Annotated in this window: 50 protein-coding genes (2 of these 50 cut by a window edge); 34 read left to right on the top strand and 16 right to left on the bottom strand. The window is 59.0% G+C overall.

Translation table 11 applies throughout. From position 1 onward, the window contains the following. Positions 1-307: the 3' end of a glycoside hydrolase family 30 beta sandwich domain-containing protein gene (locus AAE514_RS05145; protein ID WP_347330446.1), read on the top strand. 857 nt of this gene lie to the left of the window's left edge; 307 of the gene's 1164 nt are visible here — the last part of the coding sequence; its start codon lies beyond the left edge, outside the window; it ends in the stop codon at positions 305-307. 39 nt (positions 308-346) lie between these two features. Here the strand turns inward: AAE514_RS05145 and pelA are convergent, their stop codons facing one another. Beyond that, entirely contained in the window at positions 347-2230 is a 1884-nt protein-coding gene (gene pelA, locus AAE514_RS05140; RefSeq protein WP_347330445.1) for a pectate lyase, read from the bottom strand. A 255-nt stretch (positions 2231-2485) separates the two neighbouring features. Here pelA and AAE514_RS05135 point away from each other — a divergent pair, with 255 nt between their 5' ends. From AAE514_RS05135 to AAE514_RS05120, 4 genes are all read left to right on the top strand, one after another. Then, the gene (locus tag AAE514_RS05135) at positions 2486-3925 is read left to right on the top strand and encodes an Nramp family divalent metal transporter (protein WP_347330444.1); all 1440 of its coding nucleotides are present in this window, start codon (positions 2486-2488) and stop codon (positions 3923-3925) included. A 51-nt stretch (positions 3926-3976) separates the two neighbouring features. After that, positions 3977-5221 carry a cation:proton antiporter domain-containing protein gene (locus tag AAE514_RS05130; RefSeq protein ID WP_347330443.1) on the top strand — a complete coding sequence of 415 codons (1245 nt, stop codon included), beginning with the start codon at positions 3977-3979 and terminating at the stop codon, positions 5219-5221. Between the two features lie 12 nt (positions 5222-5233). Continuing rightward, complete coding sequence (locus AAE514_RS05125; protein WP_347330442.1) at positions 5234-5815, top strand: GNAT family N-acetyltransferase; 582 nt, start codon at positions 5234-5236, stop codon at positions 5813-5815. 79 nt (positions 5816-5894) lie between these two features. Continuing rightward, positions 5895-6146 carry a DUF1244 domain-containing protein gene (locus AAE514_RS05120; RefSeq protein WP_347330441.1) on the top strand — a complete coding sequence of 84 codons (252 nt, stop codon included), beginning with the start codon at positions 5895-5897 and terminating at the stop codon, positions 6144-6146. Between the two features lie 107 nt (positions 6147-6253). Here AAE514_RS05120 and AAE514_RS05115 read toward each other — a convergent pair whose 3' ends face one another. The 14 genes from AAE514_RS05115 to tssA all read right to left on the bottom strand — a co-directional run bounded on the left by AAE514_RS05115 (position 6254) and on the right by tssA (position 24739). Continuing rightward, entirely contained in the window at positions 6254-8377 is a 2124-nt protein-coding gene (locus AAE514_RS05115; protein WP_347330440.1) for a cellulase family glycosylhydrolase, read from the bottom strand. A gap of 586 nt (positions 8378-8963) precedes the next feature. Further along, positions 8964-9236: an acylphosphatase gene (locus AAE514_RS05110; RefSeq protein ID WP_347330439.1), complete on the bottom strand. Its 273-nt coding sequence runs from the start codon at positions 9234-9236 to the stop codon at positions 8964-8966. Next, positions 9233-9514, bottom strand: a complete 282-nt coding sequence (locus tag AAE514_RS05105) for a hypothetical protein (RefSeq protein WP_347330438.1) — start codon at positions 9512-9514, stop codon at positions 9233-9235. Before AAE514_RS05105 ends, AAE514_RS05110 begins: the two co-directional genes overlap by 4 nt. Beyond that, positions 9515-10126 (bottom strand): tetratricopeptide repeat protein, encoded by a 612-nt coding sequence (locus tag AAE514_RS05100; RefSeq protein WP_347330437.1) that lies wholly within the window; start codon positions 10124-10126, stop codon positions 9515-9517. After that, positions 10123-12960, bottom strand: a complete 2838-nt coding sequence (locus AAE514_RS05095; RefSeq protein ID WP_347330436.1) for a tetratricopeptide repeat protein — start codon at positions 12958-12960, stop codon at positions 10123-10125. Before AAE514_RS05095 ends, AAE514_RS05100 begins: the two co-directional genes overlap by 4 nt. Next, positions 12947-13699 (bottom strand): tetratricopeptide repeat protein, encoded by a 753-nt coding sequence (locus AAE514_RS05090; RefSeq protein WP_347330435.1) that lies wholly within the window; start codon positions 13697-13699, stop codon positions 12947-12949. Before AAE514_RS05090 ends, AAE514_RS05095 begins: the two co-directional genes overlap by 14 nt. A gap of 115 nt (positions 13700-13814) precedes the next feature. Then, positions 13815-16499 (bottom strand): type VI secretion system ATPase TssH, encoded by a 2685-nt coding sequence (gene tssH, locus AAE514_RS05085; RefSeq protein ID WP_347330434.1) that lies wholly within the window; start codon positions 16497-16499, stop codon positions 13815-13817. Positions 16500-16513: 14 nt separating this feature from the next. Next, positions 16514-17641: a type VI secretion system baseplate subunit TssG gene (gene tssG / locus AAE514_RS05080; RefSeq protein ID WP_347330433.1), complete on the bottom strand. Its 1128-nt coding sequence runs from the start codon at positions 17639-17641 to the stop codon at positions 16514-16516. Next, a complete protein-coding gene (tssF, locus tag AAE514_RS05075; protein WP_347330432.1) occupies positions 17632-19458 on the bottom strand; it encodes a type VI secretion system baseplate subunit TssF in 1827 nt (608 codons plus the stop codon). Before tssF ends, tssG begins: the two co-directional genes overlap by 10 nt. Next, a complete protein-coding gene (gene tssE, locus AAE514_RS05070) occupies positions 19451-19948 on the bottom strand; it encodes a type VI secretion system baseplate subunit TssE (protein WP_347330431.1) in 498 nt (165 codons plus the stop codon). Before tssE ends, tssF begins: the two co-directional genes overlap by 8 nt. A 25-nt stretch (positions 19949-19973) precedes the next feature. Beyond that, entirely contained in the window at positions 19974-21491 is a 1518-nt protein-coding gene (gene tssC / locus AAE514_RS05065) for a type VI secretion system contractile sheath large subunit (RefSeq protein WP_347330430.1), read from the bottom strand. A 67-nt stretch (positions 21492-21558) separates the two neighbouring features. Beyond that, the gene (gene tssC / locus AAE514_RS05060) at positions 21559-23052 is read right to left on the bottom strand and encodes a type VI secretion system contractile sheath large subunit (protein WP_347330429.1); all 1494 of its coding nucleotides are present in this window, start codon (positions 23050-23052) and stop codon (positions 21559-21561) included. Then, complete coding sequence (gene tssB, locus AAE514_RS05055) at positions 23042-23572, bottom strand: type VI secretion system contractile sheath small subunit (RefSeq protein ID WP_347330428.1); 531 nt, start codon at positions 23570-23572, stop codon at positions 23042-23044. Before tssB ends, tssC (AAE514_RS05060) begins: the two co-directional genes overlap by 11 nt. Before the next feature lie 57 nt (positions 23573-23629). Continuing rightward, positions 23630-24739, bottom strand: coding sequence for a type VI secretion system protein TssA (tssA, locus tag AAE514_RS05050; RefSeq protein WP_347330427.1), 1110 nt, complete (start codon positions 24737-24739; stop codon positions 23630-23632). Positions 24740-25154: 415 nt separating this feature from the next. On the opposite strand from tssA, the gene tagH reads away from it, so the two are divergent. From tagH to AAE514_RS04950, 20 genes are all read left to right on the top strand, one after another. Beyond that, a complete protein-coding gene (tagH, locus tag AAE514_RS05045; RefSeq protein WP_347330426.1) occupies positions 25155-26780 on the top strand; it encodes a type VI secretion system-associated FHA domain protein TagH in 1626 nt (541 codons plus the stop codon). A gap of 34 nt (positions 26781-26814) precedes the next feature. Next, positions 26815-27306, top strand: coding sequence for a type VI secretion system lipoprotein TssJ (gene tssJ / locus AAE514_RS05040; RefSeq protein ID WP_347330425.1), 492 nt, complete (start codon positions 26815-26817; stop codon positions 27304-27306). Between the two features lie 20 nt (positions 27307-27326). Further along, entirely contained in the window at positions 27327-28661 is a 1335-nt protein-coding gene (gene tssK / locus AAE514_RS05035) for a type VI secretion system baseplate subunit TssK (protein ID WP_347330424.1), read from the top strand. Positions 28662-28685: 24 nt separating this feature from the next. After that, positions 28686-29564 carry a type IVB secretion system protein IcmH/DotU gene (gene icmH, locus AAE514_RS05030; protein ID WP_347330423.1) on the top strand — a complete coding sequence of 293 codons (879 nt, stop codon included), beginning with the start codon at positions 28686-28688 and terminating at the stop codon, positions 29562-29564. A 26-nt stretch (positions 29565-29590) separates the two neighbouring features. Beyond that, positions 29591-33127, top strand: a complete 3537-nt coding sequence (gene tssM, locus AAE514_RS05025; protein WP_347330422.1) for a type VI secretion system membrane subunit TssM — start codon at positions 29591-29593, stop codon at positions 33125-33127. After that, positions 33127-33864 (top strand): type VI secretion system-associated protein TagF, encoded by a 738-nt coding sequence (gene tagF, locus AAE514_RS05020; RefSeq protein WP_347330421.1) that lies wholly within the window; start codon positions 33127-33129, stop codon positions 33862-33864. Before tssM ends, tagF begins: the two co-directional genes overlap by 1 nt. Further along, complete coding sequence (locus AAE514_RS05015) at positions 33854-34675, top strand: PP2C family protein-serine/threonine phosphatase (protein WP_347330420.1); 822 nt, start codon at positions 33854-33856, stop codon at positions 34673-34675. Before tagF ends, AAE514_RS05015 begins: the two co-directional genes overlap by 11 nt. Before the next feature lie 9 nt (positions 34676-34684). Further along, complete coding sequence (locus AAE514_RS05010; RefSeq protein ID WP_347330419.1) at positions 34685-37234, top strand: bifunctional serine/threonine-protein kinase/formylglycine-generating enzyme family protein; 2550 nt, start codon at positions 34685-34687, stop codon at positions 37232-37234. A gap of 10 nt (positions 37235-37244) precedes the next feature. Then, positions 37245-37433 carry a hypothetical protein gene (locus AAE514_RS05005; RefSeq protein WP_347330418.1) on the top strand — a complete coding sequence of 63 codons (189 nt, stop codon included), beginning with the start codon at positions 37245-37247 and terminating at the stop codon, positions 37431-37433. Positions 37434-37447: 14 nt separating this feature from the next. Next, entirely contained in the window at positions 37448-38065 is a 618-nt protein-coding gene (locus tag AAE514_RS05000) for a MotA/TolQ/ExbB proton channel family protein (RefSeq protein ID WP_347330417.1), read from the top strand. Positions 38066-38069: 4 nt separating this feature from the next. Continuing rightward, positions 38070-38579: an ExbD/TolR family protein gene (locus tag AAE514_RS04995; RefSeq protein WP_347330416.1), complete on the top strand. Its 510-nt coding sequence runs from the start codon at positions 38070-38072 to the stop codon at positions 38577-38579. Further along, positions 38576-39094 carry an ExbD/TolR family protein gene (locus AAE514_RS04990; RefSeq protein WP_347330415.1) on the top strand — a complete coding sequence of 173 codons (519 nt, stop codon included), beginning with the start codon at positions 38576-38578 and terminating at the stop codon, positions 39092-39094. Before AAE514_RS04995 ends, AAE514_RS04990 begins: the two co-directional genes overlap by 4 nt. Positions 39095-39096: 2 nt before the next feature. Then, the gene (locus AAE514_RS04985; RefSeq protein WP_347330414.1) at positions 39097-40062 is read left to right on the top strand and encodes an AgmX/PglI C-terminal domain-containing protein; all 966 of its coding nucleotides are present in this window, start codon (positions 39097-39099) and stop codon (positions 40060-40062) included. Positions 40063-40487: 425 nt separating this feature from the next. Beyond that, positions 40488-40970, top strand: a complete 483-nt coding sequence (locus tag AAE514_RS04980; protein ID WP_347330413.1) for an Hcp family type VI secretion system effector — start codon at positions 40488-40490, stop codon at positions 40968-40970. Between the two features lie 119 nt (positions 40971-41089). After that, positions 41090-43072, top strand: coding sequence for a type VI secretion system Vgr family protein (locus AAE514_RS04975; protein WP_347330412.1), 1983 nt, complete (start codon positions 41090-41092; stop codon positions 43070-43072). 25 nt (positions 43073-43097) lie between these two features. Beyond that, complete coding sequence (locus AAE514_RS04970; protein WP_347330411.1) at positions 43098-43613, top strand: DUF6484 domain-containing protein; 516 nt, start codon at positions 43098-43100, stop codon at positions 43611-43613. Positions 43614-43625: 12 nt separating this feature from the next. Further along, positions 43626-44627: a DUF2169 family type VI secretion system accessory protein gene (locus tag AAE514_RS04965; RefSeq protein ID WP_347330410.1), complete on the top strand. Its 1002-nt coding sequence runs from the start codon at positions 43626-43628 to the stop codon at positions 44625-44627. A 35-nt stretch (positions 44628-44662) separates the two neighbouring features. Then, positions 44663-45043, top strand: a complete 381-nt coding sequence (locus AAE514_RS04960; RefSeq protein ID WP_347330409.1) for a DUF4150 domain-containing protein — start codon at positions 44663-44665, stop codon at positions 45041-45043. A gap of 6 nt (positions 45044-45049) precedes the next feature. Then, positions 45050-46342, top strand: a complete 1293-nt coding sequence (locus AAE514_RS04955; protein ID WP_347330408.1) for a TIGR02270 family protein — start codon at positions 45050-45052, stop codon at positions 46340-46342. Continuing rightward, a complete protein-coding gene (locus AAE514_RS04950) occupies positions 46339-47433 on the top strand; it encodes a hypothetical protein (RefSeq protein ID WP_347330407.1) in 1095 nt (364 codons plus the stop codon). Before AAE514_RS04955 ends, AAE514_RS04950 begins: the two co-directional genes overlap by 4 nt. 3 nt (positions 47434-47436) lie before the next feature. Here the strand turns inward: AAE514_RS04950 and AAE514_RS04945 are convergent, their stop codons facing one another. Next, positions 47437-48708: a DUF3300 domain-containing protein gene (locus AAE514_RS04945; protein ID WP_347330406.1), complete on the bottom strand. Its 1272-nt coding sequence runs from the start codon at positions 48706-48708 to the stop codon at positions 47437-47439. Between the two features lie 278 nt (positions 48709-48986). Between AAE514_RS04945 and glyA the strand changes: the two genes are divergently transcribed. From glyA to acs, 9 genes are all read left to right on the top strand, one after another. Next, positions 48987-50252 carry a serine hydroxymethyltransferase gene (glyA, locus tag AAE514_RS04940; RefSeq protein WP_347330405.1) on the top strand — a complete coding sequence of 422 codons (1266 nt, stop codon included), beginning with the start codon at positions 48987-48989 and terminating at the stop codon, positions 50250-50252. 291 nt (positions 50253-50543) lie between these two features. Next, positions 50544-51017: a 30S ribosomal protein S6 gene (gene rpsF / locus AAE514_RS04935; RefSeq protein ID WP_347330404.1), complete on the top strand. Its 474-nt coding sequence runs from the start codon at positions 50544-50546 to the stop codon at positions 51015-51017. A 3-nt stretch (positions 51018-51020) separates the two neighbouring features. After that, positions 51021-51248: a 30S ribosomal protein S18 gene (gene rpsR, locus AAE514_RS04930; RefSeq protein ID WP_027328467.1), complete on the top strand. Its 228-nt coding sequence runs from the start codon at positions 51021-51023 to the stop codon at positions 51246-51248. A 34-nt stretch (positions 51249-51282) separates the two neighbouring features. Next, positions 51283-52131: a YybS family protein gene (locus tag AAE514_RS04925; RefSeq protein ID WP_347330403.1), complete on the top strand. Its 849-nt coding sequence runs from the start codon at positions 51283-51285 to the stop codon at positions 52129-52131. Between the two features lie 49 nt (positions 52132-52180). Further along, positions 52181-52627 carry a 50S ribosomal protein L9 gene (rplI, locus tag AAE514_RS04920; protein ID WP_347330402.1) on the top strand — a complete coding sequence of 149 codons (447 nt, stop codon included), beginning with the start codon at positions 52181-52183 and terminating at the stop codon, positions 52625-52627. A 182-nt stretch (positions 52628-52809) separates the two neighbouring features. After that, positions 52810-54150 carry a replicative DNA helicase gene (gene dnaB / locus AAE514_RS04915; protein WP_430623879.1) on the top strand — a complete coding sequence of 447 codons (1341 nt, stop codon included), beginning with the start codon at positions 52810-52812 and terminating at the stop codon, positions 54148-54150. Positions 54151-54337: 187 nt separating this feature from the next. Beyond that, a complete protein-coding gene (panC, locus tag AAE514_RS04910; protein ID WP_347330400.1) occupies positions 54338-55192 on the top strand; it encodes a pantoate--beta-alanine ligase in 855 nt (284 codons plus the stop codon). Between the two features lie 26 nt (positions 55193-55218). After that, complete coding sequence (gene panD / locus AAE514_RS04905) at positions 55219-55599, top strand: aspartate 1-decarboxylase (protein WP_347330399.1); 381 nt, start codon at positions 55219-55221, stop codon at positions 55597-55599. A gap of 255 nt (positions 55600-55854) precedes the next feature. Continuing rightward, positions 55855-57671: the 5' portion of an acetate--CoA ligase gene (gene acs, locus AAE514_RS04900; protein ID WP_347330398.1), read on the top strand. It continues 118 nt past the right edge of the window; 1817 of the gene's 1935 nt are visible here — the first part of the coding sequence; the start codon lies at positions 55855-55857; the stop codon falls past the right edge of the window.

Below are 57671 nucleotides of genomic sequence, written 5' to 3'. Positions count from 1 at the left end.
CCACTATTCCAAGTTCGTCCGCCCGGGGTATCAACGCATTGGTGTGAACCTGGAAGGGCTGGACGCCGTCGAGGTGACCGCTTACGAGAGCGGCACAGGCGAGTGGGTCGTCGTTATTCTGAACCGCTCCGATAATGACTACGCCAACATAGACGTTGAAATGCCGATGAGCGTGGGTAGCGCGGAGGCTTACATCACTTCCCGGTTCGAAGACCGGGCTACGCTGAGCGTTACCGTTGAGGGAGGCGAGGTCTCCGTTCCGGCGTTAAGTGCCCGAAGCGTCGCGACGCTGGTGATGACCAATTGAAGGAACTCGGGGGCGGCAACGCCCCCGTTTGTCAGAAGGTTAATAGCCTACTTGTTCGGCGTAGGGAATGATTTTCTCGCCGTAGTTTCCGCCCCAGCTGTAGCCGTTTCGGCGCTCTGCCGATATATCCATGATGTCATAGACTTTTCGGCTGTCCCGGTCGCTGAAGAAGCCGCGATTGGTGTACAGGTCATAGAAGCGGTACCACATACGGTCGCCTTCGCTGTAGACGATTTTCTCCTCGACGGATTTGTCGTAGGTGTAATTGTCCACATAGGTATCCGGGCTGCGGAACCAATTGATCGCCGCCCGAACGGCCGCTTCAATTTCCGGCGTTTGTGGCTGTGTCATCAGAAAGCCGACCACTTCCACGGACTCACTGCCACTTAACGATTTCAACTCATAGGCGCGGGCCATTTTTGGTTGATAGTCGTTCTTCCCGTGTTGAGCACACCAAACCGTCAGGTGGCCGTTTTGCACCCACTGGGCATTCAGAATGTAGTCTACCCCACGGTCGATGGCTTGTCGCATTTTCGACCGGTCGTTGTCATTGAAGATGTCGGTGTCGAAGGGGGCGCTCTGTTGGTTGGCGTGATGCAGTACGGTCAGCACACTGGACATGGCGTTGTCGTTGAAGGTGACGTGGTCCGAGTAGCCGCCGCGCAGCGGGTAAAACTGCGGCCAGCCGCCCGTGCTGTACTGGGCCTCAAGCAGGTAGTCCATGGCCTCGCGCACCGCATTGCGATAGCGGGTGTCACCAGTATTTCTATACACCTCGGCCAGATAGACCATTTCCGTGACGGTGGCGCCGTTGTCAATGGTGCCCAGGCCGTCACCACCGTCTCCCATGGAGTCGTATTCTTGATTCTTGGGCCAGCCACCGTTGTCATATTGGTGGGACAGGATGATGTCCGCTCTGCTCTGGCTCCACTCGGTGCGAGCGCTTTGAAAACGGTCGTGTACCGGGTTGCCCTCTTGTGGTAGGAGCGGCGCGCTGTCGGTGCTGCTGCTGGATGAGCTACTTTGGTTGGAACAATCGGCTGCGGCGGGGTTGTTTCCTACAATAATCAACGAGTCGATGTTCGGCAAGCCCTCGCCGTTGGCGGCGACGATACTGATGTGGTTGTCCCCAGCGCTTAAATGAACGGTGCGGGTATCGACGGTCCAACTGGTCCAGCCACCCGTCGAGGGGAAGCTGACGCTACCAGCGGTAGAGCCGTTAACCACCGCAATGGCGGGTCTGTCGTTGGCAGAGGCGTAGCGGAGCTCCAACAGGTAGCTTCCATCGCTGGGAGCGTTGACGCGATAACGAACGGCATTGCCGTTGGCGTTGTCGGTATTGGCAAAGCCTTCACCGGTAAAGCCGGCATTGTCACTGTCGACTGAACCATCAACGCCACAAAAACCGGTCTGGTTTTCCTGAAGTGTGATTTCCCCACCGCTGATGGAACTGGTTGAGAACTGACTGCTTGATGATGCCGGGCTTGATGAAGAGCGACTGGAAGCTGACGAGGCGCTGCTGCTTGAGTCCGAGGGTGGGCTGTTGCCACAGATGTCGCCAGATACTTCCGGTATTTCAGCGGCGCCATTGGTGTTGACTTGGAGCCCGAACGAGATGGATTGACCGGGGGCCAGAGTGTCGTTCCAACTCAGGTTTGAGGCTGAGTAAGGGTTGCTTCCGCTGACGTTGGCATTCCAGTGGCTGGTGATTTCGTTGCTGTCATAAGCCCAGGAAACGTTCCAGCCCTCGATGGTGTCCGAGCCGGTGTTGGTGATCTGAACAGAGGCGGTGGCGCCGCTGCCCCAGTCATTGTTGATGAGGTATTCGCAAGCGGCGCTTTGGGCGGCGGACTGGGTAGCGAGAAGTGAACCAACGGCAATGAGCGAGGCAATGCTGAATGACTTTGTGGTTGAAGCGTACATGAGGTCTCCTTTTTGTCGTTATAAAAGCGAGCGTTTTTATTTCGCCGACTGGAATTCGAGCCTTTTTTGGCTGCAATATCGACGTGTTGACAGATGTTAGGCGCAAGCCCCATAAAGTTCAAATATGAGATAAAGGTTAAATACAAAAATGAGAACTGCCGACGCAAAACGATTAAATACGCGCCAAAAAAGGGGCGTTCGACTGCTCTTGGACCCGAGCGTTAGAGCCATAAGAGACTGATAGGAGGAACGGATATGCAGTTATTCCGGCCAAAGGTTCCGGCGGCCCCCGAAGGCCGGCGTAAGTGGCGCTGGTACGGCCCCGGCTTATTGTGGATGTTGTCTGCCGTGGGCACGGGCTCGATTCTCTTCACCCCGCGAGTCGCCTCAGCTTATGAATACCAGCTGCTCTGGCTGCTTTTGCTGGTGGTCTTTTTTATGTGGGTCATGATCCGGGAGATGGCGCGCTTCTCCATCGTGACCGGGCAAACGATGCTAGAAGGAATGTATACGTTGAAGGGGCCGCGCGGTTGGGCCGTGTGGCTCGTGCTTGTACCGCAACTGCTGGCGGCAGGCGTGGGCATTGCCGGTCTCTCCGCCGTGGTGGGCAGCGCGCTGCAATCCTTTCTGCCGGGGGGAGCGGCTCTGTATGGGGTGTTGCTGGTGGTGTTGAGCACCGTCTTTGTAGCCGGCGGTCAATATATGTTGATTGAGCGGTTCAGCCGGGTGATGGCACTGCTATTAATGTTGATGGTCATCGTCTCCGCGGTGGTGGTAGGCCCGGATCTGCGTAACGTGGCCACGGGCCTTGCCCCTGGCTGGCCCAGTGAGCCGGACCTCTATGTGATTCTACCCTGGGTTGGAACCATACTGGCCGGCTCCATGGGCATTGTCTGGTTTGGCTATTGGACGGCCACTCGGGGGTATGGGGGCGGTCTGACCTCCCGCGAACGGGATGATGAAATGCCCGAGGAAGCTCGATCGGAACAACGTCGAGCGGAGTCGGAAGGTCAGGAGGCGTCCACCCGCGAAAGACGCGCGCGTGCCTGGATTGGAGTCATGACCGGCGCCGCCTCACTGGGGGTGCTTGGGGGCTTGGTGGTGATTTTTTCCTTCATGGTGTTGGGCTCTGAGTTGCTGGCTCCCAAAGACCTGATGCCCAAAGGCGCGGATGTGGCGGTGGACCTGAGCCGGTTATTCTCCGAGGTGTGGGGAAGCGCCGGGGAGTATTTGCTACTGGCGGCGATTATCATCGCCCTTGGGGGAAGCGTGCTGGCTAATCAGGATGGCTGGGGCCGAAGCTTTGCGGATATGACATTAATCCTGACACGGCGCAACCGAGAGGCGGGGAAAGCCGGCTGGATTACCGGTACGTTGACGTGGCTTGGCCGGGTCACGGGGCTGCCCATGCTTGAACGGCGCTATCTCAAACGGTTGTTCGTGGTGACGGTGACCGGGGTTGTGCCCATTACCATTATTCTTCTATTCGATGACCCCGTTGCGGTCATGTCCGCCTCCGGGATTATTGCCGCCGTGCATACGCCTTTCCTGGCGTTGGTTGCCATTTACATCAACCGGACGCGGTTGCCAGCCTCGCTTCGGCCGGGCTGGTTCACATCCTTTAGCATGGCCGTGTCCGGGCTGTTTTACTTGGGGTTTGCGGCATTGTACTTTTGGAGCCTGACGGGGTCGTAAAGCCTCGGGCTTTGATGGCCAAGGCTGAGCCTAATGAAACATGGAGCGGCTATGACGCATGAGCTTAATGTCATATTGTTGGTGATCGCGGGCAGCGCGTTGTTACTGGGCCTGGTGTCAAAGTTTCTCAAGCGTGTGGGCCTGCCGGATGCGGTGACCTTGCTCCTGCTCGGAGTGGCGTTGGGCCCCGTGGGCCTGGGCTGGTTGAATCCAGAATCCTGGGGAAAGCCCATGATGATTCTGGAGCAAGTGGCCCGGCTGGCCCTGGCCATCGGCCTTATGGACATTGCACTGCGGCTTCCCAAAAACTATGTGTTCTCCCATTGGCGGGGCCTGGCTCTGGTGCTCGGGGTGGGCATGCCATTTATGTGGCTGAGTAGCAGCGCCTTGGTGGGTGGGCTGTTGGGGCTATCCGCCGGTACCGCGTTGCTTATCGGTGCGGTGGTCACACCGACGGACCCGGTGGTGGCTTCCGCCATGGTGAGCGGCCCCGTGGCCGAAAAAACCCTGCCAACCCATTTGCGTCGAATTATTTTGGCCGAGTCGGGTGCCAACGACGGCTTGGCTTACATGTTTGTGCTGGGCGCCGCCTTTCTTATCACCTTGCCCTCGGGCGAGTCGCTCACCGCTCATGTGTTGGGCATGATTGTGGGGGATGTCATGTTCGCCTTGCTATTGGGGGGCGTCATCGGTTACCTGGCGGGTTTTGCCTTGCGCAAAGCGGAGTGCAAAGATCTGATGGACCTTCACTCAGTGTTGATGTTTTCCACGGCTCTGGCGTTAAGCACTCTGGCATTGGTAAAGCTATTGGGCAGTGACGGTATTCTCGCGGTTTTTGTGGCGGGGCTCGCGTTTGATCAGCAAGTGGGGGTGTACGAGCGTCGCGAGGAAGAGCACGTCATCGGCGGTTTTGATCGCTTTTTTACCGGGCCTATTTTTATCCTCGTCGGGCTTATGCTCCCCTGGAGTGAATGGGCCGCGCTGGGATGGTCCGGTGTCGGGTTGGCGGTGGGCGTTTTATTGCTGCGTCGCCTGCCGTTGCTATTATTACTGCGCGGGACCTCGCGAGAGCTGCCCAGCCGGCTGGACGGCGCCTTTTCCGGTTGGTTTGGCCCCATCGGAGTGGCGGCGGTTTACTACGCGGCGCTGGCGCACCACAAAACCCACCTTCCCGACGTGTGGCCGGTGGTGAGCTTGCTGGTGGTGGCCTCCGTTTTCGTTCATGGATTAACGGCAGTGCCTTTTTCGCACCTTTACTTATACTTGTACCACCGACTTGAATCTTCTAAACAGTGACGCACCTGTGCCATGGACACGAAACTGGACGCTTTTTCCGACGTTAGTCTGATCCTGCTTCAAAAGAGCCACGCCAAAGCGCTCTTTCAACTCGTCGATAACAATCGTGATTTCCTTCGCCAATGGCTCCCCTGGGTGGACGCGACCGTGGCCCTCTCGGATACGGAGGCATTTTTGGAAGGGATTGTTGAGCAGTACCGCTCCGGGAGGGGTCCTCAATTTGCCGTCTACTGGCGTTCTCGCTTGTGTGGCGTGTGTGGATTCCACGCATTTGATAAGCGGCGTGCCCAAACGGGCAGCGTCGGCTACTGGCTGGCAGAAGAATATGCGGGCCTGGGCATCATGACCCAGGCGGTAAAGGAACTGCTAGAGATCGGTTTCAAAGAGTGCCGCCTCAACCGTATCGAGATCGCCTGTGCCACGGGGAATCACCGCAGTCGTGCCATCCCCCAGCGGCTGGGGTTCTACTACGAGGGGGTGCTGCCGGAGAGGGAGCTTTTGAACGGTCGGCGTGTGGACCATGCGCTGTACACGCTGTTGTTGGAAGAATACTTGAATACCGTTCCCCATCGTTCCTCGCCAAATCCTACTTGAATGGACCGCTGTGTGGTGGCAATCCGCGGGCTTTGTTAGGCTAAGTGCGTTTTCTTAACTGACCACATGAGGTTCTCCAATGGATCAACAGACCCGAACTGAAGTCGAGGCGGCCGCGTTTCGTCGGCTGGTAGCGCATTTGGATAAACGAAAGGATGTGCAGAATATCGACCTGATGGACTTGGCCGGCTTTTGTCGCAACTGCCTGAGCCGGTGGTATATGGAAGCGGCGAATGAGAAGGGGGTGGAGCTGGACAAGAACACCGCGCGGGAGATTATTTACGGCATGCCTTACTCGGAATGGAAAGAGCGGTATCAGACTTCCCGGTAATAATCGGAGGGTAAGTGTAAAAAAGGGGGGAAGGAGCCTCCTTGCTCCAGTGTTACTTGGCTTACCAATCAGCCCCGCGAACGGGGCCGACGGTTAGGCACGGACTCTTATGAGCCGTCCCACAAGCGGATCAGCATGTTCCACTTCTCCTGCTCGAAGCCTTCCCAGGTGCCCCACTCCTCTGTGTTGGAGACCGGATCGTAAGCGTGCTCGTACAGACCACCGGTGTCCTCGGATTCGGGGTTGGTGGACCAGTAGCAGCCTTCGATGTTTTTCTCGATCATGTAATCGACCAGTGTGTTCTGCCACTCCATGTCGATACCAGCCTCTACGTGGCTCCAAGCTTCGCGATGACGGGGCGGAGCATCGGCAGGCCAGTTAGAGTGGCCACCAAACTCACCGATAACCATGGCATAGCCTTGGTCGGCCAGATAACCGAAGTGCTCATCCCAGCCAGCTTCCAGGCGCTGTGGATCAATCACAATGTTACAGCCAGCTTCGGCCGCTTCGATGTCTTCCAGGCCTTCACACTCGGGCTGAGCCGGATCCATGAACTGCTTCTGGACGAATACGGACGGGCCGTAGGTGTGCGGCGACAGAATCAGACGCTCTTTGGGGATATCCAGAGGTGCGTCGGCGAACGGATAGAAGTTCTCGCCCCAGTTGGGGTTGGAGTCTTCTGAACCATGGGGTACTTCTTCGCCTGCAGAGGTTCCGCCAGCAATACCTTCAACCATGACCAAGACATCGGAGTTGACTTCGTCGATCGCCTGATAGGCTTTCTCAGAGAGGTCTTTCCACTCGGCCCAGGTGTAGTCCCAGGGTTCGTTGAAGATGTCGATGGCCATGATGTTGTCAACGCCCAACTGCTCTGACAGACCGGCGATTTCGCGCAGGTCTTCCAGCCACAGCTCTTCGTTGTACAGGTCAACCTGAACGTCTGGATCATCTACCGGGCCGCAAGAATAGCCCTCGCGCTTGAACTCATAGTTTTCACGCTCGGCATCCGCGTAGGGAGGCGTGGCATCCAGACGACCGGCGCGCCAGCCCACGTAGTTGGAGCAGGAGTGGATGTCGATGATCACGTTGATGTTGTTCTCGTCGGCCTGGACGATGAAGTCTTCCAGCGCTTGACGGGCATTTTCCTGCTGGACTGAAGGATGGTTCTTCAGTACACCGCCTTCACGCACATCACCGGTACCTTGAGGATCGTTCGGGTCCAGAGTCTGCGGAGCGATGGGCAGACGGATGGTGTTGATACCTTGGGCGGTAATCTCATCCATGGTCTGCTGAATGGTGCGACCGGAGTCAACCCACCACATGTTGCCTACATAAAGCTCCATGGGTGCGCCGTCTGGGTTGTTTTCGGCGTCAACCGGCTCGTGCTGACCTTCCAGACCGAACCAAGCGGAGCACTGTACCGGATACCGCTCACCGTTCTGGGTGATGTTGCCGGACTCATCGACACGGAAGATACCGTCGGTGGTGTCGGGGCTGCTGGAGCTGGAAGCAGAGGAGCCAACGGACGAAGCGACAGAAGAGGCAACAGAGGACGCGACGGAAGACGCAACCGAGGATACCGCGGAAGAAGCCACAGAAGAAGCAACGCTGGATTGCTGCGAGCTGGACTGGCTGCCGCCAACGATGCCGTAAGGCGCGGGCTGCGAGCTACAAGTGGTGCGGGCGACACAGCTCTGACCGTTCTCGTAACCCCAGCCGCTGTTGGCATCTTCACACAGCGGAGTCAAAGTGCCGTACCAGTCACACTGCTGGTTTCCCTGGGGAGCGCTGCTGCTGGCCACTGAGCTGCTGGAGCTGCTTGCGGGTTCGCTTGAAGTGCCACCGCCGGAGCAGACATCGCCGGTAACGGTTGGGGTTTCAACGCTACCGTTAGTGTTGAGTTGCATACCGAACTCAACGCTCTGGCCCGGCTGAATGGTGCCGTTCCAGCCCATGTCACTTGCGGTGTAGGGGTTGCTACCAGAGAGTTCGGCGTTCCAGCTGCTGGTCACTTGGTTGTTGTTGTAAGACCAGCTTACATCCCAACCGTTGATAGCGCTGTTGCCGTTGTTGGTAATACGGATGGCAGCGGTGGCGCCACTGCCCCACTCGTTGCTTACGACATATTCACAGCTCGCCGACTGCGCGGCGGCACCCTGACCGACCGCTGCCAGGCCCAAGCCCAGCATGGCGGCGTATATGCCATTGCCTTTCAACTTTTTGTTTATCATTTGTGATTATCTCCTGGTGTTGCTGAATTGAAGACACTCAATGCGCTCACTATTGTTATATAACGCGACAAAGTGTCGACGCTTGTGTCACTTTCGGCGTTAATCCGAAAGGCGGCGATAATGGTAGCTCATATTGTTAAAGTTAAAAGGACTGTATCGCGAGAGTTTGATCTGCTACTTTTTTTAATGATTTATCGCTTTTAAAACATGGCGTTGTTATTAAGAAAAATACAAAAAGTCGTCAAAAAACACTTATGAAAAACGAGAAATGTGACACTTTTTAGGGAAAGGGAGGAAAAGCACATTAGGTGTGGCGCCTATTAATTCATTCTAAGACTGATTTGAAATGATCATTTGTCGCTTAATTTCAGTTTGCAATGATAAGTGACGAAACTATTTCGTGTTAATCCACATTTTAAGGTCGGGGTTTTGAATGTTAAGCCAGAATGGTGAAAACTGAAGGCGCTTCGAAGCGCCGGCGGCGCGAAAGGTAGAGAAGAATTAGAGAACTAAGAGAAGGGCGAGAAGAGCGCTAGTGGTTCCAGATGCGATAGAGCGTCCTGCAGGGGCGAACGTTATAGGGCATCTACTGGCGCACTTCGAAAGCGCTGCCGCTTTCGGGGGCAGCGGGTTTAACGTCCACCTGCGTCACCGATGCCCCCTCTGGCCCTTCCCATAGCCAGCCCTCGAACGCATCCAGGGCGTCCATATCGCCTTCGGCGAACGCTTCTACGCGCCCGTCCGGCAGATTTCGAACCCAGCCGGTGAGGCTGAGCGCTTGGGCTTTTTGCTGGGTGCTGGCTCGGTAGCAAACGCCTTGCACCACTCCCTCAATGATAAACCGTCTGGCGTGTTTCATTGCGCGCTCCTACTGGGTTGTTGCGCTAGCTCCGGGGCTAGCTCGCCGGGAAGCACCGGCTGGTAAAAGTTGCCAAATAGGGACGGGATAAGAATTTTCCGCTCGCCAGTGGCTTCCGCCAGCTCGGTGTCCTTCCAGGGAACAATGTAAAGCAACTTTGGCAGTTCTTTATTGGCCTTGATGGTGGTGGCGTCCATCTCGATTTCGATGCGCGGGACCTGCTGGGCCTGGGCGCTCGCACCCAGTAGCAACAACAAGGCTAATGATGTCGTTCTCACTTAACCTCCTTGGCGCTCAAGCGCGCTTTGTAACTGTCGCACCCACTGAGCGGTGCGTTCATCGTCTTCGACCAGGGCCAGATACGCTTCATAGTGTTCTATAGCAGAGCGTAAATCCTGATAGTAGGTGTCGTAAAGCAGGGCAACGTTGTAATGAGCGTCAGCGGAATTGGCATTGTGTTTCAACGCCTCTTCGAAGTGCCGTTCCGCGGCTTCAACCTCGGCGCGCTTGAGGGCCAGGGTGCCGGCCAGATTGTGGGCGGAGGCCAGCGCCGGATTCAGCGTCAGGGCATTTTCAAGGGCTTTTTCCGCCTGCGGGCCATGATCGGTGTGGTAATAGGCGGTGGCCAGGTGGGCCCACAGTTCGGCACGACCGGGGCGCTGCTCCACCAGTCGTTGCAGCTGCTCGGCGGCTTTGGGGTAATCGCCATTGTGCCCGTGGCGCAGCGCTTGTTGGTACAAATGCCGTTGGGGGTCGGTTAGCGATGTGGTATCGCTTTCCGCGCCGGCAGGCAAGTTGCCGGTGGTTGGGGTTTGGCTACAGGCTCCGAGCAACAGTGCCGCGATAGCCATAGCCGCAACCCGCCCTCGGAATAAGGGGGTAACCTTCATGGTTGTGTCTCCCGCTCTTGCGCCGCCAGCGATGCGGTATCCCGGCGGCTTTGGTCTTCACTCACACTAAACCGGGCCTTGGGTTCGCGGGCATAGCGCACCGGGAACAAGACGGCTAACCGTTCGCGGCTCTGCACCATCCATTCGTTGAAACCCTCCGCCCGGGCGCGCTTGAGGTTGCGCTCATAGAATTCAATGGCCTTGTCCTCAAAGGGGAAGGCGCGGTCTTCCAGCAAAATGTCATACTGAATCAACGCCTCACCGCTCAACTCCGTCGGTCGATCCGACTCCAGTAACGCTCGGGCCAGCGTTTCGTAAATGCGGCCAATCCGGTGGGTGGCCTCGGAGGTGATATCACCCAAACCATAGGAGGCGGCCTGGGCATATCGCTCAATGGCGCTCTGCATATGCTCGGTCTTTTGGGCAAGGCTGTTTTCCAGTGGCAAGGAAAGGGCGGTCTCGTCGTACTGCTCGTGATGGCTGCGCCCCAAGCTCAGCGCCGCACTTGCCGCGAGCCGGCGGGTTCGAGCCGATTTATCGCTCTCGGGTTGCTGGCGGTCCCGGCTCAGCAGCTTACGCTCCCAGAACTGTCGCTTCTCCGGCTCTGCGGTTTGCTCATACAGACCAATTAGCTGGTGCATCGCCTCTGCGTTTTGCGGGTAGGGCGTGGGGTAGCTGTGGGCGTAACGGCGGAAGGCGTTGATGGCGCCCTCCAGGTCTTCCTCCTCCAAGTACAACTGGGCGGCTTTCCACTGGGCGGCACGCTGGGCCGTGGCATCTTTTTCCGAACCGGCGAGCTTTTCGTATTGGCGGGCGGCCGCTTCCGTTTGGCCACTGGCGATATAAGCGCTGCTTAGCTGACGTTCGGCATCGGCGCGCAAGGGGTGCTCGGGATAAACGGACTGGAAGCGTTGGATCAACCCGATGGTCAACTCCCATTCCTGCTGCTCGGCGGCCAGAGTCAGCGCATTGTATAACCCTTTGGGCGCGTTGTCGGTATTGGGGTCCTGCTCGTGGATGCGCCGGTAGTGGCGGATGGCTTCTTGCCAGGCCTGTTCTTCTTCGGCCTTTTCCGCCTGCCGGTAGACGCTGAGCGCGCGTTGCTGCCGAGTTTGCCGGCGGGTAGTCTCGGGTAACGAGTCCAGGGCGAGAAACTGCCCGGCGGTTTGTTCGGCCTCGGCGTAGTCGGCCTTGTTCAACTGACTTTGCAGCACCAGCGAGTAGGCTTCGGCCCGCGTGTCGGTATCGGTCATGGCATATTGAGCGAGCGAGATGGCCGTCTCGTGCTGTTCGGCTTGATAGGCATATTGCGCAGCGCTGAGGGCGATCGTGGGAGTACGCTCGTCGTTCGGGTAAAGCCGTGCAAAGGCCTCGGCGTAGCGGCTGTAGTCGTCGGTCCACCGTTCCGGGGAACGGTCGGCCAGGGTGTTCAGCAGCGCCAGCGCTGCGTAGGCCGCTTCCGGGTCCAGAATCACGGAGCCGTCGAAGGCCGCCCGGCGGTATTGCTGGAAGGCGGCTTCTACATGGTCGGCCTCTGCCAATAAATCACCGTAGGCCAGAGCGATGCCATCCTGCTGCGCGTAGCCGTCGAAATGCTCCAGGTAGCGTTCATACCATTGCTGTGCCTGCTCGAAGTGGTGGGTTTCGCCGCTGTCCTGATAGAGGGCGTGGTGATGGCGAGCGGCGCTTTTCCAGTGTTGGCGCAACTGCGTGCGGCTCTGCTCGGCGGCGGCCGAGTGAGATGCGGCGCTCGGCTGTTGGCGATAGCTCTGGTACAGCTGTTCGGTGGCCGCGATGGCCTGTTGCGAGAATCCCCCCTCGCGCCAGAGTGCCACCATTTTGGAGCGTGCCCGGAGGGCTACCCACGGGTCGGGGTCGGTTTCCAGCAGATGCTGCCATTGGGCGACCGCATCGGAGGTCCGCCCCTGGCCGCGCAAGAGGGCACTGGCGGCCCGGTAGGGCGCGTACCAATCTTCGACACCGTGTTTGCGGAAAAGCTCGCTCACCATCGTGGGGGAGGGAGCGTCGATCATGGCCAGGGCCAGTGAGCGGTAGTACTCTTCGTAGATGACCCGGTCCTCGTCGCTCAGCGGTGTCTCGCTCAGCTGCGCGGCACTGGGGAAGGCCTGGGAGTGAATGACCGCGATAAAATCTTCCAGCGCCGGTTCGCTCAGCGATTGTTTGTACCGTGCCCAGCCGCGCTTGAACAAGGCGCGCTCGTGAAAGCTTGTGTCGCGGCTGCCGTGCAGCGCGGCGGTATAGGCGATTTCGGCGGCCAGGTAGTCGCCCCGACTAAAGGCGGACTCCGCCAGGCGAAACTGGGCCTCGGCATACAGGGGGGAATCCGGGTGTTGGTTTACCAGCTGTTGCAGAGCGTCCAAGGACTCCTGGTGGTGGCCCAACTCGTCGTGGCTCTTGGCCAGCTGATACCACTTGCGGTCATTGCCCTCGGCGTCGGGGAACTCGTTCAGGGAGCTTTCGAGCAGCTCAATGGTGCGTTCGAGGGTGTCGCGGTACCGGCGGTCCTCCTGGTAGTTGTCCTGGTCGCTCCAGCGCAGGCTTTCCTTGAGCTCCAAGTCGGCCAACCGGGCCATGGCCTGGTTGCGTGCCCGGTCGCTGTCCGGTGCCGACTGCAGAAACTGGTAATAGGCGGCCTTGGCGTCGGTGCTGTCGACGCTGCCGGCCAGAGCCTTGTTGGAAGCCGTGGCCGAGACTCGCGAGGCTTTATCCAGCTCCGCCAGCGTGGCCCGCTTGGGCGCCTGGTGGCTGCAGCCGGCCGTGGTCGCGATCAGGGTCAGGGTCGCGATGGAAAGTGAGAATTTATTGCCGATCATAAATTGTGGCAAGCCCGTACTGACTTTGGTTCAGGTAGGTATGAATCTGTTCACGCCGCTCCCTGAGCGTCGGGTTTGAGCGGTTGCCCTCCAGTTGTCGGTCAATGGTTTGAAGCTGCGCTTGATAATGCAGCAGCGCTTCCTGGTAGCTGGCCTGGGCCAGCGTCAGGCGGTTCATTTGGTCGTAGGTAAAGGCCACCAAAAAGGGGCCCCCCGGCAACGCCGGGTGGTCCAGTTGCTTGAGCTGATGAAACGCGTTTAACGCCCCGTCGTAGTCCCGCAGGTGCAAAGCGCTCAAGCCGATGCCGCGCCAGGCGAAGGCCACATAGCGGCTATCCTGGTCCATGGTGCCGAACGTTTCCCGGGCATCCCGATAAAACCCTTGCTGCAATTGGGACAACCCCAGCATCATTCGCAGCCGGTTCTTGGCTTCGGGGTCGAGGTTGCCCTCAAGCAGTCGGGTCAGCTCGCGATGGGCGTCGGTCCACCAGTCCTGCTTGAGGTAGGCAATGGCGAGGTTGGTGCGCGCCTCCACATAATGGGGGTCATCCGGCTGGAAGGACTTATACACGTCTATCGCCCGGCGGTGCCGCCCCTGGCGCTGCCAGTTCAGCCCCTGAACCAGGCGCAGATACAGGCGCTGCTCTTCGCTCAGGGCATAGTGTTGCGCAAGCGATGGCAATCGTTCCTCAACGCTGGACCAGTCACCCGCCTCGACGGCCGACCGGATTTTGGCCACGCGCTCCTCCAGCCCCCCTCCGGGGGCCGCCAGTATAGGAGCGCTGCAACCGAGCAGCAGCGCGAATCCAAGCCTACGATACTGGTTTTTACTCCATCGTTTCATCGCGAATGCGTCAGCCTTCCAATTGACACTGGAACTGACCCTCGTCGTCGATACTAACGTGTACCTTGGTCAGCGGTTCGTCGGACACCATCCGCGCGAGGCACTCGGAGGCCAACTGCGGGAGCAGTGTCCGGGTCAGAATGTTTTCAATATTACGCGCGCCGGTATCCACTTCCTGGCTGCGGGCGACAATGTGAAGGAGCACATCATCATCGTAGCTGAACGCGGCGTTGTAGTGCTCGCGCATACGCCGACGGATTTTTTCCATGTTAATGGAACAGATGCGCATCAGGTCTTCATCGCCGAGCGGGTAATAGGGCACGATGGTGGTTCGGCCCAAAAACGCGGGTTTAAAGTGGTTCAGCAACTGCGGGCGGAAGTTATCCAGCAACACCTCCGGTTCAATGGGTTCCTCCTGGGACTGACACAGCGCTCGAATGTGCTCTTCGCCCGCGTTGGAGGTCATGATAATGACTGTGTTGCGGAAATCGATATCCCGGCCTTCCCCATCTTTGATGGTGCCTTTATCGAACAGGTTGTAGAACACATCCTGAACGCCCGTGTGAGCCTTCTCCATTTCATCCAGTAGGATCACGCTATAAGGCTTGCGCCGAACCGCTTCGGTCAATACGCCGCCCTCGCCGTAACCCACATAACCGGGAGGAGAGCCCAGCAGCATGGAGACTTTGTGCTCTTCCTTGAACTCGGACATATTGATTACGGTGAGGTTGTGCTCGCCGCCGTACAGAGTGTCGGCCAGAGCCAGGGCGGTTTCGGTTTTACCCACCCCGCTGGGGCCGACCATAAAGAACACACCGATGGGCTTGCGCGGGTCGGTCAGTCCGGCGCGGGCGGTGCGAATGCTCTGGGCAATGGCCTCCAGAGCGTGGTCCTGGCCGATGACCCGTTCGCTCAGGGTATCGCTCAATTTCAGAACCGACTGAATTTCATCCGCCAGCATTTTACCCAGGGGAATGCCGGTCCAGTTGGCCACCACTTCGGCGATGGCCTGGCCGTCCACATGCACTTTGATCATGGGCGTATCGCCCTGGCATTCGGCCAACTGACTCAGCAGGCCCCGCAACTCTTCACGGGCGTGCTCTGAAGAGGGGGCCTGGTCCTGGGAGTCGTCGGAACTTTCCTCGGCGATGCCTTCGAGTGCTTCGTCGTGGGCCGCTTCAATGTCTTTTTGCAGGCGGTTGATCGACTGCACCAGCTCCTGTTCTGTTTGCCACTGTTGTTGCTGAGTTTCCAGCAGGCTTTCCAGTGCGGTTTGGCGTTCCTGCAACTGGTCAATGCGCTCCTGACAGTTGCCCAGCGCGGCATTCTCCCGAGTGAGGTTGCTCAGGGTCGCGGCAATCTGCTCCAGCTCCCGGCGGGTGTCTTCAATCGGGGCGGGCGTGGCGCTTTGACTCAACGCAACGCGGGCGCAGGCCGTGTCCAACAAACTGACGGACTTGTCCGGCAGTTGGCGCCCGGGCATATAGCGACTGGACAGACGGACGGACTCGACAATGGCCTCATCCATAATACGCACGCCATGGTGCGCCTGAAGCATGCCACCGATGGCGCGCATCATATCGATGGCCTTGGCCTCGTCCGGCTCTTCGACTTTGACCACCTGAAAGCGACGGGTCAGCGCCGGGTCACGCTCGAAGTACTTCTTGTATTCGGCCCAAGTGGTGGCGGCAATGGTGCGCAGCTCGCCCCGCGCCAGTGCCGGCTTGAGCAGGTTGGCCGCATCGCCCTGGCCTTCCTTGCCGCCGGCGCCGATCATGGTGTGGGCCTCATCGATAAACAGAATGATGGGCTGCGGGGAGGCCTTAACCTCCGCGATGACGGATTTGAGACGATTTTCAAACTCGCCCTTCACGCTGGCCCCGGCCTGCAGCAAGCCCAGGTCCAGGTTGCGTACGGCCACATTTCTCAGAGGTTCGGGCACATCGCCGTTGGCAATGCGCAGGGCGAAGCCCTCCACCACGGCGGTTTTACCCACGCCGGCTTCACCGGTCAAAATCGGGTTGTTCTGGCGGCGGCGAATCAAAATGTCCACGATTTGTCGCACTTCCTGGTCCCGACCCCATACCGGATCGATCTTCCCGTCTTTGGCGGCCTGGGTCAGGTTGACCGTGTATTTGTCCAGGCAGGGGGTGCTACTGGCCTGGGCTTGCGTTTGCGGATCGGCGTCCGAATCGGTGGCGGCGCTTTGCTGTTCGGATTCGGCGGTGGTGCCCACCACGGCCTTGACCAGCTCCCGAACGGACTCCGGCGGCACGGTCTCCAGCTCGCGGCAACTGGCCACGGCGGACCGACGCAGTGTGTCGTCCATCAGCAGTGCCGCCAGTAAATGGGCGCTGGTGACTTGCGGGTGGCCGTACTCCACCGAGGCCAATACCCAGGCGTGCTTGGCCAGCTCCACCACGTTTTGGGCCAAAGCCGGGGGGCGGGTGCTGCCGTTTTTGAGACGGTCCAGTTCGCGGTTAAAGTGGGTGATCAGCGTATCGGGCGAGAGCTCGAACTTCTCCAGTATGGCCTGGGCGTCGGTGTCGTTCACCTCGAGCAGTTTGACCCACCAGTGTTCCACTTCCACATTGTAGTGGCCTCGGGACAGGCACAGCCCCGCGGCGCCTTCCAGCGCGTTGCGAGTGGTGTTGTTCAGCTTTTTGACCAGTGATTTCAAGTCCAGGGTGATCATTTAAGGCTCCTTGGTTAGGCCGCGTCGCGGTCGGTTCCATTGGCGGTTGAGTTCAGAGAAGAATCATTTCCGGTGGACCCGGAAACGGGAATTTTGAGCGTCTCCTCCGAAGAGGGCGCTCGATAAATGCTTTGTGGCAGCCGACTGTCCCAGCCCAGCCGCGAGGGGGCGCCTCCGCCCAGGGCCATATCGCGGGGCAGAGCGCTGGTTTTTACATCCAGCGTAATATCAAACTGGTTGTCCACGCCCAGGTAAAGTGAGCTCAGCTCGTTGAGTGCCTTCAGTGCCCGGCTGCCCGGGGCAAACCGTTGATACTGTGTTTGGTCCAGTGGCCCAATGGTCAGGTCGACTTTGTTTTGCGCCAGCCAGGATTTTTGTCCCAGCAGCGTGCTTCGGCCGAGGCAATTGTTTTGTCCCTTGGGTTCGGTGAGCGTCGGCAAGCGACAACGCATGCTGGGCAGCACGTCGCACCAGGTGCCGGAAAATTCGGTCACCTTGGCGGGCACCCGAAAATACCCGCGAACCATCTGTTCCAGGTTGCTGGCGGTTTTCACTTGTTGACTGAGCAACCCGCCGTAATAAATCAACGCCTCGGCCGGCAGCTCGCCCGAGTCTCTTAGCAGGCGGGGTGACAGCCCGAGCAAGGAGAGCAAAACTTCGGTGTGTCGGTCAATGGTTTTGCCGTGCCCGCGGTGTCGGCGTGCCCGCTCATACTCCAGGGGCAGTTTGTATTTGCTGGCGGCGCGCCAGTAAAGGCTGGCGCTGCGGTGGTTGAACAGGTCCAGGAAGCGCGCCAGTGCCGGGTCTTTTGCTTTTTGCCGCTCCAGCAATAGCTCCGTGTAGTGAAAGGGCAGGGGGCCGACGGCGCCGTCCAGGCCAAAGGCATTGCACTGCAGCGTCCACTGTTCATTGTGGTACTGCAGGTCGGTGGCCTCGGCGGCCGGAAAGCTCAAACTGTGCTGACTTCTCAGCCGCACCGCCTCCTGGCCGGGTGGGCGAAAATCCACGGCTGGGGCCACGGTGGCCAGGCGGTGTTCCCGGGTGTCCTCACGGCCTTCCGCGTGGTGGGTTTCCAGCAAACGCAAGATTTGCAGAAACGAAAAGTCTTCCGGCGCGGCTTTGAGCTGATCAATTACAGACATTGTCGGCCTCCCGCTCGAATGGGACACCGCTTATAGAAACCGTCGTGACCCTTGCGTCGAATCAGCACCTGACTAAAGGAGTTGATGGAGCAGTAGAGTGCAAAAAAGTGCTCTACCACCTGGGTAAACAAGCACAGGCTAATGCCCGAGAGCATGCGATCATCGACCGTCAAGGTCACTTCCATTCCTCGGCAGAGGGTGGGACGACCGGCAATATGCAGAGGCGCATTCACCGGGCGAATCTGAAGGTCGACAATCGCCTCCACCAATGACCGGTGCGCCGAGGTTTGTTTGAAGTCGTACAGGCGCAACATTTCCTGTAGCGCTTGCTTGGCATCGGGCCCACTCAATGAACGTTGGTTGAGCTGCAGGTGGGACAGCAGCCGCCACCGGGCGCTGTTGCCCAACGGCGGACGAATGGTCTCGGTGGGCTGGGTCAAGCAGCGGATGGATTTGCTGGGTGGGCTGCCATCGGCACACTGAAGCTGCGGTTCCTTGCTGTTGAACGGCAGACGCGCCGGCTGGTCCCGGTTGCTGCATGTGGTCTGAACCATGAGCGTTTTTTCCCGGGCGACGCTGGGGGCAAAGTCCAGGTCCACCAGACTCAGATACACGTCGGTGCCATCGTCGCGTTGGCTCGCTTTAAGTTTGGCATGGCGGCGCTGAGCAAACCAGAACGTCTGGTCCTGATGATAGTCCCGGTCGTGATTCAGACCGTAAAAAGGGCGGTACTCGGCGCTTTTCCCGTAGGCATCGGCGGCGATTACTTGATCGACCGAATAGATTTCAAAGCCGGCGGGGCGGCGAACATCCGGTAGAATCTGGTATTCGTACTGGCGGTGGTCCAGCTCAATTGGGTCGGCTTGGTGCTCGAACAGGTTGACCGCCGGCGTCGCTCCCATTACGAAGTTCCGGGCCCGCACGTGGTGTTCCAGTTCGACATCAGCTTCGCGTAAGTACAGGTAGAGTTCCAGCGCGGGCAGCTCGGGAGAAAGCCGGCTCAAATCGATACCCTCGATATCGATAAACAGAAACTTTTCCGGAAAGGCGAAGTACTCCGTCAACAACCGGAAGCCGATAAAGGCGTTGTCGGGGTACGGGAGAAGCCCCTCGTCCGGCTCGAACCCCACGGGGTGAATGGCGTCGGCCCCTAGAAACACCGGGTGAGAGCCGCCATCGCTGAGTACGACGTTTTCACACTGGTTGACCAAAAGTTCGTACAGCGGATGGATATGCTGGGATTGCCCTTTCAGATAGAAACGCAGCTTCCCGGGCAAGCCTTCGGCGAGGTTGCCATTCTCAAAGAATGGCTCAAGGCGAAGCTTGAGCACGCTGGCGGCGCCGCGCAGCCGGTCCGAGCCCGGCGTGGCGAAGGGTCGCCCCATCAGTTGGGCTTCGGTCAACCGGGCCGGTACCATTTCAGTGTCATAGCAGGTGGTAAACCGGCACTTTTCGCCCTTGAACGGGCGCGTGTCCAACGCCGTGCCTTTGGGCACCTGAAACGGTGCGTCCAATTGCTCCGGGTCCGGTTCGAACTGCACGATGGTCATGGACGGAATCGGGCGTTGGTAATGCGGGAACATCGTCGTCAGCAGCGCGTCGCTGAATTCCGGAAAGTCATCATCCAGCCGGTGTTGGATGCGGGCGTTAAGGTACGCAAAGCTTTCCACCAAGCGGGAGACGTGGGGGTCTTCAATGGTCTCGGAAGAAATGCCCAGTCGGCTGGCGATCTTCGGGTTTTCCTTTGAAAACTCCGCGCCCATCTGCCGGATAAAAGCCAGTTCCCGCTCGTAGTAGGGCAGCAGTTCATCAGCCATGGAGCGACTCCTTCACGTTAACGCTGCGTGAGACCGGCTCGAGAATCGAGTCGAAAACGACACTTTGGGGCGCCGGGTCGGCCCAGAGCACGGCATCAATGCGAAAGCGCAAGGTGCGATCCGTGCCTTCGCGGTTCTCCAGATGCGTAATTTTGACGCTTTTGAAGCGCGGCTCATAGTCGCGCAGGATGCGTTCGAGTTCACGCACAAACGCCTGCTTCTTTTCCGGGTTGGAAATATTGACGGTGGCCAGATCGGGGAGGCCGTAATTGAGCAGTGAGTGCTCCAGCTCGGTCAGCTCCTCGGGCGGGGAAACCATGCAGTAGCGGCTGTTGAGCAGGCTTTCCAGGTCCCGGCGCACGCTCTGGCGCAGGTCGGTCAGGTACTGGTGGCGGCCCAGTGGCGGCTCCCGCGTCGCTTCCGGTTCATGGTCGATCAGTCGGTCGAGAATGGACGGCCGTAGCTGTTTGGTTTTCTCTACATAGCTCATTGTGTATTAACTCCCTTTCCCTGAATCAACGGGCCTGTACCAATTCGGTTACCAGCTCCAGCTCCGATACCATCTGGTCCACCTGATAGTGCGGCACTAGATGAATGATGCAGGCGTATTGCCCGGGCCGTTCGGGGTGTTCGTTGACCCGAACCGCCGCTTCTCTTAGCGGGTAGCGGGCCTGCTCTTCCCATTCCAGGTCTTCCCGGCCGGTGGTATAGCGAAACAGCCACTGGCGCAGGAAGCGCTCGCATTCGTCGGCGCTGATAAAGGCACCAATTTTATCCCGAATCATGACCTTGATGTAGTGCGCCACGCGGGACCCGCAAAGCACATGCTGCAACATGGCCGATAGCTTCGCGTTGACGGTCTGGTCGGCGGAGCGCTTGGGCTTCTGGATGGAAGCGTTGCTGTAAAACGCCGAGAACGGCGTTTGGTAACACTGGCACAGAGAAATAAACCCCAGCTCGGCCAGCTCCCGTTCACGCCGGTCGGTTATGACCACGTCCGTCAGTGGCTTGGGCACTTGATTGTGGGCGTCCGCATCAAAGTAATCCACCGGCAGGGTGGTGACCAGCCCACCGCCGATGTGGTTGCGCGGCACCCCGCGGATGTGGCCGAACCAGCCCACGTTGGCAAACTCCCGAATGAGCACGCCCCCGAAGGCGTAGGCGGCGTTTCCCCACAGGTAACCACCGCCGTGTCGCCCGCCTTTTTCTTCCCGGAAGGGCACCCCTTTAAAACTACCGGTTTGGGTGCGGTAGGGGCGGCGCATCAATGTTCTGGGGAGTGTCAGCCCGACAAAGCGCGAGTCGGATTTCTCCCGCAGGGCGCGCCACCGGATGTACTCCTCCTGGGAGAACACCGCTTCGAGGTTGATCGGCTTGCCCATCGCGGAAAAATCATCCACGCCAAAAAGCTCTGGGGCGGCACCGGCTACAAACGGCGCAAAGGCCGCCGAGGCCACCTGGGAGAGCCCCTCGAGCGTGGTAATATCATCGTAGGGGTGATTGGGGCTCGGCCGGTGGCTGATTTGATAGTCACCGATCAGTACGCCAAACGGCTCGCCCCCCGGGTGCCCGTACTCGTTGTTGTAGATTTTCTGAAAGAGCTGGCTCTGATCAAAGTCCAGGGCCTTGTCGATATCCCGGCTAACTTCTGACCAGTGCATGTCCAGCACCTTTATCTTGATGTTGCGCGCCCCTTCGGCTTGCAACACCAAATACCAAAGCCCGCGCCAGGAGGCCTCAAGGGCCTGAAAGTGCGAGTGGTGCAAAATCGCGTTGATCTGATCGCTAATCATCCGATCGATTCGGGCCACGGTCCGATTGACCAGGATCTTAATGTCCTGAGTGCTGTCCACGGGACCGGCCGGCGCCATTTCCGCCAGGAAGTACGCCAGCGCACGCCGGGCATCCGTTTCCGCCAAAAAGTCATCGAGCCCGGTCAGATGCGCGCGCTGTTCGCACACGGTCTCCAGGCTGACGGTCGCGCCAGATGAATTAGAGGCGCGCGCGGAGGCTTCGGCAAGGTTCGTTGACATTGCGTCGATCAGAGTCCTGTCAGTTGAAAGCAGTGGCGGCCAGGCGGCCGCCACTTAGTCGGCGCACTTAGCCCGCTTTGGGGATGTTGGCTACCAGGCGCAGGGAGGCGGTAAGCTCTTCCATTTGCAACCAGGGCCGCATCCAAGCGACGGCATTGAAGACGCCGGGTTGCCCGGGGACTTCTTTCACTTCCACATGGGCTTCCGCCAGCGGGAAGCGTGCTTTCATCTCGGCGCTTGCGCCGGGGCTGCCGTTCACGTAGTTACCGATCCAACGGTTCAGCCACTCTTCGGCTTCGCCGGCTTCCATAAAGGAGCCAACCTTGTCACGGGCCATCACTTTCAGGAAGTGGGCAATGCGCGAGGTTGCCATGATGTACGGCAGGCGAGCGGAAATGGCGGCGTTGGCCGTGGCTTCCGGGGAGTCGAACTTGGGCGGCTTTTGCGTGGTCTGCGCACCGAAGAACACGGCATAGTCGGTGTTCTTGTAATGACACAGGGGCAGGAAGCCCAGTTTGCTCAGCTCCGCTTCGCGGCGGTCGGTAATGCCAATCTCTGTCGGGCACTTCTGGTCGACGTCACCATCGTCACTGACGAAGGTGTGGCTGGGCAGGTTGTCGACCCGGCCGCCGCCTTCGGCACCGCGGATGCTGGTGCACCAACCGTACTCGGCAAAGGCGGTGGTCAGGGTTGTGCCCAGCGCATAGGCCGCGTTCATCCAGCAGTAGTCGTCGTGTTCGGTGGCCAGGTGCTGGCCGTTCTCGCCCACCGCGACTTCTTCAAAGTTGAACGCTTCCACCGGCTTGGTGGCGCTGCCGTAGGGCAGCCGGGCCAGAACGCGCGGCATGGTCAGAGTGACAAAACGGGCGTCGTCGCTTTCGCGGAAGCTGCGCCATTGGATGTACTCGGCGGAATCGAAGATTTTCTCCAGGTCCCGCGGCTTGGACAGCTCGGTATAGTCTTCAAAGCCGAACATTTCCGGAGCGGCGGCCGACAGGAAGGGGCAGAAGCCCGCCGCCGCGACGTTGGACATCTGGCTCAACAGAGAGATGTCATCCGGATGGGAGGAGAATTCATAGTCGCCAATCAGGGCGCTGTAGGGCTGTCCACCAGCGGTGCCGAATTCGCTCTCGTAGATTTTCTTGAAAATCTGACTCTGGTCAAATTCAACCGCTTTTTCCAGGTCCTTGGTCAGTTCCTTTTTGCTCAGGTTGAGCATGCGGATTTTCAACTGGGATCCGGTTTCGGAGTTCATCACCAAGTGGTTCAGACCACGCCAGGAGCCTTCGAGCTTCTGGAACTTCTCATGGTGCATGATCTCCGACAGCTGCGTGGACATCAGTTCGTCCACGGCGGCAATGGCCTTGTTGATGGTAACAGTGAGGTTCTTGTCCCACTTAACCGTGCCGGACATGGCTTCTTGAGCCAGGGTCTTCAGAAGATCCTGAGTTTCGTCGGCCGGGGTCTGGCGGGTCGCGGTAATCGCCTGCTCGAGGAAACTAACCTCTTCGACTTCGCTTTCCGCCTGATCTACGGCTTGTTGCTCTTCATTATTCGCCATCTTTCGCTTCCTCCTTTTTCTCCTCGCCGACACCCAGCTCGCCGGACAGCGCCGACAGGGCTTCGGTATCACTCAGGACGTTTTCCAACAAGGTTTCCAAGTCTTCCGACCGGTCGGCCTTGGTGAGCAGGTCGCGCAATTTGTTGCGGGTTTCCATCAACTTGCGCAGGGGCTCAACCTGTTGCACAACACGGTGCGGCTCGAAGTCTTCCATGCGGTTGAAGTCCAGATCGACGTTCATCTCGCTGCCATCGCCTTCGAGTTTGTTGTCAACTTTGAAATTGGCTTTGGGGTTAATTTTGCCCATCAGGTCGTTGAAGTTGTCCCGGTCAATCTGGGAGAACTTGCGATCCTTGAGTGACTTCTTACCTTCGGTGTTGTCGCCGGAGTAATCGCCCATGACGCCCATGACAAAGGGCAGCTCCTTTTCGCTAATGGCACCGTTGGTTTCAACGTCGTATGTAATGTGAACACGCGGCTTGCGCACGCGCTTGAGTTTGTCGTGGATACTCTCGGACATAATCCCTAATCCTCTGTCAGTGGTTTGGGTCGTTTCGGTTCCTGCAATCAGGAGGTGTTAGTCTTCTTCGACTTCCACTCCCGTAAGCTCGCTGTAATGCGCGCGAGACGATGAATCCGGTATTAGCTCCTGAATCAGCTCGTCCAAGCGCATATTGCCCCACTTGACCGCCTTCTGCAGGACGTAAGAAACCGGTGAATGGGGTTCGGTTTTCCGGAAAAACTCGGAAATTTCCCGCAGCTGACGGAAGGCCTCTTCTCGGGTCATGCCGCCTTTGCGCGGGGCTTTGGGGGCCTCGGAACCGGGGGTTGCTTCGTCTTGCTCCCCCCCCTCCTCGGCTTCTTCTATTTCATTGGCGGCGGCGAACTTGTCCCGCCCCAGGTGATTGATGGCGCCGCGGCACTCTTCGAGCACATCGAGGATGTTGCGCGCCGGCGGGGCCGTGTCGATGCCGCAGTGCTCATCCAGCAGCTGGTGGCAGGCGCGGAAGTGCTCCAGGGCCTGGTCCAGGTCGTCCAGCTGGTCGGTAAAAAAGGTATCGGAGGACTCCAGGACCGCCTTTTCGATATCGGTAATGCCGTAGCCCAGGTTGTCTTCCTTGGCCTGGCGGGCGTCTTCGTCGGCCAATTTTTGGATGTCGAGCGCCTGCTGGTACTGCCAGAAACTGAATGGCGCGGGAGGCTGGCCTTCGGTGATGGGCACCTTCCGGATAGGGGCGATCAACACCCCTTCAGCGCCTTCGCCGTTAAGGCCGGACAGCGGTGCCACGCGGGTTTCAAGGCCATCCTCGTCGGGCATCGGGTAGAGGTCGTCCCAGTATTGCTCGACCAGCCCGTGGAGCAGGGCGAAGGCATCGCGCAGGCCCTGGAAGCCGTACTTGCGCACCAGCGCTTCGGTGTACCAGCTGGCCACTTCCAGGTCCTTGCTTTGTTCTTTCAGAACCTGTGGGGCCAGCGTCAGGACTTCGCGCCAGTGCTCATCGGCCTCATGGGAGTCGCCGTCGTGCACGCTTCGGCGCTCGGCGGCCCGGGCGCTGGCGCGCTCACGCTTGAGTGTCTGGTATAGGGACTGGGGAGACGCATCGGCACGGGCGTCGTCGCCGGCGGGCGTCTCGTCCGAGATGGGAGCCAGTAAGGCGTCTAGTTCAATTGCGTTCGGTGAAGCCATTGCCTTTTATCTTCCCTTTTGTGTGTCGCAAATTCCTGTCGCTTCCGACCTTGGAGTGAAGGTGACTATAAAGGTGGTTCCGTGGTTTTCTGAGATGGAGCGGTGGCCATCCGTCGCATTAATAAACATAAAGCTCCCTCTTGTGGTGCCCCGGCGATTTGGAAAACTATCATACGGCGACGGTAAACTTAAACGTTTCTGATGAAATTGCCAACGAAAATTTGAGTTAATGTCGAAAAATGTGACCGAGTGCAATTTTTTAGTTCCCGAATGGCGGAAAACCTGTTGTACAATTCCGTCCAACAACAGAATTGTGGCACACTGACCCCAATATTCAGAGGCAATGCGAAAAAGCACCCTGCTTGGCGCACATTTCACCACTAAAGAAAACGGATAATTTCGGGATGACATTTGGATGACTCTACACCTCAGGATAACCAAAGCACCGGACGGCACTTCTCCTTCCCAGACGGTTCACGCAATTGACGAGGCGGGCGGCACCTTGGGTCGCGGCCCGGACAATACCCTGATGTTGCCGGACCCGGAGCGTATTCTCTCAAGCCGGCACTGTGAGTTTGTTCACCTCGATGGCCAGTTCCAGATTGTGGACTGGAGTACCAACGGAACCTTCCTAAACAGTTCGCCCGAGCCACTGGGGAAGGGGACAGCGGCCGCTCTCAATCACGGTGACGTGATTGAAGTGGGGGATTACTGCTTCGCGGTGGAGCTGGCGGCGGGGATGGACAGTGGCGCCCAGAATACGCCGTTTGCTTCGGCCGACTCGCCGTTTGCAACGCCAGACGTGCCGCCCGCGGAGGCTCCCGTCGTGCCGGACGACCCGTTCCAGAGCGACCCCTTCGGGGCGATGCCCGAGCAACCCCCCGTCAGTGGGCACGACTCTCTGGACCCCTTGCAGCTGTTGGATGGAGTGAACACCCCGGCGCCGGTCAGCGACATGCCAGCGTCAGACTGGGATGCGCCGTTTTCCGACAACGACGGGTTCTCCGGGGGCCATCAGGCCACGCCGGGGCCGTTTGCCGACCCGCCGGCCTCTGGAAGTGACCTGTTCGGCGGACAGGACCCGGGGGCTGAAGCCCTCTCGTGGCCCGAGTCCAAGCCGGAGAACCTGATTCCGGATGATTGGATGGAGGCGGACGAACGCTCAGGCGAGGCCTGGCCTCAGGATGAGCCGAGCCAGGATGACTGGGGCCAGAGCGGGGCCGCCGCATTTGAAGCGCCGGTGCCTCCGGCCCCTCAAAAACCTCAGGTTACCGAGGCACATCAGGCTCCGTCTCGCCCGGAACCGTTTCAGGCCGAGCCGCCCCGGCCCGAGCCGGTGAGTGAGCCCGAACCGCCTTTTGAACCCGAACAGCCGCCCGAGCCGCCGCCTCGGATTCCGCGCCCGGGAGCGCAGAGCCACAAGCCGAGTCACAAAGCGGCGCCGACCGCCAGGGACAGTGACGCGCTGTTTGCGGCCATGGGGCTGGACGTTGACCGTCTGTCGGAGCAGGAGCGCGCCGAACTGCTGCCGTTGATGGGCAAAATGATGCGCGAAGTCGTGGATGGCATGATGCAGGTTTTGCGCTCGCGGGCGAGCATCAAAAACGAATTTCGAATGAACGTCACTACCATTCAGCCGGTGGAGAACAACCCGCTGAAGTTCTCCGCGGATGTGGATGAGGCGCTCGACAACATTTTCCTCCGCCGGTCTCAGGCTTATAAAGAGCCCTTGTCGGCGGTACGGGAAGGGTTTCAGGAGATCGCCGAGCACCAGCTGGCCATGATCGCCGGCATGCGAAGCGCCTTCGAGCACATGCTGCGGGATTTTGATCACGAGCGACTTGAAGCCCGGTTTGACCAGCAGGGCAAACGCAGCCCCGTGGGGGCGCTCAGGCGCGCCCGTTACTGGGAGCAATACCAGGGGTATTACCGGGATTTGAGCGACAATATTGAGCGCTCATTCCAGCAAATTTTCGGAGACGAGTTTGTACAGGCGTATCAGGAACAGCTGCGGCGCCTGTCATCGCTACGCTCCTCCTAATGCTTCCGACAGATATTGTAGAAGGACTATCGCTATGTGCGTTTTGAATCGCTGTTTCCTGCTGCTGGCCCTTGTGGCCCTGGCGTTGGCAGGCTGCTCCAGCCGCGAGAGCAAAGTAGGCGGCATGCTCAACTTGCAAACGGACCTGAAGCTCACTCTGGAGGCGGCTCAGACTATTAACCCGGATGTACAGGGGTCCCCCTCTCCGGTGTTTCTGCGCGTGTATGAGCTGAACTCGAAGGAGGCGTTTGAGCAAGCCGATTTTATCGAGCTTTACGAGCGCGATCAGTCGGCCCTGGGGGATACCCTGGTTCAGCGTCGGCAGCTGCCCAGGCTCGTGCCGGGGGAAGTGCGCTCCCACAAGCTGGTGCTGGACAGCAGTACCCGCTATGTCGGCGTCATGGCGGAGTTTTTCCAGTTTGAAGATTCGGTCTATAAAGTTGTGGTGCCGGTGACCTCGCGCAATGTATTTCGGGATACCCTGCAAATACGCGTCTCCGGCAATCAACTCTCCGTCGTTAATTAATCGGGAATAGGGAACGTCTTATGTCACTGAGCAGCAAGGTGATCTGGTCCGAGGGAATGTTTTTAAATCCCCAGCATTTCCAGCAGTACGACCGCTACGTGGAGCGCTACATTGATGCCAAGTGCAGCGCGCTGGGCGCCTATGGCTGGGGGCTACAGTCCTGGGAGCTGGATCAGCAGCTGTTGAACCTGGGCAAACTGTCGATATTGCAGGGCCAGGGGGTGTTCCCCGATGGGACACCGTTTAACTTTCCCGAAGTGGACGATGCGCCGCCTGTACTGGAATTGCCGGAAGGTCTGCACAACACGCTCGTGTACTTGGCGGTACCGGTGCGCCGGGCGGGCGCCGTGGACGTTTCCCGGGATGACGATACCCAGGCGCTGGCCCGCTACTACGTCTCCGAAGTCAGTGCCCGCGATGTGACCTCCGAAGGCGGGGATACCCGGCCGGTGGATGTCGGCAAGCTGCGTTTGCGGCTGATGCTGGAAACCGAAGACCTGAGTGGTTACGCCTGCATCGGAGTCCTTCGCATAGCGGAGACTCGCGACGATCACAAAGTGCTGGTGGATGACCAGTATCTGCCTACCTGCCTGGATGTCTCGGCCGCCGCCAAGCTCGGCGGATTTCTGCCGGAGCTGGGTGGGCTCTTGCATCACCGCGGAGAGGCCATCGCGGGGCGTCTGGCAGACGCGCGGCGCGGCGGTACCGCCGAAATCGCCGATTACATGATGCTGCAGATGATCAACCGCTTTGAGCCACTTATTAATCACCTGGCACAAGTTCGTAACCTGCACCCGGTCATTATGTTTCAGCAACTGCTGTTAATGGCCGGCGAGTTGTCCACCTTCGTGGCGAAAGACAAGCGTCCACCGGATTTCGCTCCTTACCGGCACGATCAGCTGCAGGAGACATTTCTGCCCCTGATGAGCACCCTGCGTACCTACCTTTCGATGGTGTACGAACAAACCGCCATTTCGCTGCCGATGGAGGAGAAAAAGTACGGTATTCGCGTGGCCGAGGTTCCAGATCGCAGCCTGTTGAACTCAGCCTCCTTTGTGTTGGCGGTTCGAGCGGATGTGGCCGAGGAAACCCTGCGTTCCCGCCTGCCGGCGCAGATTAAGATCGGTCCGGTGGAGCGCATTCGCCAGTTGGTGAACGCCGCCATGCCGGGCATCGAAATCAAGCCCCTGCCTGTGGCGCCGCGGCAAATTCCCTTCCGTTCCGGCTATGCGTATTTCGAGCTGGAGAAGCGCAGTGCCTTCTGGAAGGAAATGTCCATGTCCGGTGGTTTTGCCCTGCATGTGGGTGGGGACTTCCCCGGACTGGAAATGGAATTTTGGGCCATTCGGCAATAACGCCGGAACGGACGAGGAGCGCTTATGGATTCCCCCGATAAAACGGTATTTCGCCAGCCCAAGCCAGGCGGTGACCGCACGCGCATGAAGTCTTCTCCGGGCGCCCGGCCGGAGCCGCCGCCGGCCCCCCGGCAGGCCGAGCCCGTGACGCCCCCACCGCGTCAGCCAGTCGCCCCTGAGGCCCTGCTGCCCAGTCGAGGATTGAACCCGCTGGTGAGCGCGGCGGATACACTGCTGGCCGTTCATAGCAAAGTGCGGCAGTCCGCCCGCCACCCCGACGTGGCGGGGCTCTATCGTCAGTTGACCCAGGAAATCCGCCAGTTCGAGGGAAAGGCGCGCGAGCAGGGCCTCCCGCCTGAAACGGTGTTGGCCGCGCGCTATATTTTGTGCTCGGTTTTGGATGAGGCGGTGCTCAATACGCCTTGGGGGAGCGATAGCCCCTGGGCGCAACGGACGCTGCTAAGCGCTTTTCACAACGAAACCTCCGGTGGCGAAAAGTTCTTCCAAATTCTTGACCGCATGAACCAAGCGCCCTCCCAAAATCTCGATATGCTGGAGTTGATGTATCTGTGTCTGAGCCTCGGTTTTGAGGGGCGTTACCGCTTGGCCAATCGCGGGCGCGACGTTCTTGAGCAGATTAAAGACGATGTCTACCGCACCATTCGCCGTTACCGGGGCGAACACGAGCGCTCTCTTTCTCCCACGTGGGAAGGGTTGGGGCAGACCCGCTCGACACTGACTCAGGCCATCCCTTTATGGGTTTGGGCGGCCATGGTCGCCCTGGTGTTGGTCCTGACCTATTCCGGGTTTCGCTATTGGTTGTACACCAGCTCTTCTCCGGTGGTGGAGCAATTGCAAAGCGTCAACGAATCCATTGAATCCTCCAGTCCGAACGCTTTATAGGGGCGCAAAAGGGAACCCACGCACTTATGAAACGCATAAAAGCCTTTATTACCCACCCGGTTACCATCTCGCTGCTGGGTGTGCTGCTGCTGTCGTTATTGATCTGGTTTGGCGGCCCCTACATCAAGTTTGGTGAAGACAATGTCGCGCCCCTGGGGGGCAGCACGGCCCGGCTGCTGGCCATTTTGGTGTTGCTGGTGCTCTGGGGGTTGAACAACCTGCGCTTGCAGTGGAAAGACCGCCGCCAAAACAGTGCTCTGGTAGACGACATTAAAGAGACACAGCAGGCCGGTACCCAGGACTATGCCAGTAGCCAGGCCAGTGATGAAGTGCATCAGATTCAGCAGCGCTTTAGCGACGCGCTCAGCACTCTGCGTCAGCGCCGTTTCCGGGGCGCCGCCAACAAAACCCGGGCGCTGTACGAGCTGCCCTGGTACATCATTGTGGGCCCGCCCGGCGCCGGTAAAACCACCGCACTGGTGAACTCCGGGCTGGAGTTCCCGCTGGCGGACAAGTTCGGCAAGGGCGCGCTGCAGGGCATCGGAGGCACGCGCAACTGTGACTGGTGGTTTACCAATGACGCCGTGCTGGTGGACACCGCCGGGCGCTACACGACCCAGGACAGCCACCGGGTGGTGGACAGTTCGGCGTGGGAAGGGTTTTTGGGGCTATTGAAAAAGCACCGCCGCCGTCGCCCCATCAACGGCGTCATTGTCTCTGTCAGTGTTCAGGACCTGCTGACCCAAACCGAAGAAGAGCGCCTGCGTCACGCGCGCACGATTCGCACCCGGATTGACGAGCTGATGGCCAAGCTGGAAGTCAGGTTTCCGGTGTACCTCATGTTTACCAAAGCCGATTTGATTTCCGGCTTCAATGAGTTCTTTGAGGATCTGGGCAAGGAAGAGCGCGAGCAGGTGTGGGGGCTGACCTTGCCCCATGCCAGCCAGCCCGATGAGGCGCCGGACTTTGAGTTTATTGGCCGGGAACTGCAAAACCTGGAAACCCGCCTGTATGACCGGGTGCTGTGGCGCATGCATCAGGAGCGCGATGGTACCCGTCGCAGTGCCATCGAGCAGTTCCCCAAACAAGTGGAACAGGTGAATGCCCTGGCGCAGTCCTTTGTTCGGCAGACTTTTGCGGCCAACCGTTACCGGTACCAACCCTTTTTGCGAGGGGTCTATTTCTCTAGCGGCACGCAGGACGGTACGCCCATTGACCGCCTGATGAGCGCCGTCTCCTCCCAGTTCGGATTCGCACGCGAAGCCATGGAAACGGGGCTGAATCGTGGTAAGAGCTTTTTCCTCGGCCGCTTGTTTCAGGATGTGATTTTCCCCGAGTCGGAGCTGGTGGGTACCAACCCGCGCTACGAGCGCTGGCGCCGGTGGGGGCGTCGGACCGCCTACGGTGCGCTCGCCGCTTCGGTAGTGGGGCTGCTGACGGTGTGGACTGGCAGTGTGGGTCGCCATGCCAGCTTTATGGAGGATGTGCGAGGGCACCTGAACGATTTCGAAGCCGCCTCTCAGCCCGACCATTGGCGCGGGGGCGTGCGGGCCACCCTGGCCCCGCTGACGTCGCTGGCGCAGGCAAGCAGTGTCTATGACCAGGAAGCCCACCCGTGGCTAAGTGGCGTCGGCTTATACGACGGCCGTATTGACGAGCGCGCGGACGAGGCCTATCAACGGTATCTGCGAGGCCCCTTTACCCAGGCGCTGCTGCGGGAGCTGGAAACCGCCCTGCTCGATACCGAGGAAGATCTGGCCCTCTACAATCACTTCCGGGTTTACCAGATGTTTGGTGATGTCGAGCGCATGGAGCCCGAGCGGGTGGCTGGTTGGTTCTCCCGCCGTTGGGAGCAGAGCCCGGTGCTGGCCGGCGCCGAGCGGGCCCAGCTAACCCAGCACTTGAGCGACTTGCTCGCGCTGGAGTTGGACGACCAACCTCTGAACGACAGTCTGAGCCGCCGGACGGCCCAGCGTCTGCTGCAGGTTCCGGTAGCCCAGCGGGTCTACAACCGCATTCAAGACAAACCGGAGTACCAACGGCCGGTGGATCTGCGTACGCAGTACGGCGATCAACTGACGACCGTTTTTGAACACGGGCCGACGCTGCGCGAGGCTAGCCAGATTCCTTGGATGTTTACCCGCGAAGGCTACAAAACCATCGACCTGTCCAGTCGCTCGCCGGTCCTTCGCGAGCTGGTCAATGACCGGTGGATTTTTGCCAGCCTGGATGAGTCGGCTCAGGATATGAGCGACGAGGATCTCGGTGAGCTGAGTGAGCGGGTGACCGCGCTGTACCTCGATGACTACATCCGGGCTTGGAGCCACGCGCTGCAGTCACTGGAGGTAAAACCCTTCAGCAGCTTGAACCAGGGCAGCGATGTTCTGGCGCGGGCCGCTGATCCGTTGTATTCCCCGCTGTACAGTGTGCTTCAGGTCAGCGCCCAGCAAACCCGTCTGACCAATCCCAAAATGAAAGAGACGGTGGGCAATGCCGGCCGCAGTCGGCGCGCCGACATGGCGACCGACCTGATTGCCTCCACCATTGACTCCACCCGCGTGGACAAGCACTTCAGTGAAATTCATCGTTTGATGGGGGGGGACAGTGGCCAAGCCCCGATCCACGTCGTGTTGGACGATCTGAGAAAGCTGAGTGATTTTCTGCAAGACATTCGAATGGCTCCGAACCCGGACCAGCGCGCGTTTGAAATCGCCCGCGAACGCTTTGCCGACGGGGCCGGCAACCCGGCGACGAGTCTCCGCGGTTACGCGCGCAACCTGCCTCAGCCGCTGGAGCAGTGGCTGACCAGTCTGTCACAGGAAACCTGGCGGGTGATCCTAATTTCCGCGCGCTCGCACCTGACCAAGGAGTGGCAGATTCAGGTCTATCAGCCTTATCAGCGCATGGCCGCCGGTCGCTATCCCCTGGTAGCGGGCGCGGATGCCGAAATGTCACTGTACGACTTCAGTGAATTTTTCAAACCGGGCGGTATGCACCAGCGTTTCTTCGACCAATATATTGATCCCTTCGTCAATACTCGGGGGCAATGGTCCAGCCGCGCCGTGGACGGCTACGGCCTGGGACTATCCTCCTCCGCGTTGGCGCGCTTGCGTCAGGGGATGGAGATTACCGAAGTCATGTTCCAAGACGGCGAAACCACACCCAGCCTGACGTTGGAGTTTAAGCCTCGTCTACTCAGCAAGGAGAACGCGCGCTTCTCCGTGGATATGGGCGGTGAAGTGCTCAGCTATAATCACGGGCCGAAGTTTTGGCGCTCGGTGGAGTGGTCGGGCAACCGGGCTGAAAATCGCTTGCGGCTTCAGTTTGAAGGGCTCAACGGCGGGCGGCGCCACCGTACTTACGAAGGGCCCTGGGCTTGGTTGCGGGCGCTGGATGAGGCGGACGTCGACAAGACACCCCGAGCCGATGTGTATCATTTGACCTTTGTCGTCGCCAGCGCCGATCGCCGGGATGAAATGGTCTACGAAGTGAAAACCCGTAGTGTCGACAACTTGTTTAACAACAACCCGCTGCGTCAGTATCGCTGCCCGGAGGTGCTGTAATGTTGAGAAATGCCACCACCGGTTTTTTTGGCAAGCTGCCGGCGCACGGAGACTTCATTCACCGTGGGCTGTCGACTCAATGCATCAATATCTGGGACGACTGGCTTCAGTCAGTGGTGGGCGCCACCCAGGAACAGTTGGGGCAGAACTGGCTGGATGTGTACTTGACCAGCCCCATTTGGCGTTTTGCGCTCTCCCCGGGAGTGATTGACGGGAACCTCTGGGCCGGTATTTCCCTGCCAAGCGTGGATCGGGTGGGGCGCTATTTCCCCTTCACGATTCTCGGCTGTGCCGCCGCGCAGGTGCCCGCCACGGTTATGCTGACCGACAACGACGATTGGTTTGAAACCATGGAGGAGATTGCCCTGGCCGCGCTTGACGGGCAGATGGTGCTCGAAGAAATGGCGGCGCGGGTACAGCAAGTCCCATTGGCGACCTCTTCCGCTTATACCCAGGCGCGCCCGGGACCGGGAGGCGGCCAGCGGGTGGTGGTCATGCAGGATGAAGAAGACAGTCCCGGCTCTGTATACCCGTACTTGTTGGACGCCGCGCTTACCGCCTCGGCGCCGAGTTACAGCATTTGGTCCACGCGGGGGTCAGACCGAGTGGAGCCCTGTGTGGCCACCGCCAACGGTTTGCCGCCGGTGGCCAGCGTGGCCGCCATGTACACCGGCCAGTGGCGGGACTGGCAATGGGAGCAGCCCTACGATCGTCGAGGAGAGGAGCATGGAGTCTAGTAGAGCTCTGTCAGAGCCGGATACCACCTACCGCCGCCCGATTCGGTGGCGCACTTGCTCGGCCACCCACCAGGGCGCCGTTCGGCGGCTGAATGAAGACGCCGTGCTTTCGCGCGCTGACTGCGACCACTGGGCCGTGGCCGATGGCATGGGCGGTCACGAGGTGGGGGACCTGGCGAGCCAGAAGATCGTCGAGGCCTTGGACCGGTTGGAGGTGCCCGAACACTTGGCCGATGCCGTGGACTGTGTCGAAGACTGTGTGCTTGGCGTTAACCGGGATCTACAGCACTACGCCTTGAGTCACCTCGATGGCGCGACCATGGGCAGCACGCTCGTGGATGTGGTTATTCGCGGTCGCATTGGCATTTGCTTTTGGGCCGGGGACTCCCGTTTGTACCGCTACCGCCGACAGCAGCTGAACCAGCTGACCCGCGACCACAGTCAGGTGGAGGATATGGTGCAGATGGGGCTCATCAGCCGCGAGGAGGCCCACGGCCACCAATGCAGTAATGTGATTACTCGAGCCGTGGGGGTTGAGGAGCGGCTGCATCTGGATCTACGTTTGTTTGATGTTCAAGTGGGCGACTTATACTTATTGTGCAGCGACGGCCTGCACGGGGCCGTCGAGCCGGACCGCATTTCCGAAATTCTGGACAGTCGCGATCCGGACATCTGTGTGGATGAGCTGATGGAAGCAGCCATGGAAGCCGGCGCGCCCGATAATATTTCAGTGGTCGTAATTAAAGGAGAGCCCGGCCGGGTGAGTGCCACCGGTCGGGACCAAACGCGAGAGGACAACAACGCGAGTTGATGGAACGCCATGACTGACCCAAAGGATCCGAAAACACGAGTTTCGCCCAAGAAACCGTTGCCGCCCAAGGACGAGACTGTATTCGCTCCTCCGAAGGCCAAGGGCACGGCCCCAAAGGGCGAACCCCAAGCCGACGCCACTCGCTACGTGTCTCCGGCTCAGCGACAGCGCCGCGGTGCCGCCGATGCCACCGTGGTGAACCCGAGTGCGCGTACCGTTGTGGCGCGTAAAAAAGAGTCACCCCGTCCGGAGCAGCAAACCTCCGCCGCCGCACCTCACGGGTTGCTCAAAAACCGTTTTATGCTGCAAGACGTACTCGGTGCCGGGGGCATGGGGGTGGTCTACAAGGCCAAGGATCGCCTGAAGGTCGAGGCCCAGGACCGAGACCCGTACGTGGCGATTAAAGTCCTGAGTGACGAGTTCCGCTCTCATCCCGAGGCGTTTATCGCCTTGCAGCGCGAGTCGCGCAAAACCCAGCGTATTGCCCACCCCAACATCGTGAACGTGCACGATTTTGACCGGGATGGCGATACGGTTTTTATGACCATGGAGTTCCTCGATGGCAAGCCGCTGGATAAGCTGCTTTCGCAATATCGAGGGGTCGGCCTGCCGAAGGAAGACTGTCTCAAAGTTCTGGAGGGCATCTGCTCGGCGCTGGAGTATGCCCACGCCGAGAATATTGTTCACGCCGACCTGAAACCCGGCAACATCTTCGTCACCAACCGGGGTGTGCCCAAGGTCTTTGATTTCGGCATTGCCCGAGCGGTCGCCAAGGCCGAGCGAACCGATGACAACCTGGAAGACAAGACGGTCTTTGATGCGGGCAACCTGGGGGCATTGACCCCGGCCTATGCCAGCCTGGAAATGCTGGAAGGCTCGCCCCCGGATCGCCGGGACGATATCTACGCCCTGGGCTGCATCGCCTACGAGATATTCTCGGGGGAGCATCCTTATAACCGTGTTCACGCCGATGACGCGGCCCGGCAAAAACTGCGGGCGAAACGTATACCCGGTTTAAACAAGTATCAATGGCGCGCTATTGAAAGTTGTCTGGCGTTTCGGCGTGAAGATCGAATGGCCTCGGTAACCGCCTTTTGGAAAGCGTTCACTCACAAGCGGGTAGCGACGCTCAAATACGCCGTGGGGGCACTGGTGGTATTGGGGTCAATGGCGGCCGCGGCCTATCAGTACCGCGCCGAATGGATGCCGCAGTTCTCCGAGCAGGAAGTGCGTTCGGAAATCGAACAACAACTGCGCCTGGAAATGCAGAAGGAGTCTTTGCTGGCGCTCATGGCGAACGCCTCTTTTACCCCTCGCTGGGAGGAGAACCTCTGGCAAAGCTATAGCGAACTAAAGGAGACGTTGGGTAAGGCGGCCCCGTGGATGGAGACTCAACGAGCCACCATCTATCAAAATTACCTCGATCAGATTGGCGAGCGCTTGGCAGGGGATGAATTTGACGTGACCCAACGGCTATTGAGCAACGCCCATCGCTACACGGACGATGCGTCGGCTCTGGAGGCGCTCCAGCAACAGGTGGCCGAGGCGATTGAACAGGCCAAGGAAGAAGAACGTCGGGAGCGGCTGGCACGCCAAGAGGCACAGGCCCAAGCGGTGAAGCAGGAACAGCAGCGGGCCCGGCAGGTAAAAGTCGATCACGCATTCGAAACCGCCTTGGCAACGGTCGACCGGCAGTTGGCCTGTCGGCAGCAGTTGAACATGGAAGACCTCAATGTCGCCATTAAAAAGTTGCGCGAGCTGGACCCAAAGCGTTACCGGGGGCAGGAAAGCCGGATCGTTACCAACTTGGCCAGCTGTATCGAAACCATTGGTTCGACCTTTCCCGATCGGGCGATGACGTTCAAACAACAAGCGATGCAGACCTTTCCCCGCAGTGCGCAAATCGCCGGAATCGCAATCGAAGCCAGGGATCCTTGTGACGCGTCCCTGGCTGGTGCGGGTAACCGAGGGCCTCGGGCGAGCTGTCGTGACGCCGTGGCCGGTGTGGGTACCGGGCCGACCATGGTGGTCATTCCTGGGTTTGGCGGGCGCCCCCCTTACGCCATTGGGCAGGAAGAAGTGAACGTTGAGGAGTACAACCATTACTGTCGCGCCACCGGCTGTGAGCCGCTGACCCGCCATGCTGAAAAATGGCCGGTTACGGACGTCAGCTTCGAGCAGGTGGAACAATATGCCGAGTGGTTAACGGAAAAAACCGGCTATCAATACCGTTTGCCTACAAAAGAGGAGTGGCGCCACGCCGCCAGCGCAAATGGCTCCCCTCCCGACCCGAACCGCAACTGTCGGTTTGAGTCCCGGGGTATTCAACGCGGCGGGTCCCTATCGCGGGCCGGAGTCGGCCAGCAGAATCGATGGGGGCTGGTTAACTACCTGGGCAACGCCAGAGAGTGGGTTTACGCCGGTGGCCGGAAGATGGCGATGGGTGGTTCCTACGAGACTCCCATGGATGAATGTACCCTCAGCCGGGAAACCGTTCACTCCGGGCAGGCGGACGCCACCACCGGCTTTCGCTTGGTGCGGGAGTTGAAATTAGATTAAGGCTTGATTCATGAACACAGAAATTGCAATGCAAAGAGTTCATCAGTTAGTGGACGAGTACAATGACCATCAGCTATCAACGGCCGACTACCGGCTCCGTCGTCGGCAGCTGCTCGTTCATATTGATGCAAATGTTAACGGTGTGCCGCCGCAGAGCGAAACGCCGACTGATTTAATCACTTTACGAAAATCCAACTAAGTCGAGGGTAGAGTATGGACTTCATTCGCTTTTTTCAGGTGGGTGGTCCCTTCATGTGGGCAATCCTTTTTATCATGGCCATTGGCCTGGCTATTGTGCTGGACCGGTTTTTCTATCTAAACCGAACACAAAAGTCGATCAACCGGGTTTGGCAAAAGCTGGCGCCCATGCTCAAGGCGCAGGACTTTGAGCGGGCCTCACAGTCGCTGACCGACTTGAGAGACCCTCTGGGCCGGGTGCTGAGCTATGGTTTTTCCCGTTTTAAGGGCTCCCCCAAAAGGGACCTGATCGAGTCCGCGATGGAAGAAGGCGTCATGGAAGTTGTGCCGGAAGTGGAGCAACGCACTCACTACTTGGCTACCCTGGCCAACGTGGCCACGCTTTTGGGCCTGCTGGGCACCATTGTGGGGTTGATTCAGGCCTTTACCGCCGTGGCGGAAGCCAACCCCGCCGATAAGGCTGAAATGCTATCGGCCAGTATTTCCGTGGCCATGAACACCACCGCATTCGGACTTTGTGCGGCCATCCCCCTGCTGCTGTTTCATTCTTACCTTGCCACCAAGGCGAGCCGCGTGGTCGACAGCATTGAAACCTCAGCGGTGAAGTGTTTGAACCTGATGGTGCGGGAGTAGAGCGATGCGAATGCGCCGCAAGCGCCAGAGCGTGGAAGCCGCCGAGCTTAACATCACCGCGTTCATGAACCTGATGGTGATCTTGGTCCCGTTCTTGTTGATCACGGCGGTGTTTTCACGCATGACCGTGCTGGAGCTGAACCTCCCCTCCCTGGACGGGGCGGCGGCATCCGAGCAAGAGCAGGTTGACCTGCAACTTCAGCTTATCGTCCAGGACTCCTACTTGGCCCTTAGGGACGCCAACCTGGGGTTGATTAAACAAATAGAGCGCACCGGCGACGAGCAGCAGTGGTCCCAACTGCGGGAACTGCTATTGGAGCTGAAAAGGCGCTTTCCGGAAGAGACCGGTATCGCCTTGCTGCTATCCCCCTCGGTCTCCTATGACATGATGATCCAGTTGATGGATAGGGTCCGGAGCGCGGAACAAGTACAGCTTGGAACGCTGGAGCGGGTCGAACTGTTCCCGGATATCTCCCTGGGAGATGCCCCCGACGAACAGGGAGGAAGCGCATGAAAACCTTGAGCCGAAGAGCGCGTCGTATTCAGCGGCGCCAGGGGTTGCGGAAGGTTCCGGGCCTCAATCTGGTGTCCCTCATGGACATCTTCACGATCTTGGTGTTCTTTCTGTTGGTCAACGCCTCCAGTGAAAGCGACATTCCGAGCCAGAAGGTGCTGACGCTGCCCGAATCCACAGCGGAGACGAGCCCCGAGCAAACGCTCCGGGTCATTATTACCCCCGAGGACATTTTGTTGCAGGGTGAGCGGGTAATGGCCACCGCGGATATCGACTCGAGCTCGAGCGATTCCTCGGGCCTGGCGCCCCTTGAAGAAGCCTTGGCTTACCGACAGTCGTTGGCGGTCCTGCCCGATACTACCTTGACGGTAGTGGCCGACCGGTCGGTGCCTTATGCGGTGGTCAGAAAAGTGATTCAGACCAGTCGTGAGCTGAACTTTGAGCGCATCGCCTTCGCCGCAAGCCAAGTGTCCACCAATCAGAGATCCGAGAGTACTGAGGGAGCCACGCCCTGACTATGTCTTCAACGACCGACACACTCGATTACAGTGCTCTGGTAACCCAGTGGCAGCCTCAGGGGAACCGGGACACCGGTTACCTGCGCTGGCTCTGGGGCTGCGTGATAGTTGCGTTTCTGGTAGCCATCACCCTGTCACTGGTGGACGTGCCGGAGCCCGAACGTACCACCCGGGCGGATATCCCCGAGCGGGTGGCCCGCTTTATGGTGGACCAGCCCAAACCCCCGCCGGAGCCGCCGCCCAAACCCGAGGAAAAGCCCAAGCCGCTACCGGTTGTGGAGCCCGAGCCCGTGGTCGAACGGGAGAGGCCGACCGAGGAAAGCCGGGAGCCGGTGACCGAAGAGCAACAAGCCGCCCGGGAAGAGGCGGAACAGTCGGGGCTGCTGGCCATGGGTGACAAGCTCGACGGGCTAATGGATACCTCCGGGGTAGACACCATGCTGGGAACCGAAAGCTCCGGCGGAGCCGGCTTGGGCACCAGTGCCGCTGGCTACGGCGAAGGCGACCTGGCCGCGGCCAGTGGCCGCACCCAGGCCTCGGGCGTGGATGGAAACAACGTCAACGTCGAGGGCAATGCGCTGGCCAGGCGTGAAATCGCCAGGGTGGAAACGCCGGACTCCGCCGCCGACTCAGGCGGTGGTCAGAGCGAGCGCACTCGCGCAAGCTTTGCCGAGACCGGCCGAACTGACGAAGAAGTCAGCCTTGTCTTCGATCGCAATAAAGGCGCGCTGTACTCACTTTATAACCGCGCACGGCGGCGTACGCCCGGGCTCCAGGGGCGTCTGGTGGTTGAAGTGACCATCGCCCCCTCCGGGGAGGTCACCGCGGTAGAAGTGGTCTCGAGTGAACTCAACTCGCCGTCACTAGAGCAACGCATACGGGCGCGGATACTGCAGTTCCAGTTTGAACAGAAGCAGGCGGAAACCATCACAATTATTTATCCCATCGACTTCCTTCCATCGTAGCGCTTTAAACAGCGCAGCCCAGGAAGAAAAAAGGTAGAGGGGCGCCCCTTTGATGAGATGAAAGGGGCGCCCCTCGTCGTTTAAAAGTCGCGGTTGGCGCAATAAGCTTCGTCTGATGATTTTTTGGCCGCCAAAAAAGTTGAACTAGTTCACATTAAAAATGAGATTTTTCCACTTTTAAGTGACGTCGTTCTCGAAGTGAGGAAAAAGCGCTTTAAATTTGATTGTGCGGTTGTTCGTGCCATTTTTATTGGATATTATCTCTCCCGGATAGCAAGATTGAAGCGCTTTCCACTGAGAGTTTTTGAAGTGAAGGCGTTGCGGAGTTAAACCGTCGCATCGTCGAAACACTGAAAAGAATTTCCCGGTTCGGGAAGCACTGACAAACTTGGTATTCATAAACAGCAACGCAAGGAGACTAAACAATGGCAATTTATCTTGAATACGAAGGCATCAAAGGAAACGTAACAGCGGAGGGTTATAAGGACCACATTGCTGTTCAGTCCCTGTCTTTCGGTGTAGGTCGCGGCATCTCCATGGAGCCCGGCAACCTGTCCAACCGTGAAGCAACTCGTCCTACCGTAAGCGAAGTGACCCTGACCAAAGTGGCTGACAACTCAGCAACCGCTCTGTTCAAGGAAGCCGTGACCGGTTCCGCGGGCAAAAAGGTTACCATCAAGTTTGTACAGACCGGTGCCGATAAAGTCACCGAGTACATGGACTACGTTCTGGAAGACGTACTGGTCAGCGGTTACCAGATTTCCGGCAGCGGAGACGGTGACCCGGTAGAAACCATCTCTTTGAGCTTCTCGAAGGTCATGGTTAACTACAATGACTTCGACAAGTCTAACAAGTCCTCCAGCCCGCAGCGCGTGGGTTACGACTTGACTACCGCCAAGCCGCTGTAAAGCGCATTTTGCTCCGGGGGTTCCCCGGGGCATCATTATTTATTCGCCAGAGCTACCGCAGCTCTGAAAACAAGGAACGATACCGCGCCAGGTTGCGTGGCTAAAGGGTTGCTAAGTCTATGGGGCAGCTTACTCAGGAAAATCGTCTGGTCGCGATCAGCGACTTTTCCCTCGGAAAAGATACATTTCTCGTCAAAGCCCTGAAGGGTACAGAACGGGTGTCGGACGTCTATGCGTTCACACTGACCCTCGTGTCCGAAAAGCTGGATATCAAAGCGAAGGACGTAATGGGGAAGCTGGGTTGCGTCACAATCCAGGATGGGAAAGAGCGTGAATTCTCCGGGCACGTTGACCAGTTCACGGTCGGCCAAGTTGAGGACGATAACCTCAGAACCTATACCATGGTGCTCAAGCCGTGGTTATCCTTTCTGCAGTACTCCAATAACCACCGAGTCTTTCAAAACAAGAACACCAAAGATATCGTCAGCGAAATCTTCGCCGACCAGGGCTTGAAGGATTTCGACTTTCGCGCCGAAGGCGGCGCCGTCAGAGAGTACTGCGTCCAGCATAACGAGAGCGACCTGCACTTTGTGCGGAGGTTGCTGGAGGAAGACGGTATTGTCTTCTTCTTTGAACATACCGGTGGCAAACACAAACTGGTGTTGGTGGATCAACCCAATGCCTACCCCACCTTGCCCGACAGCGACCTGGAGTACTCTCTGGGCGTCTCGCCGGGTCGGCAGATTCATAAGTGGGAGCACCGCTACCAATACCACAAAGGTACCTGGTCCCTGACGGACTTTGACCTCACTGAACCGGACAAGTCGCTTCTGGATTCGGCGCAAAGCCAAAGTGACTATGCCCGTAACGGGCAATTTGAACACTACGAATACCCGGCCTTCTATAACCTGGCCGAGCCGGACCTAATTCCCAAACTCAGAATGCAAGCCGAAGAGGTCGAAAGAGACCAAGTCTTTGGTAAGTCAAACTGCAGCCAGCTTCTGGCCGGGGGAAAGTTCTCCCTCGCCAAGCACGAATCCAGTGCGGAAAAGGGAACCTACACCCTGCTGGAAGTTGAGCACGAAGTGCTCGACCAAACCCAAACCACCGGTGGCGAAGCGGACCAGAAGTACCAGAACAAATTTATTTGCGTGCCCTCCGATACGGTTATTCGGCCCAAGCGCCTGCACCGCCGGCCCGTAATGCCCGGCCCTCAAACGGCATGGGTGGTGGGCCCGGACGGTGAAGAAATCTACATTGACGATTACGGTCGTATTAAAGTCCAGTTCCACTGGGACAGAGAAGGCCAGCGCAACGAGGACAGCTCCTGCTTCCTCCGGGTCGCTCAGTCCTGGGCCGGCAACCAATGGGGCGCGTCGTTTATTCCCCGAATCGGCCAGGAAGTGGTCGTGGACTTCGTCAACGGCGACCCGGACCGGCCCCTGGTTACCGGTGCGGTGTACAACGCCAAGAATCGTCCGGTCTACAGCTCGAAGACCCAAAGCGGCATCAAGTCCCGCTCCACCAAGGGCGGCGGGCCGGACAACTACAACGAATTCCGTTTTGAAGACAAGAAGGGCGCGGAGCAAGTCCTGCTTCACGCGGAAAAGGATTTTGATACCGAGGTTGAGAACAACCAGACGCTGACCGTCGACAATGACCGAACCAAAACTGTTCGTAACGATGAGACCTCTCTGATTGAGAATGATCGGACCAAAACGGTTAATAACAACCAGAGCGAGACCATTGGTAAGAACAAGACCATTGACGTGGGTAAAGACCACCGAGAGGTCATCGGCGCTAACAAGCAGCTCGAGGTAAAGGAAAACCACTCGGAAGTCATCGGTAAGGACATGTCGGTAACGGTCAAGAAGGACTTGACCGAGTCGGTGGAAGGCAATTACAGGGAGTCGGTCAAGAATGAATACTCGCTCGATGCCAAGGTCATCAACCTTCAGGCTGGTGACGAAATTACATTGAAAACCGGGTCTGCGATGATCCAGATGAAAAGCAACGGCGACATTACGATCAGCGGTGCGAACATCAATGTTAAGGGCTCTGGAAACGTCGTGCTCAAAGGCAGCAAGGTAACCAGCAATTGACCGAAAGGTTGGGATGGTGAGTGGAATGACGGAAACCTCGTGGCGTGAGGCCGACGCGCCGGAAGGTGCTGAGGTCCCCGAGCAAGATTGGCCCCAGGGCGAACTTCTGCTGGGCACTTTGGTGGACCTTGATGAGCAGGGTTTGCCCTGCGTGCGGGCGACCTATAAAGGAGCCACCCATCGGCTGATCGCGACCCCGGCGGTGCGTGTGACTCGCGAATCTCTCGGTCGCCAGGCGGTCATCATGTTTGCCGGTGGTAGTATTCAGTCGCCGGTGTTGCTTGGGTTTGTGCGCTCGCCGCTGGATATGGCGCTTGAAGAGTTTACAGGCGAAACCGAGCAAGAGACGTCCGGCCCGATGGAAGCGGAAGTGGACGGTGAGAAAACGGTTATCGAAGGGAAACAGCAAATTGTGTTGCGCTGTGGTGCCGCCAGTATCACCTTGACTGAATCGGGAAAAATTGTATTGAGAGGCGAGCATCTAGTTAGCCGCTCCAGCGGGGTGAACCGGATACTGGGTGCCTCCATTCAGATGAATTGATGGGCGAGGGATATGCTCCAGCTTGATAACAGCACTCCCTTCGAGGCGGAGTTGTCGGTACTGAATGATGAGAGCGGGGTAGATACGCTTTACGTTATTGTAAAGGCAACGTTCGAGGACCGGGGTGGTTGGACCGTCTCCGACGATCCTCATGAGGTTTGGCAGGGCGACACCTATTATGGTGAGCCCGGTGCTTCCAGCCTGCGTTACCCCAGTGAGCAACACTTGGGGAAAATGGCCACCGATGTTCTGGTGGAAGGCAGTGCTTGGGGAAGAGAGGCCAAGGCGGTTTGCCGCCAACCAGTGAGTGTGGCTGTGGGCTCTTTGAGCCAGGAACTGGCCGTTTTTGGGGACAGGGTCTGGCGGCGCGGCGGCATTTCGTTACCAGAGCCCTTTGTGAGCATGCCGATTCGCTACGAGCATGCTTACGGCGGCTCGGTCCAACGGGACGGGCGCTGGATAGTGTATGACGAGCGCAACCCCGTGGGCCGGTTCGCGGTAGGTCGTTTCTCTGCAGAGGACGTAGAGGAAGAGCCCCTACCCAATATTGAACATCCTCAGGCGTTGTTGCAGTCGGTGAGTGATAACCCTGAGCCGGTCGGTGTGGGAGCGGTGGCGCCTAGTTGGCTGCCGAGAACCCGCCATGCCGGAACCTATGATCAACAGTGGCGTCAGACGCGCGCTCCTTTTGCGCCGGAGGATTTTTCCCGGCGCTTTTTTAATGTGTCAGCCCCCGGGCTTATGTACCCGGGGTGGATGGAAGGCGGGGAACCATTCTCGCTTGAGGGTATGCACCCGGAGGGTGCTTGGCAGGGCCAAGTCCCAAAGGTCAACCTTTCGGTAAAAGCTGCTCGTGGTGGAGATGTTTCCGCCCTGGAGCCGCGACTGGAGACGCTTTTTCTGGAGCCCGAGCAACGCCGCCTGGCAATGACATGGCGTGCTCAGATTCAGTGCCCCAAGAAGGTGTTGGATGTTGAGTCGGTTCACGTAGCTCTGGGCCGAACGTCTTGGTAGTGGCGCAATTTGCGTAAAATATAAGGATCAGGTTTATGGCACAAACGACCTTCGCCAACGGACGCGGCATTGCTCACAAAGGCAGTGGCGGCATGAGCACCGTCTTCCCCGACGTGTGCAAGACACCGATCGGGTCTTCCATTGTCCCCATACCCTATCCCAACATTGGTCAATCCTCCGATACCGCAAAAGGGCCAAAATCCGTAACGGTGGACGGCGAAATGCCGATGGTCAAAGGCGCCGTCTATAGTAAAAGTAGCGGGGACGAGGCCGGCGTAAAAAAGGGAATTATCAGCGGCAAGCACAAGGCCGAGTGTGAATACATGATGTATTCTTTCGATGTAAAAATGGAAGGAAAGAATGTCTGTCGCATGGGTGACCCCCTCTACCACAACAAGAAAAACATTATGGGTTAAGCGGGCATGACGGCGGCCATCAAAAATATTAGCGCACCGGACTTGGGCTTCGAGTCTCAATTTGACGACTATGTCGATGAAAGCGCGTTCCTCTGGTTATTGCGCTCCCGCGCACTGTATCAGCCGCACTACTCTCCCAACGACTTGGCGGAGCTGGAGAGCCGGATCGACAGCCAGCTCCTGGCCCTCTCAATGGCGCCGGAATCTGCATGGCGGTCCTGCCAGAAAGCACTGCTGCTGAATGAGCCGGGGGAAGTGTTCACCGCTTCGGTAGTGGCGTTTCAAAGTCTGGATGTGAACCGCATTCAACGTGCGGTTGAGGCCGCCAGCGATACGCCGGCGGGGTTGTCGGCGCTGGTTTCTGCTCTGGCCTGGATGCCGGGTCGTTATTGCCACGAGTGGCTCAAACGGTTTCTCACGAGTAAGGAGATGGACCACAAACGTTTGGCGCTGTCGGCCTGCATTGCTCGAGGGGAAGATCCCTGCGATTACTTGACCCGTATACTGCGGCGGGAGGACTGTCGGGAAGATGAGGCCCTGTACGCTGAAGCGGTTAGGGCGGCCGGTGTTTTCAAGCGGCGGGATCTGTCGCCGTTTATTGCGGAAGCGCGAGAGACGGAGGTTACCCCGTTGGTGTTCGCCGCGAATAAGGCCGCGATATTGTTGGGTGACCGGCGAGCCGCACTGGGGTTAACGCCCCTGGCAGTGGCGCCGGGGCCTTTTCAGCGTGAAGCATTGAGCCTGGGGGCTCGAGTGTTACCCGCGAGTGAAGCTAAACGTTGGATCACTCAGGTGCACCAGGGTCCTGAGCGGGGGGCGGACAGTTCGGTGCAGGACCCCCGTCTGGCGATACAGGCCGCGGGGGCTCTTGGCGATCCGGAGGTGATTCCCTGGCTATTGGGCTGTATGAAGAACGCCGTGCTCGCCCGAGTGGCGGGTGAAGCGTTCTATCAGATTACCGGCATCCATCTGGAGGAACATGAACTCAGCCATCGTTTGCCGCAATTGACGCACGATGAATCCGAGGATGATCCGGCCACGCCGGTTCCCGCACCCGATGAGGATGAACATCTGGCCTGGCCCAATTCGGAAAAAATCACCATGTTCTGGCACACAGTCAAGCATCGGTTTGAGCCGGGTCAACGCTATTTGCTCGGTCGTCCGGTGTCGATGGAGCACGCCCGTTGGGTCTATCAAAATGGTTATCAGCGCCAACGTCGAGCGGCCGCACTCGAATGGGCGCTGCTTGAGCCCATGCGTCCGCTACCCAGTCTTGAGCTGCGACAGGAGGCTCTATGACATCTAGGCGGGTACTGTATCTCGCTGGAAGCGGGATGATTACCGCCATTGGTGGGTCCACCGAAATGGTCTGGGCCGCCGCCGGGGCGCAGGTCAGTCGCTACGCGACCAGCGGCTATTTTACCGGTAACCGGAAGCTGATTATTCAGGCGCTGGTGCCCGATCAGGCGCTGCCCGATCTGCCGCGCTGTCTCGAGACCTACCCCTCATTGTCGTTGCGAGAAAAGCGCATGTTGGCCATGTCTCGCGTGGCGGCGACCCAGGCGCTTCAGGCTTACGGGAAGGACGAGCCGATACCGGTGTTGTTTGCAGGCCCGGAATCCTACCCGGGAATAAACTCCCAGGTCAGCAAGGGATTCTCCCGTGCCTTGTTTACTGAACTGAAACACTTACCCATTGCGGCGGCGCAAAGCCGCAGTGTCAACATTGGGCGGCCGGCGGCGATCGAGGCGATCAAGCTGGCGTTTCACTATGCCTATGATATCGGTCACCCCAGCGTTTTGGTGGGCGGGGCGGACAGCTACCAGCTCTCGCCCCTGCTGAAGCTGTTGGATGGTCAGAAGCGGCTCTCGGCGCAGAATTTGGACCCGCATTCGGGGAGCGATTCCTTTGCCCCCGGAGAGGCGGCGGGCTATTTGTGGCTGACCTCTGATCCAGCGCAGGCGCTGCAGCACGGTGGCCGGCGGGTAGTTTTGTCCGAGCCGGGCTTCGGTCATGAGGTGGGGCACTGGTTCAGCGAAAAGCCCCATCGGGGCGAAGGGCTGGATCAAGCCTTCAAACAGGCCATTGCCGGGGGCTTCTCGGGCAAAACCATTAAGAATATCTACAGCAGTGCGAATGGCGAGCGCTTTTGGGGAAAGGAACTGGGTGTGGCGATGACCCGTAGCCACCACAACTTTAACGACCCTAAAGTGCACCACCCGGCGGAGTTCTATGGGGATATCGGGGCCGCCACCGGCGCGGTGCTGATCGGCCTGGCGAGCCAAACGGCTCTGCACCTTCCGGGCGATGACACCCACCTGGTCTACGGTTCCGCGGACCAAAGTTACCGTGGAGCTATCTGCCTGCGCTCCGAGCCGGTGGCCGCCTGACCCTTACCGTTCGCGGCGTTCCCGCGCTCGGTCGGTAATGGTCCGGCTGTTGCGGGCGGCGTCCACCCGTTCTCTGGTGCTCCTTTGGAAATTTTGCTGGCTGCGCTCCGGTTGGCGGTGTTGGCGCTCCCGGGCGTTGTTTCGGCGCTCCTGCCGTTCGTTCCGTGGGTGGCGGTCAGTTCGGGTGCTGTGGCGCCGTTCATTAACTTGGTTGGGCTCCCGGCGCTGCTCCCGCTGTCGCTCTGCACGGTTCTGCTCGTCTCGGCGTGCGTTCAGAGGTTTCTTTCGGTTTTCGTGGCGCTCCAGACGTGGCGGTTTTCTCTGGTTGGCTCGGTGCTCTGGTTGGGATTGCAGCCGGCGTTGCAGGCTGTCCGTCCGGTGGCGGCGCTCGGTGCTGGCTGGTTGAGCCCGTTGCGCCCGGCCCGGGGTGGTGTATTTGTGGCGAACGTTGGTATGGCGATACTCGACGCCGTGGCGGTGGGCCGGGTCATGGCGCCAGCGTTTGGCTTTTTTGTAGCGCACTACGCTGCGGCTGGAGTGAAGCCGTGGTCGTTTGTGGCTGTGGTGGGTATCAATGACCACCGTGTGGTGATTGCTCCAGTGAAAACCGCTGAAGTAAAAGTCGTGGTGATCAATCCGTGCGCCGAAGCTCCAGAAGATGCCCGAATGCCAGTAGCCGCGGGAAGGGCGGTGCCAAACCGACGGTGGATGGTGGTGCCAGCGCCAGGGGCCGTAGACCACGCGCGTGTCGTAGTAGGGGAGGTAGATAACTTCCGAGACCCGAGGCTCCACAATAATGGTTTTGCGCTCCACCACCACTGTCTGATGTTCCGTGGTTTCCAGGTGGCCGGAATCGTAGGCTCTTTGGCGCAGGTCCTGAATACCTGCCAGCACGGCTTCTTCATTGTGCAGGAAGGCATCCCCCAGGCGTTGCGTCCAGTCCAGGTCATCGCTCATGCGCTCGAGCAAATGGGGAAAGGCCACCAGGGCTTTGACGCTGGGGTCCCAGGGCTCATGTTCGACCGCGCTTACGGCCGCTCCACCGTCTTGGCCGGGATGCCGTTGCGTCCACCGGTGGGCCTGAACCACCTCCAGGGGATAGGTGCTGGCGATCAGCACATGGGAGAGGACAGTGTCGGGGTAAAGGGCCACCGGCGCCAGTAGCTGGTTCAGCTCGGCTTGGGTGTAATGGCTGTCCTCGGCCAGCGAGCCCAGGCTCAATAGCAGCAGGAGCAGCGTCGCCCCGAGTGTGTGGGTCACTTTTTGGGTCTTCATGGGGTGTCCTCCCGGAAGTGGTGCTCGGTTTTGCGAGCATTCCTCTCCGTTATAGCCCCGAACGGCTTAACCAAAGCTGAATGTCGTAGGTTAACAGATCAACGGCGAGCTTTCCGCACCAACACCGAACGGGGTGTGGCGCCCCAAAATGAATGCCAGTCCGGTTGTGCTTGAGGAAATTTCTTGGAAGCGCGCTGGTCGGTTGGTGTACAATTCGTCTCCATTTTTAATTCCCGGCGGGCTGTTTCCTGGCCTGTCGCCCTTCTCAGGATGTGTTCATGTTTGACAAAACTCAGACGATTGCCGATTTTGACCCCGAAATATGGGATTCCATCCAGAATGAAAGCCGTCGCCAGGAAGAGCATATTGAACTGATTGCCTCGGAGAATTACACCAGCCCGCTGGTGATGGCCGCCCAGGGTACCAAGCTGACCAACAAGTACGCCGAGGGCTACCCCGGCAAGCGCTACTATGGCGGCTGCGAATATGTGGACCAGAGTGAGCAACTGGCCATCGAGCGGGCCAAGGCGCTGTTCGGCGCGGACTACGCCAATGTTCAGCCCCATTCCGGTTCCCAAGCCAACTCCGCCGTCTACGCGGCGCTGTGTAAGCCGGGCGATACCATTCTGGGCATGAGCCTGGATGCCGGCGGGCACTTGACCCATGGCGCCAAGCCTAACTTTTCCGGCAAGGTCTACAACGCGGTTCAATACGGCCTGAACCCGGAAACCGGTGAGCTGGACTATGAAGAAATCGCCAGCCTGGCCCGCGAGCACAAGCCGCGCATGATCGTGGCCGGCTTCTCGGCCTACTCGCAAGTGATCGACTGGCAGAAGTTCCGCGATATTGCCGATGAAGTGGGTGCTTACTTACTGGTGGATATGGCCCACGTGGCCGGCCTGGTGGCCGCCGGGGTGTACCCGAGTCCGGTGCGGATTGCCGATGTCACCACCTCCACCACCCACAAAACCCTGCGTGGGCCCCGCGGAGGCATCATTCTGGCCAAGGCCAACGAAGAGATTGAGAAAAAACTTAACTCCGCCGTCTTCCCCGGCGGTCAGGGCGGCCCCCTGATGCACGTAATCGCCGCCAAGGCCATTAGCTTTAAAGAAGCCATGGCGCCGGAGTACAAGACCTACCAGCAGCAGGTAGTAAAAAACGCCAAGGCCATGGCGTCCACCTTTATTGAGCGCGGCATCAAGATCGTCTCCGGTGGTACCGAGAACCATTTGATGCTGGTGGATTTGATCGGCAAGGAGTACACCGGTAAAGATGCCGATGAGGCCCTGGGTCGTGCAAACATCACTGTGAACAAGAACGCCGTCCCCAATGACCCGCGCTCGCCGTTCATTACCTCCGGGCTGCGGGTGGGAACCCCCGCTATTACCACCCGGGGCTTTGGGGAGGATGACTGTAAACAACTGGCTCACTGGATGTGCGACGTTCTCGACGCGCTGGAAGCCGGCAACGCCGACACCGTGATCGAAGAGGTTAAAGGCAAGGTGTTGGACATTTGCGGCAAGTTTCCGGTTTACGGCCACTGATTCGCGGCGGCGCGCGGCGCCGAAACTCCCGCGGATGGTCGGATTAGCTAGGCGTAATCCGACATTTTAGCTCCCAAGGGTGCTGTGGGCTCATGCTTCTCGCCGCGACCGGCCGGACGGCCACGGCCCTGTGGCCGTCCGGTTGTGCAAAAAGTGCGCAATGTCGCTTGCAACCCCCCATCAAACTCCCTAGAATAGCCGCCCCTAACCGGTCGGGGCCCTTTGGCTTCGGCCACTCCTTGCTTCACTCCGAGCGTTTTCGGGGGAAGCTTTCACCCGTAAGGAGCAACAATGCGTCATTACGAAATTGTCTTTATGGTCCACCCGGACCAGAGCGAGCAAGTGCCCGGTATGATCGAGCGCTACACCGCCAGCGTTAAGAACACTGGTGGTCAGGTTCACCGCCTGGAAGATTGGGGTCGCCGTCAGATGGCTTACTCCATCAACAAAATCCACAAGGCCCACTATGTACTCATGAACGTCGAGTGCACCGATGAGGCACTGGAAGAGTTGACCACCAACTTCCGCTATAACGATGCCGTTCTGCGTAACCTCGTGATTCGCGAAGACGAAGCCATCACCGAAGATTCTCCCATTCTGAAAGCGGACAAAGATGCCCGCGAGCGTACCGCCAAGCAAAGTCGCCCGGCGCGCCGCGAAGAGAGTAGCGAGAACACTTCTTCTGAGGAGAGCAGCAGCTCGTCTGAAGAGAAGTCTGAAGCCGCAACGAAGTCTGAAGCCGCAACCGAGAAAGAAGGGGAATAAGAGATGGCACGTTTTTTCCGTCGTCGCAAGTTTTGCCGTTTCACCGCCGAAGGCGTGAAACACATTGACTACAAAGATCTGGAAACACTGAAAGCGTACATCACCGAAACCGGCAAGATTGTACCCAGCCGTATTACCGGTACCAAAGCCAAGTATCAGCGCCAGCTGTCCTCAGCCATTAAGCGTGCTCGTTACCTGGCCCTGATTCCGTACACCGACAGCCACGAGTAAATCGCGGCCGTCAATCGGTTGAAGGAGTGCGACATTGCGAGCGCTGGCTGACTTTATTTTGCGCGGTCGCTTGCAAGCCACGGCGGTGGCCCTGATTGGTAATTGGGTCCCGCTGCTGACCCCCGCCACGGTGGCTCTGGTCACACTGCGCGTGGGACGAAACAACGGTCTGCTGATTTTGCTGTGGGGCCTGTTGCCCTCACTGCTGCTGCTCGGCTTTAGTCAGATTGCCCCGGCAGTCGCCACTGCGGTGGTTGGAGGGGTAGTGCTCACCTACTTGGCAGCGCTGTTTTTGGGGCGCGGCACCGGGTGGGCAACCTGCCTGATGGGCATGGTGGCCCTGGCGACATTGTTCGCCCTGACCCTGGGTGCCTTGGCACCCTCGGCGGTGGAGTCGGCGGTGCAGAGCTGGAACCAGCTCAGTGATGAGATGGCCAGCTCGGCGGACGCCGAACCAATCACGTACGGCGCCGCCTTTGTGTTGGGGTTGCTCGCCTACGGGATGGCATTCCCCGCCGCGGTCGGGTTGATGATCGGGCGCTGGTGGCATTCGCTGGTGGCCAATCCCGGCGGCTTTGGGGCTGAGTTTCAAGCGCTTAAGCTGCACCCGGTGCAGGCGATAGTGTGCATGGTGGCCTCCCTGTACTGTCTGTTTCAGGGGCTGGAGTACGCCCTGTGGTCGACGCTGTTTGCCTTCCCGCTTGTGGTGCAAGGGGTGGCGATGATGCATCGGCTGGTGGCCATCAAACGCTTGGGCACTCAGTGGCTGTTTGTGTTTTACGCCGTGTTGGTGCTGTTGGAGCCGGCCACCCATTTGTTGGCAGTGTTGGCATTTCTGGATACATGGCTGAATTTTCGCGAGCGGGCAAAACCCCGGGCCTAAGTGCCCCCTGCCTTGCTCGCCGGATCATACAACTTAGAGGGTATACGAGATGGACGTTATTCTGCTTGAGAAAGTGGGCAAGCTTGGTGGCATTGGTGACCAAGTTGCCGTTAAAGCCGGTTTCGGCCGCAACTTCCTGCTGCCGCAGGGCAAAGCGATTCCGGCCACGCCGGAAAATGTTAAGGAATTTGAAGCGCGCCGCGCCGAGCTCGAAGCGGCCGCCGCCGAGAAGCTCAGCGGAGCGGAAGCTCGCGCCGCCAAACTGGCCGACGTCAGCGTGACCATCGCTGCCAACGCCGGTGACGAAGGCAAGCTGTTCGGCTCCGTGGGTACACGCGATATCGCCGAAGCCATCACCAAGGCTGGCGTTGAAGTGAGCAAAGCCGAAGTGAAGCTGCCCCAGGGCGCGATTCGCGAAATCGGTGAGTACGACATCGACGTGCAGGTGCACGCCGAGGTGACTCAGACTGTCAAGCTGAGCGTGGTGGCCGAGTAAGCCTACACTCAGGGGCGAGCCGGACCGGCTCGTTCGGTGACAAATCTGACGAATTCGGGCACTATCGACCCTCCGGGGAGCGATCGATAGTGCCCGTTTTTGTGTGCGACCAACTGCGTTGAGATTCCATGTCTGACTTACCGCTGGATACCCCGCCGGAGGACGAAGCCTCCGCGGCCAAAATGCCCCCACCTCACTCGGTAGAGGCCGAGCAGGCGGTGCTGGGCGGACTGATGCTCGACAATAAGCGCCTGGAAGCGGTGCGTGAAGTCGTTTCCGATAAGGACTTTTTCCGGGACGATCACCGACAGATTTTCCGCATGATGTGCGACCTGTCGGAAGAGGATCAGCCCCTGGATGTGATCACTCTGTCCGAAGAGCTGCACCGCCACGACGAGCTTGAGCGCGTCGGGGGGCTGGGTTACCTGACCGAGCTGGCCGCCAACACCCCAAGTGCCGCCAACATCCTGGCGTACGCCAATATCGTGCGAGAGCGTTCCACGCTTCGGCAACTGATCAGCGTGGCCCAGGAAATCAGCAAGTCCGGCTACAACCCACTAGGCTTGGATGCGGATGACCTGCTGCAAATCGCCGAAAAGCGGGTGGCGGAAATTGCCGAGGATCGGCCCAAAGAGGGCGGCCTGCTGGAGCTGAACGAGCTGCTGAAAAGCACCGTCCAGCGCATTGATGAGTTGTTTCGCTCCGGCAGTGATCTCACCGGCGTCAGCTCCGGCCTGGAAGACTTGGACAAACGTACCTCCGGCTGGCAGCCCGGGGAGCTGATTATTCTGGCAGCGCGACCCTCAATGGGTAAGACCGCGCTGGCATTGAATTTCGTGGAATCCGCCATCTTTACCCAGAGCCGGCCGACGTTGGTGTTCAGTATGGAGATGCCCTCCGCCTCGCTGGTGATGCGGATGATGTCCTCCATCGGGCGGATTGACCAGGGCAAGATTCGTAACGGTAAGCTCACCGAGGAGGATTGGCCCAAACTCTCCGCCGCGGTCAGCAAGCTCAAAGACAAGCTTCTGTTTATCGACGATACCCCCGGCCTCTCCCCCACGGAAATGCGCGCCAGGGTGCGTCGCGTCGCCCGGGAACACGGCAACCCGGGCATGATCATGGTGGACTACCTACAGTTGATGCAGTTGAGTGGCCCCAGTGAGGGCCGGACCCAGGAGGTCTCGGAAATCTCCCGCTCGCTCAAGGCCATGGCGAAGGAGTACGACTGCCCGGTTATCGCCCTCTCTCAGCTCAACCGGGGGGTGGAGCAGCGCCCCAACAAGCGGCCAATGAACTCGGACCTGCGGGAATCGGGCTCGATTGAGCAGGATGCGGATGTGATTTTGTTTATCTATCGGGATGAATACTACAATGAGGATAGCCCGGACAAAGGGGTCGCCGAGCTAATTGTCGGCAAACAGCGTAATGGCGAAGTCGGTACCAGCCGGGCCGCTTTTATCGGTAAATATACGCGCTTTGAGAACCTGGCCCCGGAATATATGCAGCAGGACGACTTCTAACCTCTCAAGTGAGAGGAAAGCCGCCCCGGCCCGGGGCTGGTGCGAGAGGGCCAGCCCCTGGCCAAAGATTGTACATGGCGTTTCGAGCGTGTATTATCTCGGCCCCACTCTGGGTAAAATGGTAACACCCGGCTTGTCTCGGGTGCTGGGATCAAGCACATCACATCGCCTTCGAAACGAGCCAGTCATGCAGGTTTTTCACCAGATCCAGTCGTTGCGCAAAGCGCTGGCCGAAGAGCGTCGCCAAGGCAAGCGTATCGGTTTTGTGCCCACCATGGGTAACCTTCACGAGGCGCACTTGGCACTGGTGAAGCAGGCTCAGGGCGAGTGCGATTGCGTGGTGACCAGTATTTTCGTCAACCCTTTGCAGTTTGGGCTCAATGAAGACTGGGATAAGTACCCCAGAACCCTGGAGGCGGACACCGCCAAACTGGAGTCGGTGGATTGCGATTACCTGTTTTGCCCGGACGAGACGGAAATCTACCCCAACGGCATGGCAGAGCAGACCCGGGTTGTGGTCCCTTCAATGACGGATGTGCTTTGTGGCGCCAGCCGCCCCGGCCACTTCGAGGGCGTCACGACCGTAGTGACTAAGCTGTTTAATATCGTCCAGCCCGACGAGGCTGTATTTGGCGCCAAAGACTTTCAGCAACTGGCCGTCATTCGTCGTATGGTGGAAGATCTCTGCCTTCCCGTTGAGATTCGCGCCGGCGTCATTGTGCGCGAGAGCGACGGCCTTGCGCTTAGCTCGCGGAACAGTTTTATTGGAGAAGATGAGCGCCCGACGGTGTCTCAGTTATATCGGAGCCTGTGTTGGATTCGGGACCAGGTTCAAGAGGGCCGGCGGGATTACCTCGTCTTGGCTGAAACGGCGAAGGAACAAATTCAGGCAGCGGGTTTCAGGCCCGACTACGTCAGTGTGCGCAATAGTCACACCCTGGACCCGGCGGCGGATGATGACGCCGATATTACCATCCTGGGTGCCATGTACACCCGGGGGGCACGCTTGATTGACAATGTATCCCTAGTGTTGGACGCTTAGGTCCACACCGAACACGGGAGAAGCTTATGCTTTCAACCCTGCTGAAAGGCAAACTGCACATGGCCGCGGTGACACAGGCCGAACTTTGGTACGACGGCTCCTGCGCGATTGATCGCGACTTGGTGGAGCTGGCGGGTTTGCGCGAATTCGAGCAAATCGACATTTACAACGTCAACAATGGCGAGCGGTTTACCACCTACGTCATTCTTGCGGATGCGGGCTCGGGCACCATCTCCATGAACGGCGCCGCCGCGCGCAAGGTTCAGGTGGGCGACAGGGTGATTATTGCCAGCTACGGCCACTACAGCGAGGCGGAGCTGCTCAATCACAAGCCCCGCTTGGTTTACCTGGACGAGTCAAACCGCGTCGAGCGCACCTCAAACACCATCCCCACGCAAGTGGCCTAGCCTGTCGAACCCCCAGCCGGGCCACCCGCCCCGGCTGGGGGCCTCTTTGCCTCCCTCCCGCTCTTCAACTCCATAAAGCGTTCCCAGGCGGGTGGGCTGGCGTCTGGGCCACGTTCTCCGTGGCCAATCTCGTGAACTGCTGTTAAGCTTAATTTTAAAGCTATGCGACATCGTCTACAGTCACTAGTGGGCTGAGTGTTACCGAATTAGCGGCGCAGCCCACTGGATAATCGACATCAGCAAGCGAGGCCATTCATGTCCGAACAACACCTGTACCCTGTTCCCGAGACCTTCAAGAAGCAAGCCGACATCGATGCCCAACGGTATCGGGAAATGTATCAGCGCTCGGTGGAGGACCCTGACGGTTTCTGGGCAGAGCAGGCCGAGGCCTTCCTCACCTGGGATAAGCCCTGGGACACGGTGTGCGAGAGTGACCTGCGCAAGGGCGAAATCGCCTGGTTCAAGGGCGGCAAGCTCAATGTCAGCGTGAACTGTGTTGATCGTCACCTGGAAACCCGCGCCGACCAGGTCGCCATTATCTGGGAGGGTGACGACCCCGCCGAAGATCAAATGATCACCTACCGCGAGCTGTCGACCGAAGTGAATCGCCTGGCGAATCTGTTGCGCGAACGGGGGGTGAAAAAGGGCGACCGGGTATGCATTTACATGCCCATGATTCCAGAGGCCACCTACGCCATGCTGGCCTGCGCCCGAGTGGGCGCGGTTCACTCGGTGGTGTTTGGAGGCTTTTCTCCCGATGCCCTTAAGGACCGCATTCTCGATGCCGACTGTCGCGTCCTGATCACCGCGGATGAGGGGGTCCGGGGTGGTAAACGGATTCCCCTGAAAGCCAATGCGGAGAAAGCCCTGGACAACTGCCCGGACGTGCACACCTGTCTGGTGGTGAAGCGTACCGGCGCCGACATTGCGTGGAAGGAAGGTCGGGATATCTGGTACGACGACACGGTAGAGAGTCAGCCGGATGACTGCGAGCCGGAAATGATGGACGCCGAAGACCCGCTCTTTATCCTTTACACCTCGGGCTCCACCGGCAAGCCCAAAGGCGTAATGCACACCACCGGCGGTTATTTGCTGCAGGCGGCCATGACCCACAAGTACGTGTTCGACCACCAGGAAGGGGATGTGTACTGGTGCACCGCCGATGTGGGCTGGGTGACCGGCCACACCTATATCGTCTACGGGCCGCTGGCCAATGGCGCGACCACGGTGATGTTTGAAGGGGTGCCTACCTACCCGGACGCCTCCCGCTGCTGGCAGGTCGTGGATAAGCACCAAATCAACACCTTCTATACCGCCCCCACGGCGATCCGAGCGCTGATGGGCGCGGGCGATAAGTGGGTCACAGAAACCTCGCGGGAGTCCCTAAAACTGCTGGGCACTGTGGGCGAGCCCATCAATCCGGAGGCCTGGGAGTGGTACTATCGAGTGGTGGGCGAGGGGCGCTGTCCCATTATGGATACCTGGTGGCAAACGGAAACCGGGGCCCACATGCTCACCCCGCTGCCCGGGGCCACCGACCTTAAGCCCGGTTCGGCCACTTTGCCGTTCTTCGGTGTTCAGCCGGTGCTGCTGGATAACGAGGGCAATGAAGTCAAAGGCGCCGGTTCCGGCAACCTGGCCATCAAGGCTGCCTGGCCCAGCCAGCTGCGCACCGTCTACGGAGATCATCAACGCTGCATCGACACCTACTACAGCGCTTACCCGGGGTATTATTTCACCGGTGATGGGGCCCGCCGTGACGAGGACGGCTACTACTGGATTACCGGCCGGGTGGACGATGTACTGAATGTTTCCGGTCACCGGATGGGGACCGCCGAGGTGGAAAGCGCCCTGGTGCTCCACCCCAAAGTCTCCGAAGCGGCCGTGGTGGGTTACCCCCACGACATCAAGGGGCAGGGCATCTACGCTTATGTGACCCTCATGAGGGGCGAAGAACCCAGTGACGAGCTGCGCAAGGAGTTGGTGGACCTCTGCGTGAAAGAGATCGGCTCCATCGCCAAGCCGGACATTATCCAGTGGGCACCGGGCTTGCCCAAAACCCGCTCGGGCAA

Origin of the sequence: Marinimicrobium locisalis (genome assembly GCF_039822625.1) — a bacterium.
GTDB lineage: Bacteria > Pseudomonadota > Gammaproteobacteria > Pseudomonadales > Cellvibrionaceae > Marinimicrobium > Marinimicrobium locisalis.
Note: the sequence above shows the minus strand (reverse complement) of the source record. Positions and strands in the feature narration are given on the sequence as shown.

Bases quoted from the DNA above. Each gene is read 5' to 3' on its own strand.
- pelA (WP_347330445.1), bottom strand. From the start codon at position 2,230: ATGTACGCTTCAACCACAAAGTCATTCAGCATTGCCTCGCTCATTGCC.
- AAE514_RS05135 (WP_347330444.1), top strand. From the start codon at position 2,486: ATGCAGTTATTCCGGCCAAAGGTTCCGGCGGCCCCCGAAGGCCGGCGT.
- AAE514_RS05130 (WP_347330443.1), top strand. From the start codon at position 3,977: ATGACGCATGAGCTTAATGTCATATTGTTGGTGATCGCGGGCAGCGCG.
- AAE514_RS05125 (WP_347330442.1), top strand. From the start codon at position 5,234: ATGGACACGAAACTGGACGCTTTTTCCGACGTTAGTCTGATCCTGCTT.
- AAE514_RS05120 (WP_347330441.1), top strand. From the start codon at position 5,895: ATGGATCAACAGACCCGAACTGAAGTCGAGGCGGCCGCGTTTCGTCGG.
- AAE514_RS05115 (WP_347330440.1), bottom strand. From the start codon at position 8,377: ATGATAAACAAAAAGTTGAAAGGCAATGGCATATACGCCGCCATGCTG.
- AAE514_RS05110 (WP_347330439.1), bottom strand. From the start codon at position 9,236: ATGAAACACGCCAGACGGTTTATCATTGAGGGAGTGGTGCAAGGCGTT.
- AAE514_RS05100 (WP_347330437.1), bottom strand. From the start codon at position 10,126: ATGAAGGTTACCCCCTTATTCCGAGGGCGGGTTGCGGCTATGGCTATC.
- AAE514_RS05095 (WP_347330436.1), bottom strand. From the start codon at position 12,960: ATGATCGGCAATAAATTCTCACTTTCCATCGCGACCCTGACCCTGATC.
- tssH (WP_347330434.1), bottom strand. From the start codon at position 16,499: ATGATCACCCTGGACTTGAAATCACTGGTCAAAAAGCTGAACAACACC.
- tssG (WP_347330433.1), bottom strand. From the start codon at position 17,641: ATGTCTGTAATTGATCAGCTCAAAGCCGCGCCGGAAGACTTTTCGTTT.
- tssF (WP_347330432.1), bottom strand. From the start codon at position 19,458: ATGGCTGATGAACTGCTGCCCTACTACGAGCGGGAACTGGCTTTTATC.
- tssE (WP_347330431.1), bottom strand. From the start codon at position 19,948: ATGAGCTATGTAGAGAAAACCAAACAGCTACGGCCGTCCATTCTCGAC.
- tssC (WP_347330430.1), bottom strand. From the start codon at position 21,491: ATGTCAACGAACCTTGCCGAAGCCTCCGCGCGCGCCTCTAATTCATCT.
- tssC (WP_347330429.1), bottom strand. From the start codon at position 23,052: ATGGCGAATAATGAAGAGCAACAAGCCGTAGATCAGGCGGAAAGCGAA.
- tssB (WP_347330428.1), bottom strand. From the start codon at position 23,572: ATGTCCGAGAGTATCCACGACAAACTCAAGCGCGTGCGCAAGCCGCGT.
- tssA (WP_347330427.1), bottom strand. From the start codon at position 24,739: ATGGCTTCACCGAACGCAATTGAACTAGACGCCTTACTGGCTCCCATC.
- tagH (WP_347330426.1), top strand. From the start codon at position 25,155: ATGACTCTACACCTCAGGATAACCAAAGCACCGGACGGCACTTCTCCT.
- tssJ (WP_347330425.1), top strand. From the start codon at position 26,815: ATGTGCGTTTTGAATCGCTGTTTCCTGCTGCTGGCCCTTGTGGCCCTG.
- tssK (WP_347330424.1), top strand. From the start codon at position 27,327: ATGTCACTGAGCAGCAAGGTGATCTGGTCCGAGGGAATGTTTTTAAAT.
- icmH (WP_347330423.1), top strand. From the start codon at position 28,686: ATGGATTCCCCCGATAAAACGGTATTTCGCCAGCCCAAGCCAGGCGGT.
- tssM (WP_347330422.1), top strand. From the start codon at position 29,591: ATGAAACGCATAAAAGCCTTTATTACCCACCCGGTTACCATCTCGCTG.
- tagF (WP_347330421.1), top strand. From the start codon at position 33,127: ATGTTGAGAAATGCCACCACCGGTTTTTTTGGCAAGCTGCCGGCGCAC.
- AAE514_RS05015 (WP_347330420.1), top strand. From the start codon at position 33,854: ATGGAGTCTAGTAGAGCTCTGTCAGAGCCGGATACCACCTACCGCCGC.
- AAE514_RS05010 (WP_347330419.1), top strand. From the start codon at position 34,685: ATGACTGACCCAAAGGATCCGAAAACACGAGTTTCGCCCAAGAAACCG.
- AAE514_RS05005 (WP_347330418.1), top strand. From the start codon at position 37,245: ATGAACACAGAAATTGCAATGCAAAGAGTTCATCAGTTAGTGGACGAG.
- AAE514_RS05000 (WP_347330417.1), top strand. From the start codon at position 37,448: ATGGACTTCATTCGCTTTTTTCAGGTGGGTGGTCCCTTCATGTGGGCA.
- AAE514_RS04995 (WP_347330416.1), top strand. From the start codon at position 38,070: ATGCGAATGCGCCGCAAGCGCCAGAGCGTGGAAGCCGCCGAGCTTAAC.
- AAE514_RS04990 (WP_347330415.1), top strand. From the start codon at position 38,576: ATGAAAACCTTGAGCCGAAGAGCGCGTCGTATTCAGCGGCGCCAGGGG.
- AAE514_RS04985 (WP_347330414.1), top strand. From the start codon at position 39,097: ATGTCTTCAACGACCGACACACTCGATTACAGTGCTCTGGTAACCCAG.
- AAE514_RS04980 (WP_347330413.1), top strand. From the start codon at position 40,488: ATGGCAATTTATCTTGAATACGAAGGCATCAAAGGAAACGTAACAGCG.
- AAE514_RS04975 (WP_347330412.1), top strand. From the start codon at position 41,090: ATGGGGCAGCTTACTCAGGAAAATCGTCTGGTCGCGATCAGCGACTTT.
- AAE514_RS04970 (WP_347330411.1), top strand. From the start codon at position 43,098: ATGACGGAAACCTCGTGGCGTGAGGCCGACGCGCCGGAAGGTGCTGAG.
- AAE514_RS04965 (WP_347330410.1), top strand. From the start codon at position 43,626: ATGCTCCAGCTTGATAACAGCACTCCCTTCGAGGCGGAGTTGTCGGTA.
- AAE514_RS04960 (WP_347330409.1), top strand. From the start codon at position 44,663: ATGGCACAAACGACCTTCGCCAACGGACGCGGCATTGCTCACAAAGGC.
- AAE514_RS04955 (WP_347330408.1), top strand. From the start codon at position 45,050: ATGACGGCGGCCATCAAAAATATTAGCGCACCGGACTTGGGCTTCGAG.
- AAE514_RS04950 (WP_347330407.1), top strand. From the start codon at position 46,339: ATGACATCTAGGCGGGTACTGTATCTCGCTGGAAGCGGGATGATTACC.
- AAE514_RS04945 (WP_347330406.1), bottom strand. From the start codon at position 48,708: ATGAAGACCCAAAAAGTGACCCACACACTCGGGGCGACGCTGCTCCTG.
- glyA (WP_347330405.1), top strand. From the start codon at position 48,987: ATGTTTGACAAAACTCAGACGATTGCCGATTTTGACCCCGAAATATGG.
- rpsF (WP_347330404.1), top strand. From the start codon at position 50,544: ATGCGTCATTACGAAATTGTCTTTATGGTCCACCCGGACCAGAGCGAG.
- rpsR (WP_027328467.1), top strand. From the start codon at position 51,021: ATGGCACGTTTTTTCCGTCGTCGCAAGTTTTGCCGTTTCACCGCCGAA.
- rplI (WP_347330402.1), top strand. From the start codon at position 52,181: ATGGACGTTATTCTGCTTGAGAAAGTGGGCAAGCTTGGTGGCATTGGT.
- dnaB (WP_430623879.1), top strand. From the start codon at position 52,810: ATGCCCCCACCTCACTCGGTAGAGGCCGAGCAGGCGGTGCTGGGCGGA.
- panC (WP_347330400.1), top strand. From the start codon at position 54,338: ATGCAGGTTTTTCACCAGATCCAGTCGTTGCGCAAAGCGCTGGCCGAA.
- panD (WP_347330399.1), top strand. From the start codon at position 55,219: ATGCTTTCAACCCTGCTGAAAGGCAAACTGCACATGGCCGCGGTGACA.